General features: G+C 60.9%; 55 protein-coding genes and 1 tRNA gene. 47 read left to right on the forward strand and 9 right to left on the reverse strand.

Going from position 1 to position 54728, the window contains the following annotated elements; genetic code table 11:
* Positions 1-76, forward strand: a tRNA-Gly gene (locus tag ACKUG4_RS27280).
* 125 nt (positions 77-201) lie between these two features.
* Here the strand turns inward: ACKUG4_RS27280 and ACKUG4_RS27285 are convergent.
* The 4 genes from ACKUG4_RS27285 to ACKUG4_RS27300 all read right to left on the reverse strand — a co-directional run bounded on the left by ACKUG4_RS27285 (position 202) and on the right by ACKUG4_RS27300 (position 4262).
* Positions 202-1941 carry a dipeptidase gene (locus tag ACKUG4_RS27285; protein ID WP_445435223.1) on the reverse strand — a complete coding sequence of 580 codons (1740 nt, stop codon included), beginning with the start codon at positions 1939-1941 and terminating at the stop codon, positions 202-204.
* Positions 1942-2135: 194 nt separating this feature from the next.
* Positions 2136-2774 (reverse strand): LysE family translocator, encoded by a 639-nt coding sequence (locus tag ACKUG4_RS27290; protein ID WP_011335460.1) that lies wholly within the window; start codon positions 2772-2774, stop codon positions 2136-2138.
* 1 nt (position 2775) lies between these two features.
* On the reverse strand, positions 2776-3546 hold the full coding sequence (locus tag ACKUG4_RS27295; RefSeq protein WP_064598593.1) for a 2OG-Fe(II) oxygenase: 771 nt from the start codon (positions 3544-3546) through the stop codon (positions 2776-2778).
* An 89-nt stretch (positions 3547-3635) separates the two neighbouring features.
* Positions 3636-4262 (reverse strand): alanyl-tRNA editing protein, encoded by a 627-nt coding sequence (locus ACKUG4_RS27300; RefSeq protein WP_445435224.1) that lies wholly within the window; start codon positions 4260-4262, stop codon positions 3636-3638.
* A 90-nt stretch (positions 4263-4352) separates the two neighbouring features.
* Here ACKUG4_RS27300 and ACKUG4_RS27305 point away from each other — a divergent pair, with 90 nt between their 5' ends.
* Positions 4353-5348 carry a LysR family transcriptional regulator gene (locus tag ACKUG4_RS27305; protein WP_445435225.1) on the forward strand — a complete coding sequence of 332 codons (996 nt, stop codon included), beginning with the start codon at positions 4353-4355 and terminating at the stop codon, positions 5346-5348.
* A gap of 57 nt (positions 5349-5405) precedes the next feature.
* Here ACKUG4_RS27305 and ACKUG4_RS27310 read toward each other — a convergent pair whose 3' ends face one another.
* A complete protein-coding gene (locus ACKUG4_RS27310; RefSeq protein ID WP_007950758.1) occupies positions 5406-5813 on the reverse strand; it encodes a PA2817 family protein in 408 nt (135 codons plus the stop codon).
* Between the two features lie 74 nt (positions 5814-5887).
* Positions 5888-8335 carry an acyl-CoA dehydrogenase gene (locus tag ACKUG4_RS27315; protein ID WP_064598588.1) on the reverse strand — a complete coding sequence of 816 codons (2448 nt, stop codon included), beginning with the start codon at positions 8333-8335 and terminating at the stop codon, positions 5888-5890.
* 248 nt (positions 8336-8583) lie between these two features.
* Here ACKUG4_RS27315 and ACKUG4_RS27320 point away from each other — a divergent pair, with 248 nt between their 5' ends.
* From ACKUG4_RS27320 to ACKUG4_RS27335, 4 genes are all read left to right on the forward strand, one after another.
* On the forward strand, positions 8584-9243 hold the full coding sequence (locus ACKUG4_RS27320; RefSeq protein WP_064598586.1) for a transglutaminase-like domain-containing protein: 660 nt from the start codon (positions 8584-8586) through the stop codon (positions 9241-9243).
* A gap of 43 nt (positions 9244-9286) precedes the next feature.
* Positions 9287-9910, forward strand: coding sequence for a glutathione S-transferase family protein (locus tag ACKUG4_RS27325; RefSeq protein WP_064598584.1), 624 nt, complete (start codon positions 9287-9289; stop codon positions 9908-9910).
* A 133-nt stretch (positions 9911-10043) separates the two neighbouring features.
* A complete protein-coding gene (locus ACKUG4_RS27330) occupies positions 10044-10976 on the forward strand; it encodes an ABC transporter ATP-binding protein (RefSeq protein ID WP_064598582.1) in 933 nt (310 codons plus the stop codon).
* Positions 10973-11752 carry an ABC transporter permease gene (locus ACKUG4_RS27335; RefSeq protein WP_085612112.1) on the forward strand — a complete coding sequence of 260 codons (780 nt, stop codon included), beginning with the start codon at positions 10973-10975 and terminating at the stop codon, positions 11750-11752. Before ACKUG4_RS27330 ends, ACKUG4_RS27335 begins: the two co-directional genes overlap by 4 nt.
* A gap of 53 nt (positions 11753-11805) precedes the next feature.
* Here the strand turns inward: ACKUG4_RS27335 and ACKUG4_RS27340 are convergent, their stop codons facing one another.
* Positions 11806-12324 (reverse strand): DUF2062 domain-containing protein, encoded by a 519-nt coding sequence (locus tag ACKUG4_RS27340; protein ID WP_085647428.1) that lies wholly within the window; start codon positions 12322-12324, stop codon positions 11806-11808.
* A 136-nt stretch (positions 12325-12460) separates the two neighbouring features.
* On the opposite strand from ACKUG4_RS27340, the gene ACKUG4_RS27345 reads away from it, so the two are divergent.
* The 12 genes from ACKUG4_RS27345 (at position 12461) to ACKUG4_RS27400 (ending at position 23913) form a co-directional block, all read left to right on the forward strand.
* Positions 12461-14704 (forward strand): DNA internalization-related competence protein ComEC/Rec2, encoded by a 2244-nt coding sequence (locus ACKUG4_RS27345; protein WP_445435226.1) that lies wholly within the window; start codon positions 12461-12463, stop codon positions 14702-14704.
* A 78-nt stretch (positions 14705-14782) separates the two neighbouring features.
* On the forward strand, positions 14783-15418 hold the full coding sequence (gene pocA, locus ACKUG4_RS27350; protein WP_163976130.1) for a flagellar polar localization protein PocA: 636 nt from the start codon (positions 14783-14785) through the stop codon (positions 15416-15418).
* Entirely contained in the window at positions 15415-15843 is a 429-nt protein-coding gene (gene pocB, locus ACKUG4_RS27355) for a flagellar polar localization protein PocB (protein WP_039770694.1), read from the forward strand. Before pocA ends, pocB begins: the two co-directional genes overlap by 4 nt.
* Positions 15843-16853: a tetraacyldisaccharide 4'-kinase gene (gene lpxK / locus ACKUG4_RS27360; protein WP_445435227.1), complete on the forward strand. Its 1011-nt coding sequence runs from the start codon at positions 15843-15845 to the stop codon at positions 16851-16853. The genes pocB and lpxK overlap by 1 nt, the downstream gene beginning before the upstream one ends.
* A gap of 24 nt (positions 16854-16877) precedes the next feature.
* Entirely contained in the window at positions 16878-17063 is a 186-nt protein-coding gene (locus ACKUG4_RS27365; RefSeq protein WP_003179363.1) for a Trm112 family protein, read from the forward strand.
* Positions 17060-17824 carry a 3-deoxy-manno-octulosonate cytidylyltransferase gene (gene kdsB / locus ACKUG4_RS27370; protein WP_064383500.1) on the forward strand — a complete coding sequence of 255 codons (765 nt, stop codon included), beginning with the start codon at positions 17060-17062 and terminating at the stop codon, positions 17822-17824. The genes ACKUG4_RS27365 and kdsB overlap by 4 nt, the downstream gene beginning before the upstream one ends.
* Positions 17824-18288 (forward strand): low molecular weight protein-tyrosine-phosphatase, encoded by a 465-nt coding sequence (locus ACKUG4_RS27375; protein ID WP_064598568.1) that lies wholly within the window; start codon positions 17824-17826, stop codon positions 18286-18288. Before kdsB ends, ACKUG4_RS27375 begins: the two co-directional genes overlap by 1 nt.
* Positions 18285-19304 carry a UDP-N-acetylmuramate dehydrogenase gene (gene murB, locus ACKUG4_RS27380; RefSeq protein ID WP_445435228.1) on the forward strand — a complete coding sequence of 340 codons (1020 nt, stop codon included), beginning with the start codon at positions 18285-18287 and terminating at the stop codon, positions 19302-19304. Before ACKUG4_RS27375 ends, murB begins: the two co-directional genes overlap by 4 nt.
* A 247-nt stretch (positions 19305-19551) precedes the next feature.
* Positions 19552-20022 carry a (2Fe-2S)-binding protein gene (locus ACKUG4_RS27385; protein WP_445435229.1) on the forward strand — a complete coding sequence of 157 codons (471 nt, stop codon included), beginning with the start codon at positions 19552-19554 and terminating at the stop codon, positions 20020-20022.
* Positions 20019-22340, forward strand: coding sequence for a xanthine dehydrogenase family protein molybdopterin-binding subunit (locus tag ACKUG4_RS27390; protein WP_445435230.1), 2322 nt, complete (start codon positions 20019-20021; stop codon positions 22338-22340). The genes ACKUG4_RS27385 and ACKUG4_RS27390 overlap by 4 nt, the downstream gene beginning before the upstream one ends.
* A complete protein-coding gene (locus ACKUG4_RS27395; RefSeq protein WP_445435231.1) occupies positions 22340-23320 on the forward strand; it encodes an XdhC family protein in 981 nt (326 codons plus the stop codon). Before ACKUG4_RS27390 ends, ACKUG4_RS27395 begins: the two co-directional genes overlap by 1 nt.
* Positions 23317-23913: a nucleotidyltransferase family protein gene (locus tag ACKUG4_RS27400; RefSeq protein ID WP_445435232.1), complete on the forward strand. Its 597-nt coding sequence runs from the start codon at positions 23317-23319 to the stop codon at positions 23911-23913. Before ACKUG4_RS27395 ends, ACKUG4_RS27400 begins: the two co-directional genes overlap by 4 nt.
* Positions 23914-23980: 67 nt before the next feature.
* Here the strand turns inward: ACKUG4_RS27400 and rne are convergent, their stop codons facing one another.
* Positions 23981-27211, reverse strand: coding sequence for a ribonuclease E (rne, locus tag ACKUG4_RS27405; RefSeq protein ID WP_445435233.1), 3231 nt, complete (start codon positions 27209-27211; stop codon positions 23981-23983).
* A gap of 699 nt (positions 27212-27910) precedes the next feature.
* Between rne and rluC the strand changes: the two genes are divergently transcribed.
* The 3 genes from rluC to sppA are packed head-to-tail and all read left to right on the forward strand — an operon-like array spanning position 27911 to position 30536.
* Positions 27911-28873 (forward strand): 23S rRNA pseudouridine(955/2504/2580) synthase RluC, encoded by a 963-nt coding sequence (gene rluC / locus ACKUG4_RS27410; protein ID WP_039770677.1) that lies wholly within the window; start codon positions 27911-27913, stop codon positions 28871-28873.
* On the forward strand, positions 28860-29522 hold the full coding sequence (locus ACKUG4_RS27415) for an HAD-IA family hydrolase (protein WP_039770675.1): 663 nt from the start codon (positions 28860-28862) through the stop codon (positions 29520-29522). Before rluC ends, ACKUG4_RS27415 begins: the two co-directional genes overlap by 14 nt.
* A 24-nt stretch (positions 29523-29546) precedes the next feature.
* Positions 29547-30536, forward strand: a complete 990-nt coding sequence (gene sppA, locus ACKUG4_RS27420; RefSeq protein WP_085612123.1) for a signal peptide peptidase SppA — start codon at positions 29547-29549, stop codon at positions 30534-30536.
* Positions 30537-30584: 48 nt separating this feature from the next.
* Here sppA and ACKUG4_RS27425 read toward each other — a convergent pair whose 3' ends face one another.
* A complete protein-coding gene (locus ACKUG4_RS27425) occupies positions 30585-31163 on the reverse strand; it encodes a Maf family protein (RefSeq protein WP_445435234.1) in 579 nt (192 codons plus the stop codon).
* Positions 31164-31269: 106 nt separating this feature from the next.
* Between ACKUG4_RS27425 and ACKUG4_RS27430 the strand changes: the two genes are divergently transcribed.
* From ACKUG4_RS27430 to ACKUG4_RS27555, 26 genes are all read left to right on the forward strand, one after another.
* Entirely contained in the window at positions 31270-31797 is a 528-nt protein-coding gene (locus tag ACKUG4_RS27430) for a YceD family protein (protein ID WP_003204262.1), read from the forward strand.
* A gap of 13 nt (positions 31798-31810) precedes the next feature.
* Positions 31811-31993 (forward strand): 50S ribosomal protein L32, encoded by a 183-nt coding sequence (gene rpmF / locus ACKUG4_RS27435; protein ID WP_003179396.1) that lies wholly within the window; start codon positions 31811-31813, stop codon positions 31991-31993.
* A 4-nt stretch (positions 31994-31997) separates the two neighbouring features.
* Complete coding sequence (gene plsX / locus ACKUG4_RS27440) at positions 31998-33008, forward strand: phosphate acyltransferase PlsX (protein WP_085612125.1); 1011 nt, start codon at positions 31998-32000, stop codon at positions 33006-33008.
* A 125-nt stretch (positions 33009-33133) separates the two neighbouring features.
* Entirely contained in the window at positions 33134-34072 is a 939-nt protein-coding gene (gene fabD, locus ACKUG4_RS27445) for an ACP S-malonyltransferase (RefSeq protein ID WP_007950787.1), read from the forward strand.
* A gap of 16 nt (positions 34073-34088) precedes the next feature.
* Entirely contained in the window at positions 34089-34832 is a 744-nt protein-coding gene (gene fabG, locus ACKUG4_RS27450) for a 3-oxoacyl-ACP reductase FabG (RefSeq protein WP_007950790.1), read from the forward strand.
* A gap of 196 nt (positions 34833-35028) precedes the next feature.
* Complete coding sequence (acpP, locus tag ACKUG4_RS27455) at positions 35029-35265, forward strand: acyl carrier protein (protein WP_003175607.1); 237 nt, start codon at positions 35029-35031, stop codon at positions 35263-35265.
* 108 nt (positions 35266-35373) lie between these two features.
* Positions 35374-36618 (forward strand): beta-ketoacyl-ACP synthase II, encoded by a 1245-nt coding sequence (gene fabF / locus ACKUG4_RS27460; protein WP_007908259.1) that lies wholly within the window; start codon positions 35374-35376, stop codon positions 36616-36618.
* A complete protein-coding gene (gene pabC / locus ACKUG4_RS27465; protein WP_064598548.1) occupies positions 36618-37433 on the forward strand; it encodes an aminodeoxychorismate lyase in 816 nt (271 codons plus the stop codon). Before fabF ends, pabC begins: the two co-directional genes overlap by 1 nt.
* A 3-nt stretch (positions 37434-37436) precedes the next feature.
* Entirely contained in the window at positions 37437-38618 is a 1182-nt protein-coding gene (gene mltG / locus ACKUG4_RS27470; protein WP_445435235.1) for an endolytic transglycosylase MltG, read from the forward strand.
* Between the two features lie 19 nt (positions 38619-38637).
* Positions 38638-39270, forward strand: coding sequence for a dTMP kinase (tmk, locus tag ACKUG4_RS27475; RefSeq protein WP_007950797.1), 633 nt, complete (start codon positions 38638-38640; stop codon positions 39268-39270).
* Positions 39263-40246, forward strand: coding sequence for a DNA polymerase III subunit delta' (locus ACKUG4_RS27480; protein ID WP_039770660.1), 984 nt, complete (start codon positions 39263-39265; stop codon positions 40244-40246). Before tmk ends, ACKUG4_RS27480 begins: the two co-directional genes overlap by 8 nt.
* Positions 40247-40288: 42 nt before the next feature.
* Positions 40289-40645: a PilZ domain-containing protein gene (locus ACKUG4_RS27485; RefSeq protein WP_039770657.1), complete on the forward strand. Its 357-nt coding sequence runs from the start codon at positions 40289-40291 to the stop codon at positions 40643-40645.
* Between the two features lie 15 nt (positions 40646-40660).
* Positions 40661-41446, forward strand: a complete 786-nt coding sequence (locus tag ACKUG4_RS27490; protein ID WP_064598540.1) for a TatD family hydrolase — start codon at positions 40661-40663, stop codon at positions 41444-41446.
* 341 nt (positions 41447-41787) lie between these two features.
* Positions 41788-42426, forward strand: a complete 639-nt coding sequence (locus tag ACKUG4_RS27495; protein WP_007950805.1) for a TetR/AcrR family transcriptional regulator — start codon at positions 41788-41790, stop codon at positions 42424-42426.
* 138 nt (positions 42427-42564) lie between these two features.
* Entirely contained in the window at positions 42565-43533 is a 969-nt protein-coding gene (locus tag ACKUG4_RS27500; protein ID WP_064383475.1) for a GTP 3',8-cyclase MoaA, read from the forward strand.
* A 168-nt stretch (positions 43534-43701) separates the two neighbouring features.
* Positions 43702-44307, forward strand: a complete 606-nt coding sequence (locus ACKUG4_RS27505) for a DUF4823 domain-containing protein (protein WP_064598539.1) — start codon at positions 43702-43704, stop codon at positions 44305-44307.
* A gap of 15 nt (positions 44308-44322) precedes the next feature.
* Positions 44323-44883: a DUF1285 domain-containing protein gene (locus tag ACKUG4_RS27510; RefSeq protein ID WP_445435236.1), complete on the forward strand. Its 561-nt coding sequence runs from the start codon at positions 44323-44325 to the stop codon at positions 44881-44883.
* 109 nt (positions 44884-44992) lie between these two features.
* Positions 44993-46054 carry a lipase family protein gene (locus ACKUG4_RS27515; protein ID WP_445435237.1) on the forward strand — a complete coding sequence of 354 codons (1062 nt, stop codon included), beginning with the start codon at positions 44993-44995 and terminating at the stop codon, positions 46052-46054.
* Positions 46055-46183: 129 nt separating this feature from the next.
* Entirely contained in the window at positions 46184-46900 is a 717-nt protein-coding gene (locus ACKUG4_RS27520; protein WP_007950814.1) for a FadR/GntR family transcriptional regulator, read from the forward strand.
* A gap of 25 nt (positions 46901-46925) precedes the next feature.
* Positions 46926-47801 (forward strand): SMP-30/gluconolactonase/LRE family protein, encoded by an 876-nt coding sequence (locus ACKUG4_RS27525; RefSeq protein WP_445435238.1) that lies wholly within the window; start codon positions 46926-46928, stop codon positions 47799-47801.
* A gap of 270 nt (positions 47802-48071) precedes the next feature.
* The gene (locus ACKUG4_RS27530) at positions 48072-48890 is read left to right on the forward strand and encodes an SDR family oxidoreductase (protein ID WP_011335425.1); all 819 of its coding nucleotides are present in this window, start codon (positions 48072-48074) and stop codon (positions 48888-48890) included.
* A 144-nt stretch (positions 48891-49034) separates the two neighbouring features.
* Positions 49035-50039, forward strand: coding sequence for a substrate-binding domain-containing protein (locus tag ACKUG4_RS27535; protein ID WP_064598531.1), 1005 nt, complete (start codon positions 49035-49037; stop codon positions 50037-50039).
* 56 nt (positions 50040-50095) lie between these two features.
* Positions 50096-51640, forward strand: a complete 1545-nt coding sequence (araG, locus tag ACKUG4_RS27540) for an L-arabinose ABC transporter ATP-binding protein AraG (protein WP_445435239.1) — start codon at positions 50096-50098, stop codon at positions 51638-51640.
* Positions 51641-51652: 12 nt separating this feature from the next.
* The gene (araH, locus tag ACKUG4_RS27545; protein WP_011335422.1) at positions 51653-52621 is read left to right on the forward strand and encodes an L-arabinose ABC transporter permease AraH; all 969 of its coding nucleotides are present in this window, start codon (positions 51653-51655) and stop codon (positions 52619-52621) included.
* A gap of 283 nt (positions 52622-52904) precedes the next feature.
* Complete coding sequence (locus ACKUG4_RS27550) at positions 52905-53618, forward strand: GntR family transcriptional regulator (RefSeq protein ID WP_085607311.1); 714 nt, start codon at positions 52905-52907, stop codon at positions 53616-53618.
* Positions 53615-54613 (forward strand): ADP-ribosylglycohydrolase family protein, encoded by a 999-nt coding sequence (locus tag ACKUG4_RS27555; RefSeq protein ID WP_064598525.1) that lies wholly within the window; start codon positions 53615-53617, stop codon positions 54611-54613. Before ACKUG4_RS27550 ends, ACKUG4_RS27555 begins: the two co-directional genes overlap by 4 nt.
* The last annotated feature ends 115 nt before the right edge of the window (positions 54614-54728 follow it).

The following is a 54728-nucleotide window of genomic DNA, read 5'->3' on the forward strand; positions in this document are numbered from 1 at the left end:
GCGGGAATAGCTCAGTTGGTAGAGCACGACCTTGCCAAGGTCGGGGTCGCGAGTTCGAGTCTCGTTTCCCGCTCCAAATTCACAAAAACGCCGCTCAGTGATGAGCGGCGTTTTTGTTTGTGCTGTTTTTGTCAGCCAATAGAAAAGGACCTCACGGTCCTTTTTTTGTGGGCCCGCCAATGTGGCGAGCCCGGTACGTGATCAGAGCTTCGGCAACTGCCCGATGCGTCCCATCATTTCGGTGACGATCTGCAGGTCCAGCAGGAACTGGTCAACGGTCTTGAATTCGCCATCGGTGTGACCGGTGTACTTGACCTCAGGTCGCGCCAGGCCGAATTGCACGCCGTTCGGCAGTTCATGCACCGAGGTGGCGCCGGCCGAAGTGCCGAATTCGTGTTTCATGCCCAGGTTTTCGGTGGCCACGGCCAGCAGCGCCTTGACCCACTCACCTTCTGGGTTGCGGTACATCGGTTCGGCGATCGAATAGTCGAAGTTGACCGCGACATGGGTCTTCTTGCTCCAGGCCGCCAGTTTGTCGGCGATTTCGCGCTTGAGCACTTCCGGCGACTTGCCCTTCGGCACGCGCAGGTTGACCGCGAGTTTGAAGGTTTTGTCGTCCATGCCGACGTAGGTCGGGGACGTGGTCAGCGGGCCCATGAAATCATCGGCGAAACCGACGCCCAACTTGCCACCCTTGTAATCCAGGCCCCAGTTGTCGGCGGCGTAGTGGGCAGCGTCGGTGATGTGGTTGTGCTTGAAGGCGATCTTGCCGTCCACGCTGTGGATGAAGTCGAGCATGCGCGCGACCGGATTAACGCCGGATTCTGGCTCGGACGAGTGCGCGGAAACACCGGTCACGGTGAGTTTGACGTCTTTGCCATCGACCTTGGCGTTCACTTCGAAATCGCCGCCATTGCGCTTGGCGTATTCAGTGCCGGCCTTTTGCAGGCTGGCCGCAAGCTCGGCGGGTTTGTCTGTCACCAGCGTGACGACCGAAACCGATGGAATCTGGTTGGTCGCCAGGCCGCCGGTCATCGAGGCGATTTCCGCGCCTTTACCCTCGGCCTTGCGCTTGGCGAACTTGGCCATGACGGTGCCGTAGCCTTTTTCCGCAATCACTACGGGATAGCCGCCATCCAGTGCCAGGTTGTACTCGGGCGTCGGGTTGCGTTCGAAGTAGTAGGGAATCGCGTCACCGGTAGTTTCTTCGGTGGTGTCCACCAGCAGTTTGAAATTGCGCGCCAGTGGCAGCTTCTCTTCCTTGATCACCTTCATGGCATACAGCGTCACGACGATGCCGTTTTTATCGTCCTCGGTGCCGCGGCCGTACATGCGGTCGCCGATCAGCGTGACCTTGAACGGGTCGAGTTTGGTGCCGTCCTTCAGCACCCAGTTTTCCGGCGTTACCGGCACCACGTCGGCGTGAGCATGAATGCCGACGACGTCCTTGCCGCTGCCGTCGAGGGAGATTTCGTAGACGCGGTTGTCGACGTTGCGATACTTCAGGCCGAACGACTCAGCCAGATCCTTGATCTTGTCGGCGATCTTGATGAATTCGGGGTTGTCATGCTGATCGACGCCATCCTTGCGGAAGGTCGGGATTTCCACCAGTTCGCGCAGGGTTTCCAGGGCGGCCTTGCCGTACTTCACGCGGGTGTAGAGACCGAGCAGGCGATGGATTTCGTTTTGCTGTTCGGCGGTCAGCGTCTTGTTGTCGAGGAAGGCGCTGATGGCAGGGCGCAGATCGTCGGTCTTGCTCAGGTCGTTCTTGGCCAGATCACCGAGAAATGCTCTGAAGTCACTGATCTTTGCCTCATTGAAGTTCTTGAGAATGGTCGCGCTCTGCTGCTCGGTAAGGTTGGCATGGGCTGGCAGTGTGACGGATGAAAGGCTGGCCAGGATCAGTGTCGACGCGGCCAGTTGCTTGAGTGAAAAATCCATTGCTAAGGGCATTCCTTTGCAGGCGGTGAGAAGGAGTTGTCTGACCGATGCGTCAGACGGTCTCGCAAACTAACACCACACGAGCGTGCCCGGGAGCCCCCGAAGTGGGACGCGTCGCACAGAAATGCAAAAGCGGCGCAGAATCGAAAAAGCCCGTCCAATCTGTCTGGATCGGGCTTCTCCGATCAGCATGCTTACATCGACAGCACCAGACGCCCGGCAAACAGGATCAGAATCACCCCCATGCTGCGCTCGAACCAGTGGCCCATGCGCATGAACAGCACGCGCACTTTGCTGCTGGAAAAGAACAGCGCGACGATCACGAACCACAACGCATTCACCCCGCACATCCACAACCCGTACAGGGCCTGGATTTGCAGCGGCGTGCTGGCGCTGATGATCGTGGTGAAGATCGCCAGGAAAAACAGTGTGGCCTTGGGGTTGGTGGCGTTGGTCAGGAAACCAGTGGAAAACGCCTTGAACAGCGATTGCTCGACCAGTGGTTCGTCACTGGTCTTTTCGCCTTCCATTGTCGTCTTGGGTTTGCTGCGGATCAGGCTGACGCCCAGATAAAGAATGTAAGCACCGCCGACCACTTTGGCGACGGTCAGCAACCACGGCGTGGTGTGCATCAAGGCGCCGACGCCCAGCAGGGTGTACAGCACGTGCACGGAAATCCCCGCGCCGATGCCCAGTGCCGTGCAGATGCCGACCAAACGACCGAAACGCACACTCTGGCGGATGGTCACGGCGAAGTCCGGGCCGGGTGCGACCACGGCCAGAAAGTGGATGGTGGCCAGCGCCAGAAACTCGCCCAGATAATTCGATGTCATTTCAGCTCCAGAAAGTCAGGGGTGAGGCATTGCCGCGATAGCCGACAAAAAACGAAAGGCTCAAGCGCGGATCGGCCACGCCCGGCGTTACCGAGTGCATGCGACGCGAATTGAACATGATGAAATCCCCCGGTTCCGGGCGAACTTCGAGGGCGGGCGGGCCGAGCAGTGCCGGGTCGATGCCGTAGCTGTCGCCGCGCATTTCGTCGAAGCGGTCCGGGGAAATGTCGTCTTCCCACATCTGCAACGCGCCGCCTTCGGTCGGCATGTTGAGGTAGACGTTGCAGGCAAACTGCGCCTCCAGGCTGCGGGCCTGAAAACTGTCCGGGGCGTCCTTGGCGAAGATGTCGTGGTGGGCCAGAAAGCACACTCCCGGTTTCACCACCCGGGACAGGCCGACGTACATCTTGCGACCATAGAGGTTTTCCAGGTGGGCACCCGCCGGCCAGGATTCGTCGAGCATGCAGCGCAAGGTATCGACCGGCGACGAGTAGGGTGCGCAACGGTTACGTAGTTCGGCGATGTTGCTGGTGGCGCGCTCGAAATAATCTTCGATCAGCAGCGGCTGGTTTTCCGCCTCGTAGAACGCCATGCCGATGCGGCCGATGCTCGGCGCATTGATGTAGCCCTCGAAGCCGGGGGCGAGGATCTTGTCGCCAATCTGGATTGCCTGCGCCTGGGGCAGAAAGCCTTTGAAGCGGATGGCGAGGACTTCTTCGTTGGCCAGTTTTTTTATGCACGTCTCATCGAGACGCTCGACGTCAAGCATCATGGTTTCAGGTCCATCTATCGAATAGTCAACGGAACCGGCGAACGCGGTTCCCCGGCGTCGGACGCTGCATCTGGCAGCGTCCGAAATCCTCAATCCACGTTGTAGTGGACGGACAACGTGCCTTTCTTCTGCGAAAGGGACGCGATCGTGACTGTGCCCAAATCCTTCAGGCTGCGTACATGGGTGCCACCGCAGCCATAGGCTGGCAGTTCACCGAAACCGATTTCCCGCGCGCCTTCGCGCAGGGACGTCAGGCGTGGCAGGTCGTGTTCGATCCATTGCCCGATGCCGTATTGAACGGTTTGCGCATCGACTTCCTGGGCCGAATCTCCGGGTTTGAATTGAACCCGGCCCTCGTCCGGCCAGTGGTGCGCCTTGATCGGCATCCAGCCCATGGCCTGGACGAAGTGGCCGATCAAATGTCCGGCAGAGTGCATGCGGGTGTTGAAGCGGCGGCGTTCTTCGTCGACGCGAATCTGGGTCATGCCCAGTGGCACCGGCTGATCGACAAAATGAATGATCCGGTCCGGTTCCTGGACGACGCGCAGAACCTTGCTTTCGCCAATCCAACCGGTATCGCAGGGTTGGCCACCGCCCTGGGGATGGAAAAGCGTGGCGCGCAACACAACGGCGAATTCGTTCTCGTGGGGCGTGCAGTCGAGGACTTCCACATTGGCCTTGAGGTCGTCACTATGGAAAAAGAGGCGAAGCGTCATATTCCATGCCCTTATTAAAGTTTCTTTTTTAATTATATGAATCGTGCAATAACGTGATAATCCGTTCAAACATCAAAGGACTGTTGCGCTGTGAGCATAAATCTTCCCCTGCCGCTGCTTGGTGAGATGGCGATTTTCGTCAAGGTCGTCGAGACCGGCAGTTTCTCCGAAGCCGCTCGCCAGTTGGGCTCATCGCCATCGGCAGTCAGTCGCAGTATTTCCCGGCTGGAGAAAGCGCTGGCCACGCGGCTGCTGCAACGCACCACGCGCAAACTGCGCTTGAGCGATGGCGGGGAAGAGGTGTTCAAGCGCTGCCAGGAAATGGTCAGCGCCGCCAAGTCGGTGATGGAGATCAGCGGCCAGTTCAACCACGAAGCCGAAGGTCTGGTGCGGGTCAGCGTGCCGAAAGCGGTGGGGCGATTCGTGATTCATCCGCACATGCCGGAGTTTCTGCGGCGCTACCCGAAGGTCGACGTGGAGCTGTTGCTGGAGGACCGCCAGGTCGACCTGATCGATGACCATGTCGACCTGGCCATTCGCATCACGGATCGTCCACCGGCCGGACTGGTGGGACGACAACTGCTGACCATCGACCATTTGCTCTGTGCGACGCCGCAATACCTGGCTGAACACGGGACGCCGACTCATCCCCACGACTTGCTCAACCACAGTTGCATTTACCTGGGCGAAACCCCGAGTGATGCGCGCTGGAAATTCAAGAAGGGCACCAAAGCCGTTACCGTCGGCGTACGCGGCCGGTATGCCGCCAATCACACCGGCGTGCGTCTGGGCGCCGTGTTGCAACACATCGGTATTGGCAGCCTGCCGTATTTCACCGCCCGTTATGCGCTGGAGCAGGGGCTGATCGTGCAGGTGTTGCCGGACTGGACGTTCCTGGCGTCGTACCACGGCGGATTGTGGTTGCTGCATTCGCCGACGCGCTATCTGCCGCCGAAGCTGCGGGTATTCATCGACTATCTGGTGGAGTGTCTGGAGAAAGAGCCGACCCTGAGCAAGCCGGGGAAGTCTGGCGGTGCGAAACCGTTGGCCGAGTACGAATTGCCCGAGAGTGAAGGGCTGCTTTGATTCCATAAAAAAGGCCCGCATGGATCACCATGCGGGCTTTTTCATTACCGGGGAAAATCAGTGCTTGCTGTCCTGGGCGGACATCGCCAGCAGCTGCTTTTCCTGATTCCAGTCGAACGGTTCGTCGTTCTGCTCGGCTTCGTAGCGGCGTTCTTCCAGTGCCTGATACATGTCGATTTCTTCGTCGGACAGGTAATGCAGGCAGTCGCCGGCGAAGAACCACAGCAGATCCCGCGGGATCAGGTGGGCAATTTGCGGGTAACGGGTAATCACTTGAGTCAGGATATCCTGGCCCAGGTATTGGCTTTCGATTGGCTCGATCGGCAGTGACGCCAGCAGTTCGTCGAAACGCTCCAGGAACAGGGCATGGCTTTCTTCGGGAACCTGATCGGCCTCACCTACGGCGACCAGGATACTGCGCAGATGGTCGAGCAAAACCAGATGATCGGCAACGACGTTGGACACGAGATAAGTCCTCAAGAGCAAAACGGGCGCGGGAGTATAAAGCGCCCGCGCCCGTTTTTCACTGATTGAAGGGATCAGCGGATTTTGCCTTCCGCGGGTTTGAGTTGCTCCTTGTCGAAATCATCGACATCGATCACCTTGCGCCGCGCCGCTTCGGCATCACGCAGGGTCTGGGCTTCCACGGCCTGCAACACGCCGGCTTCCAGCGCCGCATCGATGGCGTGTTCGCCAGCTACCGGTTTGACCTGACCGCTCTTGAGCGACGAGTGCAATTTCTTGTGCAGCGGTTGCGCAGCGTTCAGTTGATCGCAGGCGTGTTGCAGCGCACCGACTGCATCATCGGTCGATTGCGGGCGATAGCAGCCGGCAAGCAGTTCTTCCAGCGCCGGATCGCCCTTGGCCCGGCCGATGACCGCAGCCACCTCGGCACCGAGTTTGTCCGAAGGCCCTTTGTGACGGCGGCCGAACGGGAACACGATCACGCGCAACAGGCAGCCAAAGACTCGGTTCGGGAAGTTGGTCAGCAGTTCATCCAGCGCCTTTTCCGACTGGCCGAGGCTTTCTTCCATGGCCCATCTGAACAGCGGTTCCATGTACGCCGGGGAATCGAGGTCGTGATAACGCTTGAGCGCCGCCGACGCCAGATACAGGTTGCTCAGCACATCGCCCAATCGTGCCGACAGACGCTCGCGGCGTTTCAGTTCGCCACCCAGCAACATCATGCTCAGGTCGGCAAGCATGGCAAACGCGGCAGCCTGACGGTTCAGCGCACGGAAATAGCCCTGGCTGAGCTTGTCGCCCGGCGCATGTTCGAAATGGCCGAAGCCAAGGTTCAACACCAGGGTGCTGGCGGCGTTGCTCACGGCAAAGCCTATGTGCTTGAGCAGCAGGCCATCGAATTCCTTGAGCGCCTGGTCCTTGTCCTCGCGTCCGGCGAGGGCCATTTCCTTGAGCACGAACGGATGGCAGCGGATGGCGCCCTGGCCGAAGATCATCAGGTTGCGCGAAAGAATGTTCGCGCCTTCCACGGTGATGAAGATCGGCGCGCCGTTCCAGCTGCGACCCAGGTAGTTGTTCGGGCCCATGATGATCGCCTTGCCGCCGTGTACGTCCATGGCGTGGCTGATGCACTCGCGACCGCGTTCGGTGAGGTGGTACTTGAGGATCGCCGACAGCACGGAAGGCTTCTCGCCCAGATCCACCGCGTTGGCGGTCAGCATCCGTGCGGCGTCCATCATCCAGGCGTTGCCGCCGATCCGCGCCATGGCTTCCTGGATGCCTTCGAATGCTGAGAGTGGCACGTTGAACTGCTCGCGAATCTGCGCGTACTGCCCGGTTACCAGACTGGTGAACTTGGCCGCGCCGGTACCCACTGCCGGCAGCGAGATAGAACGCCCGACCGACAGGCAGTTCATCAGCATCATCCAGCCTTTGCCGAGCATGTCCTGGCCGCCGATGAGGAAGTCCAGCGGGATGAATACGTCCTTGCCGGAGTTCGGGCCGTTCATGAACGCAGCGCCCAGCGGCAGGTGGCGACGACCGATTTCCACGCCGGGGGTGTCGGTCGGGATCAGCGCCAGGCTGATGCCGAGGTCTTCCTTGTCGCCGAGCAGGTGATCCGGGTCATAGGCCTTGAAGGCCAGGCCGAGCAAGGTCGCGACCGGGCCGAGGGTGATGTAGCGTTTTTCCCAGTTCAGGCGCAGGCCGAGGGTTTCCTGGCCTTCCCATTCGCCTTTGCAGATGATCCCGGTGTCGGGCATGGCGCCGGCGTCGGAGCCGGCAAGCGGGCCGGTCAAAGCAAAGCACGGAATGTCGTCGCCCCGGGCCAGCCGTGGCAGGTAATGATTGCGTTGTTCGTCGGTGCCGTAATGCAGCAGCAGTTCGGCTGGGCCGAGGGAGTTTGGCACCATCACAGTGGAGGCGAGGTCGCCGCTGCGGGTCGCCAGTTTCATTGCCACCTGGGAGTGGGCGTAGGCGGAGAAACCCTTGCCTCCGAACTCCTTGGGGATGATCAGGGCGAAGAAACCGTGTTCCTTGATGTGAGTCCAGGCTTCCGGCGGCAGGTCCATCGACTGGCCGATCTGCCAGTCAGTGACCATGGCGCAGAGCTCTTCGGTCGGACCGTCGATGAACGCCTGTTCCTCTTCGCTCAATTGAACCTTGGGATAGGACAGCAGCTTGTCCCAGTCCGGACGGCCGCTGAACAGTTCGCCGTCCCACCACACCGTGCCGGCGTCGATCGCGTCGCGCTCGGTCTGCGACATCGGTGGCAGGGTTTTCTGGAACCAGCTGAACAGCGGCGCGGTGAAGTGTTTGCGGCGCAGGTCAGGCAACAGCAACGGGGCGGCCACCAGGGCCAGCACCACCCAGAAAATCAGCAGCAACCAGCCCGGTGCGTGGCTGAAAATTCCCATCGCCAACAGGTAAGCGGCAACGATGCCCAGCGCCGGCAGCGGGGCGATGCGCCGGTGGGCCAGATACGCCACGCCGACGATCAGAACCAGTATCCACAACAACAGCATATTTAATCCTCCGTGAACCAGGGCGAACCGACCCTCCAGAGCTTAGACGGCATCTGCAAAACGGGGCGGTCAGAGCAAGGTGATTGAAATCGTGGGAAACCCCGGATGTCTTTTGTAGGTTCGGTGGGCAACACGCGTGGGAAATCGTTCGCCGCTTCCGCGTCTTTGCGTGCATGTTTGGCCGAAACGTCGTTATCTCTGTGCTGAACCTCTCGCTAGACTCGGGGCTCAATCAGGAGAATGTCGTCATGCACGAGTATCTGAGCCCCGGCCGCTTCATCGATAGTGACCACCCCTCGGTGGTGGAGTTCGCCGAGCAGCACCGTGGTGCCAGTCGCGATCCGCTCGCGCAGGCGATCAGTCTTTATTACGCCGTGCGCGAGGCGGTGCGTTACAACATGTACACCTTCAGCCGCGACCCGCAGACCTTGCGCGGCAGCTACGCGCTGGCGGCAGGTGAGAGTTATTGCGTGCCCAAGGCCACGTTGCTCGCCGGTTGCGCGCGCCATTGCGGGATCCCCGCACGCATCGGTCTGGCGGATGTGAAAAATCATCTGTCGACGCCGCGTCTGCTTGAACTGCTGAGAAGCGAAGTGTTCGCCATGCATGGTTATACCGAGCTGTTTCTCAATGATCGCTGGGTGAAAGCCACGCCCGCGTTCAACCAGAAGCTCTGCGAAATGTTCAACGTTGCGCCGCTGGAATTCGACGGCATGAACGACAGCGTTTTTCACCCGTACAACAGCGATGGCGCGCTGCTGATGGAGTACCTGGTCGATCACGGCCAGTTCGCCGATGTACCGGAATCTTTTTTCTTCGAACATCTGCAGAAATGTTATCCGCACCTGTTCAACGATCAGCAGAAGCCACTGTCCAGTGACATGCGCGGTGATGTCGGCAGCCTCTGATCCGGCGTATGCTGCCTGCCCATTTACTGGAAAAGAGGCGGTCATGCTGAAGATCTGGGGTCGCAAGAATTCGTCGAATGTCAGAAAGCCGTTGTGGGCTGCCGAAGAGCTCGGACTGGCCTACGAGGCCATCGATGCCGGTGGCGCGTTTGGTGTGGTCGACACGCCGGAGTACCGGGCGATGAACCCGAACGGGCGAGTGCCGGTGATTCAGGACGACGGTTTTGTGCTGTGGGAATCGAATGCCATCGTGCGTTACCTGCTGGCAAAACATGCGGCCGATACTTCGTGGTATCCGGCGGATCCGCAGACCCGCGCCACCGCTGACAAGTGGATGGACTGGACGACTTCCAGTTTTGCCGGACCGTTTCGCACAGTGTTCTGGGGCGTTCTGCGTACCCCGGCAGATAAGCAGGACTGGCCGGCCATCCACGCGGCGATCAAGGAATGTGACGGCTTGCTGGCGATGGCCGATCAGGCACTGAAGCACCAGCCGTATCTGTCCGGGAGTGAAATCGGCATGGGCGATATCCCGCTCGGCAGTTTCATTTATGCCTGGTTCGAGATGCCGATCGAGCGCGCGCCACAGCCGAACCTTGAGGCCTGGTATGCGCGGTTGAAACAGCGTCCGGCCTATCGCAAAGCCGTCATGACCGCGTTGACTTAATACCTACTATCGACACACTTGACTGTACTTGTGCGGCGACGGCAAGCACCATTGCGCTCGAGCGCTGCGGTTGTCTTCCTCGCCGCCGGCCTTTTATCAGTCCTTTTTTCCTTACTGGGTGCGTAAATCCGATATGAGTTCCGCTCTGTCCATCCGGCAGCTAACCAAAACCTACGGCAACGGGTTCCAGGCCTTGAGTGGTATCGATCTGGACGTCGCCGAAGGTGACTTCTTCGCCTTGCTCGGCCCCAACGGCGCCGGCAAATCCACGACGATCGGCATCCTCTCGACCCTGGTCAACAAGACCAGCGGCACCGTGAATATCTTCGGCCACGACCTGGACAAGAACCCGGCGGCGCTCAAGCGCTCGATCGGCGTGGTGCCCCAGGAGTTCAACTTCAACCAGTTCGAAAAGACGTTCGACATCGTCGTGACCCAGGCCGGTTACTACGGCATTCCGGCGAAGGTCGCCAAGGAACGCGCCGAGCAGTACCTGACCCAGCTCGGCCTTTGGGACAAGCGCGATGTGCCGTCGCGTTCGCTGTCCGGCGGCATGAAGCGGCGTCTGATGATCGCCCGTGCGCTGGTGCATGAACCGCGTCTGCTGATCCTCGACGAACCGACTGCCGGCGTCGACATCGAACTGCGTCGTTCGATGTGGACGTTCCTCACCGAACTGAACCAGAAAGGCATCACCATCATCCTCACCACCCACTACCTGGAAGAGGCTGAGCAGTTGTGCCGCAACATCGGCATCATCGACCACGGCACCATCGTCGAGAACACCAGCATGCGTCAGCTGCTCGGCCAGCTGCATGTGGAAACCTTCCTGCTGGATCTGAAAAACGGCCTGAGTGCTGCGCCGCAACTGGCGGGCTATCCGGCGCGCCTGGTGGACGGCCATACCCTGGAGGTTCAGGTCGACAAGTCCATGGGCATCACCGCGTTGTTCGGCCAACTGGCCCTGCAGAACATCGAAGTGCTGAGCCTGCGCAATAAAACCAATCGCCTTGAGGAGCTGTTCGTGTCCCTGGTGGAGAAAAATCTGTCGAAGGTGGCGGTATGAGTTCCGAGCTGCGCCCCAACCTCGTTGCCCTTAACACCATCGTTTACCGCGAAGTCAGACGCTTCACCCGGATCTGGCCGCAGACCCTGCTGCCGCCGGCGATCACCATGGTTCTGTATTTCGTGATCTTCGGTAACCTGATCGGTCGGCAGATCGGCGACATGGGCGGTTTCACCTACATGGAGTACATCGTGCCGGGGCTGATCATGATGTCGGTGATCACCAACTCTTACGGCAACGTGGTGTCGAGCTTCTTCGGCAGCAAGTTCCAGCGCTCCATCGAAGAGTTGATGGTGTCGCCGGTTTCACCGCATACGATCCTGATCGGCTACACCCTTGGCGGCGTACTGCGTGGCTTGATGGTGGGCGTCATCGTGACGATTCTGTCGTTGTTCTTTACCAGTCTGCAGGTGCATCACCTGGGCGTGACCGTTCTGGTGGTGGTGCTGACGGCGACGATCTTCTCGCTGCTGGGCTTCATCAACGCGGTGTTTGCGCGCAACTTCGATGACATCTCGATCATCCCGACCTTCGTGCTGACCCCGTTGACCTACCTTGGCGGTGTGTTCTATTCGATCACCTTGCTGCCGCCGTTCTGGCAGACCGTGTCGCTGGCCAACCCGGTGCTGCACATGGTCAACGCCTTCCGTTACGGCATCCTCGGTGTGTCGGACATCCGCATCGGTATCGCGATCACTTTCATGCTGGTGGCGACCGTGGCGCTGTATTTCGGTTGCGCACGGCTGCTGGTGAGCGGGCGCGGAATGCGTACCTGATTTCTTCAATGCTGAATGCAAAACGGCCTCCCACAGTGGAGGCCGTTTTGCATTCAGCGCATGCGACTTTTCTTGCGCCGCGCCCATTGCCGGGCCACCCACCAGCGCCAGTACAGCATCACCAGACAGTAGGCGAGGGCGCCCAGTGCCAGCCCGACCACCACCGAACCCAGCAGGAACGGTTGCCACAGGGTCGAAAGCTCGCCGCTGATCCATTCCCAGGTCAATTCGTCTGGAAGTGTGCGGGCGGGAACATCCATCAGCCAGGCCCCGGCCTGATAGGTGCAGAAGAACACCGCCGGCATGGTGATCGGATTGGTCAGCCAGACCAGGCTGACGGCAATCGGCATGTTGCCGCGCACCATGATCGCAAGTACGGCGGCCACCAGCATTTGTGCGGGAATCGGCAGGAACGCGGCGAACAGACCAACGGCCATGGCGCGGGCCACCGAGTGTCGGTTTAGGTGCCAGAGGTTCGGGTCATGCAGCAACGTGCCGAGAAAGCGTAAGGATTTGTGTTCCCTGATGCTCGTCGGATCGGGCATGTAACGTTTGAATAAGCGCCGGGGCATAAGGCTTCTCGGTCGGTTAAGGCGGCAAGTATGTCTGGATTCTACGAACCGCCCATTCAGACTTTGTGACAATTGATAACGACGCCCGTGCCCCGCAACCGCTATGCCTGAAGGTGGGACTCTCAAGGACGGGCTTATGCGCACAGGGATGATGGCGCTGGCGGTCGGTCTGCTGGCAGCGGTTTTTTTACCGGCCTTGCCGCCGGTCGGGTTATTGCTGGTGTTGCCGTGGGTGGCGCTGATGCTGCTGCCGTTTCGCAGCTATCCACTGGCGTTTTTACTGCTTGGATTCGCATGGGCGGGATTCAACGCGCAACTGGCGTTGAATGATCGACTGCCGTCCCGGCTGGATGGCGAAACGCGCTGGGTGGAGGGCCGGGTCGTCGGCTTGCCGCAGAGTGCCGAGGGCGTCGTGCGGTTTGAGCTGGCCGATGCGCGCTCGCGTCACGAAAAGCTGCCGTCGCTGATGCGCCTGGCTTGGTACGCCGGGCCTGAGGTCAAAAGCGGCGAACGCTGGCGATTGGCGGTCAAGCTCAAGCGCCCCGGTGGCTTGCTCAATCCGGATGCGTTCGATTACGAGGCCTGGCTGCTGGCGCAACGCATTGGTGCTACCGGGACGGTGAAGGATGGCCAGCGTCTGGCGCCGGCGCAGTGGGCCTGGCGCGACAGTATTCGCCAGCGCCTGCTTGCCGTTGACGCCCAGGGTCGTAACAGCGCCTTGGCCGCGTTGGTGCTCGGCGATGGTTCCGGCCTCAGTCGCGAAGACTGGCAGATCTTGCAGGACACCGGCACCGTGCATCTGCTGGTGATTTCCGGCCAGCACATCGGGCTGTTGGCAGCGTTGATGTACGCGCTGGTCGCCGGGTTGGCCCGATTCGGATTTTGGCCGCTGCGTTGGCCCTGGCTGCCCTGGGCGTGCGGTCTGGCATTCGCGGCGGCGCTGGGTTACGGCCTGCTGGCTGGATTCGATGTGCCGGTACGACGGGCCTGCGTGATGGTTGCGCTGGTGCTGTTGTGGCGTTTGCGCTTTCGTCATCTCGGCGCATGGTGGCCGTTGCTGCTGGCCTTCAATGGCGTGTTGTTGATGGATCCGCTGGCCAGCTTGCGTCCGGGGTTGTGGCTGTCTTTCGCGGCGGTGGCTGTGTTGATCTTCACCTTCGGCGGCCGTCTGGGGCCGTGGCGCTGGTGGCAAACCTGGACGCGCGCGCAGTGGTTGATCGCGATCGGCTTGTGCCCGGTGCTGCTGGCGCTGAGTCTGCCGATCAGTCTTAGCGGGCCGCTGGCCAATTTGCTGGCGGTGCCGTGGGTCAGTTTTGCGGTGCTGCCGCCGGCGTTGCTCGGGACTTTGTTGCTGTCAATTCCTCATGTCGGAGAAGGGCTGCTGTGGCTGGCCGGCGGACTGATCGATGGATTGTTCCGGGCGCTGGCCCTGATTGCCGGACGCTGGCCGGCGTGGGTTGCAGAATCGATGCCGGGCTGGATCGTGGCGCTGGGTTGCATCGGTGCAGTGCTGTTATTGCTGCCCCGGGGCGTTCCTTTGCGCCCGCTGGGCTGGCCGTTGCTGCTGGTGCTGGCATTTCCGCCCCGGGAGCGACTGGCCGAAGGCGTGGCGGATGTCTGGCAGCTTGATGTTGGCCAAGGGCTGGCGATTCTGATCCGCACGCGCCATCACGCCTTGCTGTACGACAGCGGCCCGCGCTTCGGCGATTTCGATGTCGGCGAGCGGGTGGTGTTGCCAGCCCTGCACAAGTTGGGCGTCGAGCGACTCGACCTGATGCTGCTCAGCCATGCCGATGCCGATCACGCGGGTGGCGCACTCGCCGTAGCGAAAGGACTGGCCGTCAGTCGGGTCATCAGTGGCGACCCGCCGGGTCTGCCCGAGGCGCTGAACGCCGAGGCCTGTGAAAGCGGTCGGCAATGGCAGTGGGACGGCGTTGCCTTTCATCTATGGCAATGGGCAGAAGCCCATGACAGCAACCAGCGTTCCTGCGTGTTGCAGATCGAAGCCAACGGCGAGCGGCTGCTGCTGACCGGTGACATCGACACCAATGCCGAGCGGGATTTGCTCAACAGCGCGCTGGCGGTTCCGACCCAGTGGCTGCAAGCCCCGCACCATGGCAGCCGCAGTTCCTCATCGATGGCCTTGCTCAAGGTTTTGCAGCCCCACGCCGTGCTGATTTCCCGAGGGCAGGGCAATTCGTTCGGTCATCCGCACCCGACGGTCATCGCCCGTTACCGCAAACAGGGAATACACATCCATGACAGCGCCGAGCAGGGCGCCATTCATCTGCAACTGGGGCGGTTTCAGCCGGCCCGGTCGATGCGTCAACAACGCCGCTTCTGGCGCGACCCGCCGTTGCCGGGGGCGGAGTACCGTTGAGCACGGTCGTCGGGGCGACGGGTCTTTATCGCGAACCGGTATGGTAAAGTGGCGCACTTTTTCGAGGGGGCTGTCACTGTGTGGGAATTGGTCAAATCCGGCGGCTGGATGATGTTGCCGATCATTCTGAGTTCCATCGCCGCCATGGCGATCGTCGCCGAGCGCCTGTGGACCCTGCGCGCCAGTCGCGTCACCCCTGAGCATCTGCTGGGTCAGGTCTGGGTCTGGATCAAGGACAAGCAGCTCAACAAGGAAAAACTCAAGGAATTGCGCGCCAACTCGCCGCTGGGGGAAATCCTCGCCGCGGGCCTGGCCAACTCCAAGCATGGTCGCGAGATCATGAAAGAGTGCATCGAAGAGGCCGCCGCCCGGGTCATCCACGAGCTCGAACGCTACGTCAACGCGCTGGGCACCATCGCTGCCATGTCGCCGTTGCTGGGTCTGCTGGGCACGGTGCTGGGCATGATCGACATCTTCAGTGCCTTCACCGGCTCCGGCATGACCACCAATGCTGCGGTGCTGGCCGGCGGTATTTCCAAGGCTTTGATCACTACCGCTGCGGGCCTGATGGTCGGTATTCCGGCAGTGTTCTTCCACCGTTTCTTGCAACGACGCATCGATGAACTGGTGGTGGGCATGGAACAGGAAGCGATCAAACTGGTGGAAGTGGTGCAGGGCGACCGTGACGTCGATCTGGCCGGGGGCAAAGCGTGAAATTCCGTCGCAAGCCCCGGGAAACCATCGACATCAACCTCGCGTCGCTGATCGATGTGGTGTTCATCCTGTTGCTGTTTTTCGTCGTGACCACCACCTTCACCCGCGAAACCCAACTGCGTGTCGACCTGCCGGAAGCGGTCAGCGGCTCGCCGGCCGAGGATCAGCAGGTCAAGCAACTGGACGTGGCCATCAGCGCCGAAGGCGTGTTCTCGGTGAACAACAGGATTCTCCCGAAAAACGATCTGGCGACGTTGATGGAAGCCATGCAGAAAGAAGCCAACGGCGACACCAATATGCCGCTGTCGATCAGTGCTGACGGCAAGGCTCAGCACCAATCCGTGATCACCGCCATGGACGCGGCCGGCAAGCTCGGTTTCAGCCATCTGCGCATGACCACGGTCGAGGCGGCGCCCAAATCCTGATGGCCATGTCCGATCGTCTGCTCGCCGCGTGGTATCAGGGGCACCCGGCCCTGACGCTGTTGCGGCCGCTGGAGTGGCTGTACCGCCGCGTGGTGGCGGGCAAGCGTCAGCGGTTTCTCGATGGCGAAGGTGAGATCTACCAGTCGCCTGTGCCGGTGATCGTGGTCGGCAACATCACCGTCGGCGGCACCGGCAAGACGCCGATGATTTTGTGGCTGATCGAGCACTGCCGACGCCACGGGCTGCGGGTCGGCGTGGTCAGCCGTGGTTACGGCGCCAAACCGGCGCAACTGCCGTGGCGGGTCGACGCTGACCAGACTGCCGACATCGCCGGCGACGAGCCGTTGCTGATCGTGCAGCGCACCGGCGTACCGCTGATGATCGATCCCGATCGCAGCGCCGCCGTCAGAGCCCTGCTGGACAGCGAGCCGCTGGACCTGATCCTGTCCGACGACGGTATGCAACATTACCGCCTCGCGCGGGATCTGGAACTGGTGCTGATCGACGCCGCCCGAGGCCTTGGCAACCAACGCTGCCTGCCCGCCGGCCCCCTGCGCGAACCGGTCGAGCGCCTGCAAAGCGTTGACGGGGTGCTGTTCAACGGCGCCCTTGAGGATCGCGACGGCGGTTTCGCTTTCCGTCTCAAGCCCTCGGCGCTGGTCAACCTGCGCAGCGGTGAACGCCGGCCGCTCGATCATTTTCCGCCCGGTCAGGCCGTGCACGCGGTGGCCGGGATCGGCAACCCGCAACGTTTCTTCAATACCCTCGAAGCGCTAGACTGGCGGCCTGTGCCCCACGCCTTCGCCGACCACGCCGAATACAGCGTGCAGGCCTTGAGTTTTACGCCGTCATTGCCAGTGGTGATGACTGAAAAGGACGCGGTGAAGTGCCGTGCCTTCGCCGCTGCCGACTGGTGGTACCTGGCGGTCGATGCTGTGCCGTCACCGGCCTTCGTGGCCTGGTTCGACACGCAGTTGATGCGCCTGTTGCCGGATCGTCTTTTGCCTTAATCCGTTTTTATCCAGGGAATGTTCATGGACACCAAATTGCTCGACATCCTCGCCTGCCCGGTCTGCAAAGGCCCGCTCAAGCTCAGCGCCGACAAGACCGAACTGATCAGCAAGGGCGCCGGTCTGGCGTACCCGATCCGTGACGGCATCCCGGTCATGCTGGAAAGCGAAGCCCGCACTCTGACCACCGACGAGCGTCTGGATAAATGACCACCGCCTTCACCGTTGTCATCCCGTCGCGTTACGCCTCGACCCGTCTGCCGGGCAAACCGCTGCTGGACATCGCCGGCAAGCCGATGATCCAGCACGTCTGGGAACAGGCCAGCAAAAGCAGCGCCAGCCGTGTGGTCGTGGCGACCGACGATGCGCGTATCGTCGAGGCCTGCAAGGCTTTTGGCGCTGAAGTGGTGCTGACCCGTGAAGATCACAACTCCGGTACCGATCGTCTGGCCGAAGTGGCGGCGAAGCTGGGCCTTGAGCCGGATGCCATCGTGGTCAACGTGCAGGGTGACGAACCGCTGATCCCGCCGAGCGTGATCGATCAGGTCGCCGCGAATCTTGCGGCCCACACCGAAGCGCGCATGGCCACCCTGGCCGAGCCGATCGAGGACGTGGAAACCCTGTTCAACCCGAACGTGGTCAAGGTTGTCAGCGACCTCAACGGTCTGGCGCTGACCTTCAGTCGCGCGACCCTGCCATGGGCCCGCGATGCCTTCGCCAAGAGCCGCGACGTGCTGCCGGAAGGCGTGCCGTATCGTCGTCACATCGGCATTTATGCCTACCGCGCAGGCTTCCTTCAGGACTTCGTGAGCTGGGGCCCGTGCTGGCTGGAAAACACCGAATCCCTCGAGCAACTGCGTGCCCTGTGGCACGGCGTGCGGATTCACGTGGCTGACGCGTTGATCGCGCCGCCGACCGGGGTCGACACCGCCGAAGACCTCGAGCGTGTCCGTCGCCTGCTGGAGGCCTGATGCGCGTTCTGTTCGTGTGCCTGGGTAACATCTGCCGTTCGCCCACCGCCGAAGGCGTGTTGCGCCACAAGTTGCGTGAAGCGGGGCTGGCGGATCAGGTCGAAGTGGCCTCCGCCGGCACTGGCGACTGGCACGTTGGCAATCCGCCGGACAAGCGCAGCCAGGCGGCGGCCAAGCTGCGCGGTTATGACCTGTCGGCGCAACGCGCGCAGCAGGTCAGCCGCGCCGATTTCGCCAGCTACGACCTGATCCTCGCCATGGACAACAGCAACCTGCGCAATCTCAAGGCGCTGCAACCGTCCACCGGTAAGGCCGAGCTGGACTTGTTCCTGCGCCGCTACGAAGGTGAAGTCGACGAGGTGCCGGATCCGTATTACGACGGCGATCAGGGCTTCGAGCAGGTGCTGGATCTGATCGAGCGTGCCTGCGATCAGTTGTTGATTGAAGTGAAGGGGCGGTTATGAGTTTGCAGGTGCAACCGCAGGTTTCCCTGAAACCCTTCAATACCTTCGGCGTTGATGTGCGCGCACAGCTGTTTGCCGAAGCCCACAGTGACGCCGATGTGCGCGATGCCCTGGCTTACGCGACTTCTCACAACGTGCCGTTGCTGGTGATCGGCGGCGGCAGCAACCTGTTGCTCACGGCGGACATTCCGGCACTGGTGCTGCGCATGGCCAGCCGTGGCATCCGCGTCGTCAGCGACGACGGCAATCGTGTGGTGATTGAAGCCGAAGCCGGCGAGCCGTGGCACCCGTTCGTGCAGCACACGCTGGCGCAGGGTTTTTCGGGACTGGAGAATCTCAGCCTGATCCCCGGCACTGTTGGCGCTGCGCCGATGCAGAACATCGGTGCTTACGGCGTCGAGATCAAGGATGTGTTCGCCGGCCTGACGGCGCTGGATCGCCAGACCGGCGAGCTGCGCGACTTCAGCCTGGAGGAATGCCGGTTCGCCTACCGCGACAGCGTGTTCAAGCAGCAGCCGGGGCGTTGGCTGATTCTGCGGGTGCGCTTCGCACTGGACCGAGTCGCGCATTTGCATCTGGAATACGGTCCGGTGCGTCAGCGCCTGACCGAGCAGGGCATCGAGCAACCGACGCCGACAGACGTCAGTCGAGCGATTTGCAGCATCCGCAGCGAAAAACTGCCGGACCCGGCGGTGCTCGGCAATGCCGGCAGCTTCTTCAAGAACCCGCTGGTGCCGGCGGCCGTGGTTGCACAGATCAAGGCGCAGCATCCGGATCTGGTGGCCTACGCGCAACCGGACGGGCAGATGAAACTGGCGGCCGGCTGGTTGATCGAGCGTGCCGGTTGGAAGGGCTTTCGCGAGGCCGATGCCGGCGTGCATAAATTGCAGGCGCTGGTGCTGGTCAACTACGGTGCGGCGACCGGGCTGCAATTGCTCGATCTGGCGCAGCGCATCCAGAAAGACATTTCAGAACGTTTCAATGTCGAGCTGGAAATGGAGCCCAACAGGTATTGAGGCTACGCTTTCAAGGCTGAACCCAAAGCCCTGCACTTATTTAAAAAGTGCAGGGCTTTTTTGTTAATCGCGGGTTAACGTAGCCAGCTAACGATACCAACCATTTGCTCCACCAAAGGCCCGGTGCAGACATTCCCGTCGGCACAAGAGAGCCTGATTAGCCTGAGCCGATCTGCGCGAACCACTACCGTCCCTGCGGTGGCAGATGGCTCGACCCCATAACCTCCAAGAATATGCGGGCGTGCCCATGATTACCCTGAAACTCAATGGTCAAGATCATCCACTCGATGTCACCGAGGACATGCCGCTGTTGTGGGCGATCCGCGACGTCGCCGGTTACAACGGCACCAAGTTCGGCTGCGGCATGGGCCTGTGCGGTGCGTGCACCATTCATATCGATGGCGCGCCGGCGCGCAGTTGCATCACCCCGATCGGTTCGGTGGTCGGGCAGAACGTGACCACCATCGACAACCTGCATGCCGACCCGGTCGGTCAGATCGTCCAGCAAGCCTGGCTCGACACCGCTGTGGCCCAATGCGGTTACTGCCAGGGCGGGCAGATCATGTCCGCCACCGCGTTGCTCAAGACCAACCCGAACCCGAGCGACGAGCAGATCGAAGAAGCGATGGTCGGCAACATCTGCCGTTGCGGCACCTACAACCGGGTCAAGACCGCAATCCGTCAGGCATCCACTCACCTGAAGGAGGCCAAGGCATGAGCCGTCTACCGAACGATTTCGCCCTGAGCAACCTGAGTCGCCGGGGCTTCCTCAAGAGCGTCGGCGCCACGGGTGTGCTGGTGCTGGCGGCGAGCTGGGGCTGGCAGGATGCGCTGGCCGAAGACAAGCCCAAGCAGTTCGGCGCCGATGGCATGCCCAACGGCTGGATCGACGATCCGAAGGTCTACGTCAGCATTGCCGCCGACGGCACGGTAACCGTGGTCTGCAACCGTTCGGAGATGGGCCAGGGTGTGCGCACCAGCCTGACCATGGTGGTCGCCGATGAACTGGAAGCCGACTGGGCGCACGTCAAGGTCCAGCAGGCGCCGGGTGATGAGGTGCGCTTCGGCAACCAGGACACCGACGGCTCGCGCAGCATGCGTCACTGGTACGAACCGATGCGCCGTTGCGGCGCCGCCGCCCGGACCATGCTGGAACAAGCGGCCGCAGCCCAGTGGAAGGTGCCGGTCGGCGAATGCCGTGCGCAACTGCATAAAGTCGTTCACACACCGTCCGGGCGTGAGCTGGGTTACGGTGAGCTGGCCGCTGCGGCCAGTGCCCTGACGGTGCCGGCCCGTGACAGTCTGCGGCTCAAGCAGCCGTCGGAATTCCGCTATATCGGCAAGGAAGGCACCAAAGCCATCGACGGTGCCGACATCGTCAATGGCCGCGCGGTGTACGGGGCCGACGTGCATTTCGACGGCATGCTGTTCGCGGTCATTGCGCGTCCGGCGGTGTACGGCGGCAAGGTCAAGTCGGTGGACGACAGCGCCGCGCTGAAAGTGCCGGGCGTGCTGAAAGTCATCCAGATCGAACCCCGGCCATTGCCTTCGGAATTTCAGCCGTTGGGTGGCGTGGCTGTGGTGGCCAGCAATACCTGGGCGGCATTGAAGGGCCGTGAAGCGCTGAAAATCGAGTGGGACGACGGCCCGAACGCCACTTATGACTCGATCGCCTATCGCAAGGAGATCGAAGCCGCTTCGCTGAAACCGGGCAAAGTGGTACGCAATACCGGCGACATCGACAAAGCCATCGCTGGTGCCGCCAGCACGCTGGAAGCCTCTTATTACTTGCCGCATCTGGCACAGGCGCCGATGGAACCGATGGTCGCCATCGCCCGTTACAAGGATGGCACTTGCGAAGCCTGGGCACCGAGCCAGGCGCCGCAGGTCACCCGCGAGCGGATCGCCGAACGCCTGGGGCTGCCATTCGATAACGTCACCTTCAATGTCACGCTGTTGGGCGGTGGGTTCGGGCGCAAGTCCAAACCGGACTTCGTCGTTGAAGCTGCCGTTCTCGCCAAGGAATTCCCCGGCAAAGCGGTGCGTGTGCAGTGGACCCGGGAAGACGACATCCACAATTCGTATTTTCACACCGTGTCCGCCGAGTACCTCAAGGCCGGCGTGGGCAAGGACGGTTTGCCGTCCGCCTGGTTGCACCGCACGGTCGCTCCGAGCATCACCGCGCTGTTCGCACCGGGCATGAACCACGAAGCCGCCTTCGAGCTGGGCATGGGATTCACCAACATGGCCTACGCGATTCCCAACGTGCGCCTGGAAAACCCTGAAGCCACGGTGCACACGCGGGTCGGCTGGTATCGCTCGGTGTCGAACATTCCCCATGGCTTCGCGATCCAGAGCTTCGTCGATGAACTGGCGCACAAAGCCAAGGAGGATCCGCTCAAGTACCAGATCAAGTTGCTCGGCCCGGATCGGCAGATCGACCCACGCACGCTCAGTGAAGAATGGAACTACGGCGAATCCCCCGAGCGTTATCCGATCGACACCGGGCGCATGCGCACCGTGCTGGAAACGGCGGCCAAGGCGGCGGGTTGGGGGCGTCAATTGCCCAAGGGTCGTGGCCTCGGATTGGCGGTGCATTACAGCTTCGTCACCTATGTGGCGGCGGTGATCGAAGTCGAGGTCAAGGACGACGGCACGCTGATCGTGCACAAGGCCGATATCGCCGTGGATTGCGGCCCGCAGATCAACCCCGAGCGCATCCGTTCGCAGTTCGAAGGGGCGTGTGTGATGGGGCTGGGCAACGCGGTGTGGGGCGAAATCAGCTTCAAGGATGGCAAGGTGCAGCAAGACAACTTCCATATGTATGAAGTCGCGCGCATGTCGTTGGCGCCGAAGGAAGTCGCGGTGCATCTGGTAACGCCGCCGGGCGAGGTGCCGCTGGGTGGCGTCGGCGAACCGGGTGTGCCACCGATTGCGCCGGCGCTGTGCAATGCGATCTTCGCCGCCACCGGTCAGCGCATCCGTAACCTGCCGGTGCGTTACCAGTTGCAGGGCTGGCAGAAGGCGCAAGCGTAATGGACAGCGCCGATCTGAATGTCCTGCGTAGTGTGCTCGAATGGCGCCGCGCCGGACAGCGGGTAATGTTGTTCAGCGTGGTGCAGACCTGGGGCACCGCGCCCCGGGCGCCCGGCGCAATGCTGGCGTTGCGCGAAGATGGCGTGGTGATCGGTTCGGTGTCCGGCGGGTGTGTCGAGGACGATCTGATCGCCCGGCTGCACGATGGGCGGATTCCCGCCAACGGGCCGCCGGTGCAGTTGATCACCTACGGCGTGACGCAGGAAGAAGCGGCGCGCTTCGGCCTGCCTTGCGGAGGCACCCTGCGCCTGACCGAGGAGCGGGTCGGCGATCCGGCGTGGGTCGCCGAGTTGCTGGAGCGTTGCGAGGCCCATGAAATCGTCGCGCGCGAGCTGAACATCGGCACTGGCGAGGTGGTGTTGCGACCGGCCGGCAAGGCTGACACCTTGAACTTCGACGGCCAGACCCTGCGTGCCATTTACGGTCCGCGCTGGCGCCTGCTGTTGATCGGCGCCGGGCAGTTGTCACGGTATGTGGCCGAGATGGCGCGGCTGCTGGATTTCGAAGTGCTGATCTGTGATCCGCGCACCGAGTTCGTCTATGGCTGGGAAGAGCAGCATGGACGTTTTGTCCCCGGCATGCCGGACGAAGCAGTGCTGAATATCCAGACCGATGAACGCACGGCGATTGTCGCGCTGACTCACGACCCACGGCTGGATGACATGGCGCTGCTCACGGCGCTTGACTCCAAGGCGTTCTACGTCGGCGCACTCGGTTCACGGGTCAACAGCCGCAAGCGTCGGGAAAATCTGGCTGAGCTAGGCTTGTCGGAAGCGGCCATCGCCCGTTTGCACGGGCCGATCGGTTTGCACATCGGCAGCCATTCACCGGCGGAAATCGCCCTGTCGCTGTTGGCGGAAATCGTCGCGATCAAGAATGGTGTCGAGCTCAAACAGAAGAAGACCGTGGAGAGCGTATGAGCCGATCCATCGTAGTGATTGTGCTGGCGGCGGGCGAGGGCAGCCGCTTTCGCGAAGTGGCGGGTGCCGACAAGGACAAGCTGCTGGCCGATTGCACCGGGCGCGACGGTGCGGTGCGTTCGGTGATCGAGCAGGTGTTGGTCAACCTGCCGGCGAGTCTCGATCAGCGAGTGCTGGTGACGACCGAGGCGCGCCCGCAGGCGATGCGCATGGCGCAGGCTTATGGGTGTGACATTGTCTCGATCGAGTCCACGGGAATGGGCGACAGCATTGCGGCGGGTGTGGCGGCTTGCCCGGAGGCCGACGGCTGGCTGATTGTGCTGGGCGACATGCCGTTCATCCTGCCGTCGAGCATTGAGCGTGTCGTGGCGGCGATTGCCGAGGATGCGGTCAGCGTACCGACGTTGAACGGTGACTACGGGCATCCGGTCGGATTTGGCCGCTCGTTCGCCGCAGGGCTGATGGCTTTGTCCGGTGACCGGGGCGCCAGACCGCTGTTTGCCCAAGGTCGGGTGATTGAAGTCGCGGTGGATGACCCGGGTGTGGTGTGGGATATCGATGTGCCGGATGCGTTGGTGTTCCCGCCCTCCTGATAAAACCTTGAGATATAAAAAAGCCCCGCCTGGATCACCAGGCGGGGCTTTTTAGTGGCTTTTGGAATCAGACGAGGGGTTTAGGCTCGTGTTCTTTTTCCTGGGCCTCTTCGTGTTGCTCGACCGCTTCCTGAACGGAGCGTGGTGCTTCGGCAATCACGGCTTCAACGGCAACTTCTTCAGCGACCGGGGCAGGAGCTGCCTCGACCACTTCGGCAGTTGGAGCAGCAGCGGCGGCAGCGGCAGCCAGTTCGGCTTCCTTCTGCAGACGCTCTTCTTCACGCTTGCGACGACGCACTTCACGCGGGTCGTTCGGCGCGCGGCCGCTTGGGGTCAGGGCGCTGACCGGAGCTGCTTCAACCACTGGCGCTGGTGCTTCGGCTACTACTGGCGCTTCAACCACAGGGGCTTCAACGACCGGTGCCGGTTCAGCAACAACTACTGGCTCGGCAGCCTTGGCTTCTTCAACAACAGGCGCTTCAACCACTGGCGCTGGTGTTTCAGTGACAGCCGGCTCGGCGACCCAGTTGAACGCGGTCTGTTCTTCGCGAACTTCACGCACGGTTTCGGTCACGGTTTCAGCGACGGTTTCGACAACCGACTGTTCAGCGACGGCTGGCGCTTCAAAGGACACAGCTGGTTCGGCAGCGACTTCAACCTGAGGCTGAGCTTCGCGAGCCGGAGCTACTTCGACTTCCGGAGCAGCAGGCGCTACGACCGGAGTGGTGGCTTCAACAACCGGCGCTTCTACTGGAGCAGTTTCCAGTGTTGCAGCGGTAGCGCGTTCAGCTTGCTCGTGGGCCTGAGCTTCAGCCGGAGCGCTGATCACGGTGCTGGCAACAGCAGCGGTAACAGCCAGACCAGCAGCCAGATCGGCAGTGCTTGGCGCCTGGGCGTTTTCGCCGGACTCGGACTCTTCCGAACCTTCGATCACGTTGCCATTGGCATCACGCTGACGCTCGCGACGGTTGCTGCGACGACGCTGACCACGGGAGCGGCGGCGTGGACGATCGCCTTCGGCGTTCTCCGAACCTTCTTCCGGCAGTTGCTCTTCGTTGGTGGTGATTTCTTCTTCAGCGACGGCAGCAGCGGCCTGTTCGGCGCGCGGTTGACGCTCTTCACGCGGAGGACGTGGCGCACGTTCTTCACGTGGCTGACGGGCCGGACGCTCTTCAGCGGTGGCGGCGGCAGCAGCGGCCGGAGCGGCATCCAGAGGCTCGCGCAGTTCACGTACGCGTTCTTCACGCTCGCCACGTGGCTTGCGATCTTCACGCGGAGCACGTGGTACACGTTCTTCACGAGGCGCGCGTGGTGCGCGCTCTTCGCGGGCTACCGGTGCTTCGTCACGGGATTCGCGTGGCTCGCGGACTTCACGTGGTTCGCGCGGTTGACGCTCTTCACGCGGCTCACGTGGGGCGCGCTCTTCACGCGGTGCACGCTCTTCGCGCGGCTTGCGCTCTTCATCGCGGCGACCATTACGGTTGCGGCTCTGCTGACGACCGTTGCGACGCTCTTCGTTGCGGGCCGGACGCTCGGTGGCTGGTTTTTCAACCACGACCGGAGCAACCGGCTCTTCCTTGGTGGCGAACAGGCTGACCAGCGACTTCACCAGGCCTTTGAACAGGCTTGGCTCTGGCGCGGCAACCGGAGCAGGTGCCGGGGCCGGAGCGGCGACTTCGGTCGGAACCGGAGCGTTGGCGCGGGCCGGAGCCGTCTTGACCGCGGCTTCCTGGCGAACCAGGGTGCGGGTCGCGGCGGCTGGCTGGACGTCTTCGACATCGGCGGCAGCGGCAGCGATTTCGTAGCTGGACTGGTTGGTCGCGGCTTCCGGGCTGTCGTCACGCAGGCGCTGAACTTCGAAATGCGGGGTTTCGAGGTGATCGTTCGGCAGGATGACGATGCGGGCGCGAGTGCGCAGTTCGATCTTGGTGATCGAGTTGCGTTTTTCGTTGAGCAGGAACGCGGCTACCGGGATCGGCACTTGAGCGCGAACTTCGGCGGTGCGGTCTTTCAGGGCTTCTTCTTCGATCAGGCGCAGGATCGCCAGGGACAGCGACTCGACGTCACGGATGATGCCGGTGCCGCTGCAGCGCGGGCAGACGATGCCGCTGCTTTCGCCCAGCGAAGGACGCAGGCGCTGACGGGACATTTCCAGCAGGCCGAAGCGCGAGATGCGGCCGATCTGCACGCGGGCGCGGTCGGCTTCCAGGCATTCGCGGACTTTCTCTTCCACGGCGCGCTGGTTCTTGGCAGGGGTCATGTCGATGAAGTCGATGACGATCAGGCCGCCGATGTCGCGCAGGCGCAACTGACGGGCGATTTCTTCGGCGGCTTCAAGGTTGGTCTGCAGGGCGGTTTCTTCGATGTCGCTGCCTTTGGTGGCGCGCGCCGAGTTGATGTCGATGGACACCAGGGCTTCGGTTGGATCGATGACGATGGAGCCGCCGGACGGCAGTTCGACGACGCGCTGGAAAGCGGTCTCGATCTGGCTTTCGATCTGGAAACGGTTGAACAGCGGAACGCTGTCTTCGTACAGCTTGATCTTGCTGGCGTACTGCGGCATCACCTGGCGGATGAAGGTCAGGGCTTCGTCCTGGGCTTCAACGCTGTCGATCAGCACTTCGCCGATGTCCTGGCGCAGGTAATCGCGGATGGCGCGGATGATCACGTTGCTTTCCTGGTAGATCAGGAACGGCGCGGAACGATCCAGCGAGGCTTCTTTGATGGCGGTCCAGAGTTGCAGCAGGTAATCGAGATCCCACTGCATTTCTTCGCTGCTGCGGCCCAGGCCGGCAGTGCGCACGATCAGACCCATGTCGGCCGGAGCGACCAGACCGTTCAGCGCTTCACGCAGTTCGTTGCGCTCTTCGCCTTCGATGCGACGGGAGATGCCGCCGGCACGCGGGTTGTTCGGCATCAGAACGAGGTAACGACCGGCCAGGCTGATGAAGGTGGTCAGGGCTGCGCCCTTGTTGCCACGTTCTTCTTTTTCGACCTGAACGATGACTTCCTGGCCTTCGCTCAGGACGTCCTTGATGTTGACGCGGCCTTCAGGGGCTTTCTTGAAGTATTCGCGGGAGATTTCTTTGAGGGGCAGGAAGCCGTGGCGCTCGGAGCCGAAATCGACAAAGGCAGCCTCAAGGCTTGGTTCGATGCGAGTGATGCGGCCTTTATAGATGTTGGCCTTCTTCTGCTCGCGTGCACCGGATTCGATGTCCAGGTCGTAGAGGCGCTGGCCATCTACCAGTGCAACACGCAACTCTTCGGGTTGAGTTGCGTTAATCAGCATTCTTTTCATGTAGTACCGTCGGTTTCCGGGCTGCCGGAAACGGCGTTCGGCACACACGACTTCTCACGGTCGGTGTCAGGTGCGTCGGGAGTGGTTGGCCATTCCCGTGTCCAGCGATGTCCGGCCAATTGGGCCGTTATCGCGACGTACGCGTCCTGCTTGCTGTGGCTACTTAAGCACTCAGTCAGGAGGAGGAATCAACCGGTGGCTGTGGACGAGATGAAGCGTCTTGATAAAACCTGTTGCTACACAGTCCAGCGGTTGTGCATCTCCACCCTACACGTATCCCTGATAATTCGGGTGCTGCCGCGCGCAGAATCCGCAGCGGGTTGGCATTTACCGTGAGCTCCGAAAGGGGAGGTCACGCATCATGGCTAATTCAGGCGGTGTTTCCGGAGTCTTCGCTCGGGGTCATCCGCGGCTGACTGCACTTTGTGAACTGGCCGTGAATATGGCTCGCGTGGCGAGTCAAAACTCTGCTTTGCGGCGTGATTCAGGCCTCATGTCACCTGCGCTTGTTACAGCTGCAAACTCCACCGTTACGTAGCAAAAGCCCCGTAGGACGGCCTCGCGTCCTGGTGAATTGCGTTGGTCAGGGCCGGTTTTTGACCGTGGTTCCGCTGTCCAGGCCGCTTTTGGCGGCGTTCGCGACTATAGCAGCAATGATTAAGTGCTTCAATTCCATAAAAAATTGTTATTATCCGCGCCATGACGACTACTGCCCCTACGACTCCAGGCGTTCAACTGCTTGAGGTCTCGCCGGAATATGCCGGCCAACGAATCGACAATTTCCTCCTCGCCCGGCTCAAAGGCGTGCCCAAGACCTTGATTTACCGCATTTTGCGCAAAGGCGAAGTGCGCGTGAACAAAGGTCGGATCAAGCCCGAATACAAGCTGCAGGCCGGCGACATTGTGCGCGTGCCGCCGGTGCGCGTGCCTGAGCGTGACGAGCCGGTCCCTTTGGCTCAAGGCCTGTTGCAGCGCCTGGAAGCCTCGATTGTCTACGAAGACAAAGCCCTGATCGTGATCAATAAGCCCGCCGGCATTGCGGTTCACGGTGGCAGCGGCCTGAATTACGGCGTTATCGAAGCCTTTCGTCAGTTGCGCCCCGATGCCAAGGAGCTCGAGCTGGTTCATCGTCTCGATCGCGACACCTCCGGCCTGCTGATGATCGCCAAGAAACGCAGCATGTTGCGTCACTTGCATGCCGCGTTGCGCGGTGACGGTGTCGACAAGCGCTACATGGCACTGGTTCGCGGCAACTGGGCGACCTCGATCAAGCAGGTCCGTGCGGCGCTCGGCAAGAGCAATCTGCGCTCCGGTGAGCGCATGGTCGAGGTCGACGAGGAGGAGGGCAAGGAGTCTGTGACCGTGTTCAAGGTCCTGCGTCGCTTTGGTGATTTTGCCACTTTGATCGAGGCCAAACCGATCACCGGTCGCACGCACCAGATCCGCGTCCACACGTTGCACGCCGGGCACTGCATTGCCGGCGACACCAAATACGGCGATGACGGTTTCAGTAAGGAAATCCGTGATCTGGGCGGCAAGCGCCTGTTCCTGCACGCCTACATGCTGACCGTGCCGCTGCCCGATGGCGGTGAACTCAAGTTGCAGGCACCGGTCGATGAAATGTGGGCCAAGACTGTGGAGCGATTGAGTGCGCCCATCTGATTACAAACTGCTGATTTTCGATTGGGACGGCACCCTGGCCGATTCCATTCATCGGATTGTAGAGGCGATGCACTCGGCGTCCGGGCGTTCAGGTTTCGAGTTGCGTGATGATTTTGCCGTCAAAGGCATCATCGGTCTGGGCTTGCCCGAGGCGATCCGCACCTTGTATCCGGAAATCAGCGATACCGAAATGACCTTGTTTCGCGAGTATTACGCCGATCACTACATCGCTGCAGAAGCCGTGCCTTCGCCGTTGTTCGAAGGCGTAGTCGAGTCGATGGCGTCCTTTCGCGAGCAGGGCTATCACCTGGCTGTTGCGACCGGCAAGAATCGTCGCGGGCTGGATCGGGTGCTCAAGGCCAATGGCTGGGAAGATTATTTCGATATCACCCGCGCAGCCGATGAAACTGCAAGCAAGCCGCACCCTCTGATGCTGGAGCAGATCCTTGCGCATTGCGGTGTGCGTGCCGAGCAAGCGCTGATGGTCGGTGATTCGTCCTTCGATCTGCTGATGGCGCGCAATGCGGGGATGGATTCGGTGGCGGTCAGTTATGGCGCGCAATCGATCGAATCACTGCAGCAGTTTGAGCCGCGACTGTCGATCGACCATTTTTCCGAATTGCACGCCTGGCTGGGGCAGCAGGCTTAATACGTTTTTGCTGGGGTGGATGGCATGACCGACGAATGGAAAGCACCGGCCAAGGCAACTGCCGACGACGGTGATGCGAAAAGCTGGAAGCTGCTGGAAAAGACTCTGCTGGCCGGCGTGCAGGAGCAGCGTCGTTCGCGGCGCTGGGGCATCTTCTTCAAGTTGCTGACCTTTGTTTATCTGTTTGTTGCGCTGATCCTGTTCACGCCGTTGATGGACATGGAAAAAAGTGCCACCCGCAGCGGCAACTACACCGCGCTGATCGACGTCACCGGCATGATTGCCGACAAGGAGCCGGCCAGCGCCGACAATATCGTCGGCAGCCTGCGCGCGGCGTTCGAGGACAAGAAGGTCAAGGGCGTAATCCTGCGCATCAACAGTCCGGGCGGCAGTCCGGTGCAGTCGGGTTATGTCTATGACGAGATCAAGCGCCTGCGCGGCCTGCATCCCGACACCAAGCTGTACGCGGTGATTTCCGATCTGGGAGCTTCCGGTGCCTATTATATTGCCAGTGCGGCGGATCAGATTTATGCCGACAAGGCCAGTCTGGTCGGTTCCATTGGTGTGACGGCGGCCGGTTACGGGTTTGTCGGCACCATGGAAAAGCTGGGCGTCGAGCGTCGCACTTACACGTCCGGCGAGCACAAGGCGTTCCTCGATCCGTTCCAGCCGCAGAAGCCGGAAGAAACGGCGTTCTGGCAGAGTGTGCTGGATACCACGCACAAGCAGTTCATCAACAGCGTCAAGCAGGGGCGTGGCGATCGCCTGAAGGACAAGGAGCATCCGGAGCTGTTCTCCGGGCTGGTCTGGTCTGGCGAGCAGGCGCTGCCATTGGGGCTGATCGATGGGCTGGGCAATGCCAGTTCGGTGGCGCGTGAGGTGATTGGCGAAAAAGAGCTGGTGGACTTCACCGTTCAGGAATCGCCGTTTGACCGCTTCTCGAAGAAGCTCGGTGCCAGCGTTGCCGAGAAGCTGGCAATGTGGATGGGTTTCAACGGGCCGTCGTTGCGTTGATCGGATGCTGCAAGAAAGACCGGCCTGAGGGCCGGTTTTTTTTTGGGGTCAGGGAATCTGTACGCCTTCGACCAGCAGCATGTCGATCAGGCGAATCAGCGGCAGGCCGATCAGGCTCGTGGCGTCCGGGCCTTCGGTGGACTGAAACAGGCTCACACCCAGTCCTTCGGCCTTGAAGCTGCCGGCGCAGTCGTAGGGCTGCTCGGCGCGCAGATAGCGCTCGACGCGGGCCTGGTCCAGTACGCGCATGTGCACGGTGAAAGGCACGCAGTCGACCTGGCAGTGGCTGGTCTGGCTGTTGAGCAGGGCCAGGCCGGTGAGGAAGGTCACGCTGGCGCCGCTGGCGGCCATCAGTTGTTCGCGGGCGTTTTCGAAGGTGTGCGGCTTGCCGATGATGCGCTCGCCGAGTACCGCAACCTGATCGGAGCCGATGATCAAGTGAGCGGGGTGGCTGTCGGCCAAGGCTCGGGCCTTTTGTTCGGCGAGGCGCTTGACCAGCTCGATTGCCGACTCGTCCGGGCGATGGCTTTCATCGATATTCGGTGAGCTGCAGACGAACGGCAGGCGCAGGCGGCTGAGCAATTCTCGACGATAGGTCGAGCTTGAAGCGAGTAATAAAGGCAGCATTCGCATCTCCAGAGGCAGGCGACAGATTCTAGCGGAGCCGCGCAAGTGACGGACAGGGCACAATTTCCTTTGACATGGGTGGGTGCATCCCTATAATGCTGCGCCTATGTTGAATGACCCGATTCCACCTCACGTTGACCCGCGCAAATTGGCTGACCGTGGCACCACCCTTCAAGGTGAACTGCTGCTGGCCGATTTGAAGAGACTCTGCGACCCGCTTTCCGACGATGTCGGTACGGTGCAGGCAAAATTCGTTTTTGAACGAGATGAACGTAAATCTGTGGTGATCCACAGCTTTATCGACACCGAAGTCAAAATGGTTTGCCAGCGTTGTCTTGAGCTGGTCACCCTGCCGATCCACAGCGAATGCAGTTACGCTGTTGTGAAGGAGGGTGCGAATACCCAGTCGTTACCGAAAGGTTATGACGTGCTGGAACTGGGCGAAGATCCATTGGATCTGCAGTCACTGATCGAGGAGGAGCTTCTGCTCGCCTTGCCCATTGTGCCTGCTCATCATCCGGAAGAATGCCAGCAGCCGGCGGGAGCAGATGAGCCCGAACCGAGCGAGGACGAGGTAACGCGGTCCAACCCGTTCAGTGTATTGGCGCAGTTAAAGCGTGACCCAAACGTTTAGGAGTTAATCAATTATGGCTGTTCAGCAGAACAAAAAATCCCGCTCTGCCCGTGACATGCGCCGTTCGCACGACGCTCTCGAGGCTAGCACTCTGTCTGTAGAAAAAACCACTGGTGAAGTTCACCTGCGTCACCACGTATCGCCAGAAGGCGTATACCGTGGCCGTAAAGTGATCGACAAGGGCGCTGACGAGTAATCACTTGTCCGCTCAAGTCATCGCGATTGACGCAATGGGCGGGGACTTCGGTCCCCGCAGCATTGTTCAGGCCAGCCTCGCTTGCCTTTCTGCTACACCCTCGCTGCACCTGACCCTCGTCGGTCAACCCTCCCTTCTTGAAGAACTGATCACTGGCCAATCGGCTGCCGATCGTGCGCGCCTGACAATTGTTCCGGCGTCCGAAGTCATCACCATGGACGAAAAACCTGCCCAGGCTTTGCGTGGCAAGCCGGACTCGTCGATGCGTGTCGCCCTCGAGTTGCTGCGTGATGGCAAGGTCCAGGCCTGTGTCAGTGCCGGCAATACCGGGGCACTGATGGCCCTGTCGCGATTCGTGCTCAAGACCCTGCCGGGGATTGATCGTCCGGCCATGGTCGCCGCGATCCCCACTCAGAAAGGCTATTGCCAGTTGCTTGATCTCGGCGCCAACGTCGATTGCAGTGCCGAGCACCTGTTGCAGTTCGCCGTGATGGGATCCGTGGCCGCGCAAACCCTTGGCATTGCCCGTCCGCGTGTTGCGCTGCTGAATATCGGCACCGAAGACATCAAGGGCAATCAGCAGGTCAAACTGGCTGCGACGTTGCTGCAGGCTGCACGGGGCATTAACTACATCGGTTTCATCGAAGGTGACGGCTTGTATCGCGGCGAGGCGGATGTGGTGGTTTGCGACGGTTTTGTCGGCAATATACTGCTCAAGTCCAGCGAAGGCCTGGCGACGATGATCGCTGCGCGTATCGAGGCCTTGTTCAAGAAAAACTTCGCTTCCCGTGCTGTTGGCGCTCTGGCGCTGCCATTGATGAAGCGTCTGCAGGCTGATCTGGCGCCGGCGCGACATAACGGCGCAAGCTTCCTCGGTTTGCAAGGCATTGTCGTGAAGAGTCACGGTTCGGCCGGGGTTCAGGGGTTTCAGAGTGCCATTCAGCGAGCGTTGATCGAGATTCAGGAGAATCTTCCCGAGCGCCTGCACGGCCGTCTGGAGGATTTGTTGTCTTAGGCGTTTTCGTCGGACAATGCTTAAATGTGACCGCCCGGTTCAAAGGGCCATCCAACTGTCAGTTTCTTGCGTCCCTCTAGCGGGATGCCATTTTTCCGACGACAAGATCATTAGGGGCTTGTTACATGTCTGCTTCCCTCGCATTCGTCTTTCCAGGACAGGGTTCGCAGTCCCTCGGCATGCTGGCCGAGCTGGGCGCGCAACATCCACTGATCCTCGAAACTTTCAAAGAAGCATCCGATGCTCTGGGCTATGACCTGTGGGCGCTGACCCAGCAGGGCCCGGAAGAGCTGCTCAATCAAACCGACAAAACCCAGCCGGCCATTCTGACCGCTTCGATCGCCCTGTGGCGTCTGTGGCTGGCTGAAGGTGGCGCGCGTCCGGCCTTCGTTGCCGGTCACAGCCTGGGTGAATACAGCGCGCTGGTCGCTGCTGGCAGCTTGAGCCTGGCCGACGCGGTAAAGCTCGTCGAGCGCCGTGGCCAATTGATGCAGGAAGCCGTACCGGCCGGGCAGGGCGGCATGGCTGCCATCCTCGGTCTGGAAGATGCTGATGTTCTCGCTGCCTGTGCCGAAGCGGCGCAAGGCGAAGTGGTCAGCGCAGTGAACTTCAACTCCCCGGGCCAGGTGGTGATCGCCGGTGCCAAGGCTGCCGTTGAGCGTGCCATCGAAGGCTGCAAGGCCCGTGGCGCCAAGCGTGCCATGCCGCTGCCGGTCAGCGTGCCGTCGCACTGCGAACTGATGCGCCCGGCTGCCGAGCGCTTCGCCGAGTCCATTGCTGCCATCGACTGGCAGGCGCCGCAAATCCCTGTGGTACAGAACGTCAGCGCTCAGGTGCCGGCGGATCTGGAAACTCTCAAGCGCGATCTGCTGGAGCAGCTCTACAAACCGGTTCGCTGGGTTGAATCGGTCCAGACCCTGGCCGCCAAAGGCGCGACCAACCTGGTCGAATGTGGCCCTGGCAAAGTGCTGGCCGGTCTGAATAAACGTTGCGCCGAAGGCGTTTCGACTTCCAACCTCAATACCCCAGACGCTTTCGCTGCTGCTCGCGCAGCGGCTGTCTGAATCAGGAGAAGCTTGCATGAGTCTGCAAGGTAAAGTTGCACTGGTCACCGGCGCAAGCCGTGGCATCGGCCAGGCTATCGCACTGGAACTGGGTCGTCAGGGCGCCATCGTTGTTGGCACCGCGACTTCCGCTTCGGGCGCCGAGCGTATTGCTGCGACCCTGAAGGAAAACGGCATTCAGGGCGCAGGTTTCGAACTGAACGTCACCAGCGACGAATCGGTTACCAAAGTGCTGGCGAGTATCCAGGAGCAGTTCGGTGCGCCGGTGGCGATTCTGGTCAACAATGCCGGCATCACCCGCGACAACCTGATGATGCGCATGAAAGACGACGAGTGGTACGACGTGATCGATACCAACCTGAACAGTCTGTATCGCCTGTCCAAGGGCGTTCTGCGCGGCATGACCAAGGCGCGTTGGGGCCGAATTATCAGTATTGGCTCGGTGGTGGGTGCCATGGGCAACGCTGGCCAAGTAAACTATGCAGCCGCCAAGGCCGGGCTGGAAGGTTTCAGCCGTGCCATGGCGCGTGAAGTCGGTTCGCGTTCGATTACGGTCAACTCGGTAACCCCAGGGTTTATCGACACCGATATGACGCGCGAGCTGCCTGAAGCACAGCGTGAAGCCTTGCAGACGCAGATTCCGCTGGGCCGTCTGGGACAAGCTCAAGAGATCGCGTCCGTGGTCGCTTTTCTTGCATCCGACGGTGCGGCATACGTGACCGGGGCTACAATCCCGGTTAACGGCGGGATGTACATGTAATTCAAATGTGACGGATTGCTTCAAAAAAATGTCATACGAGCTGTCTAAAATCCGTTATAAAGCTGCAATCTATTTATAGGCAGAGGGCCGCAGGGTTTGAGGAGTGAAGCTTTCAGTTGAAAAGCTGAAAAGTCTTTCTATACACTTACCCACTGGCCAGCTGCCTGAATTTGTCCATTAGGAGTGAAAACAAGGTATGAGCACCATCGAAGAGCGCGTCAAGAAAATCGTTGCCGAGCAACTGGGTGTTAAAGAAGAAGAAGTGGTCAACACCGCTTCCTTCGTAGAAGACCTGGGTGCCGACTCCCTTGACACCGTTGAGCTGGTGATGGCTCTGGAAGAGGAATTCGAGACCGAAATCCCTGACGAAGAAGCTGAGAAGATCACTACTGTACAAGCTGCAATCGACTACGTTACCAGCCACCAGGCGTAATAGTTTGTAATCGTTGCTTGCTGTCATGGAAAAACCGCACTGCCATCATGGCGTGCGGTTTTTTCTTTAGGCCTGATGCAAAGTCGTCATTTGAAAAAGGAGAGTGCTGTGTCGCGTAGACGCGTCGTAGTCACCGGTATGGGTATGTTGTCGCCACTGGGCACGGATGTGCCGAGCAGTTGGCAGGGCATTCTGGCTGGCCGCAGTGGCATTGGTCTGATCGAACACACCGACCTTTCTGCCTATTCCACCCGCTTTGGCGGCTCGGTAAAGGGCTTCAATGTCGAGGAATACCTGTCGGTCAAGGAAGCGCGCAAGCTCGACCTGTTCATTCAGTACGGTCTGGCGGCCGGCTTTCAAGCCGTACGCAATGCCGGTCTGGAAGTCACCGATGCCAACCGTGAACGCATTGGCGTGGCCATGGGTTCGGGTATCGGCGGTCTGACCAACATCGAAGAAACCAGCCGCACCCTGCACGAGACTGGCCCGCGCCGGATTTCTCCGTTCTTTGTGCCTGGCTCGATCATCAATATGATTTCCGGTTTCCTGTCCATCCATCTGGGTGCGCAGGGGCCTAACTACGCCATCGCCACAGCGTGTACCACCGGTACGCACTGCATCGGCATGGCGGCACGCAACATCATGTACGACGAAGCCGACGTGATGATTGCCGGCGGTGCCGAGATGGCCGCGTGCGGTCTGGGCATGGGCGGCTTCGGTGCTTCCCGTGCGCTGTCGACCCGCAACGACGAGCCGACCCGCGCCAGCCGTCCGTGGGACAAGGGCCGTGACGGCTTCGTGCTGTCCGACGGCGCCGGTGCCCTGGTGCTCGAAGAGCTCGAACACGCCAAGGCCCGTGGCGCGACCATCTATGCCGAGCTGATTGGTTTCGGCACCAGTGGCGACGCCTTCCACATGACTTCGCCACCCGCCGACGGCGCCGGTGCGGCACGTTGCATCACCAACGCGCTGCGCGATGCGAAGATCAACGTCGATCAAGTGCAATACATCAACGCCCACGGCACTTCGACGCCGGCCGGTGACCTCGCTGAAGCCAACGCGATCAAGTCGGTGTTCGGTGATCACGCCTACAAGCTGGCGGTCAGCTCCACCAAATCCATGACCGGTCACCTGCTCGGTGCGGCGGGCGCGGTCGAGGCGATCTTCAGCGTGCTGGCGATCAACAGCCAGGTGGCGCCGCCGACCATCAACCTCGATGAGCCGGACGAAGGCTGCGACCTCGATTTCGTGCCGCACACCGCGCGCAACATGGACATCGATGTCGTGCTGTCCAACTCGTTCGGATTTGGCGGCACCAACGGCACGTTGGCGTTCCGTCGGTTCGCCGGCTGATGGACTGCTGGGTCGACGGTCTGCCGGCTGACGCTCTGTCGCTGAAAGATCGCGGCCTGGCTTACGGCGACGGTTTGTTCGAGACCATCGCCGTGCGTGGCGGCCAGCCGTTGCTGCTGGATCGGCATCTGACGCGTCTGGCCGACGGCTGTACACGTCTGGCCATTGCGACGGACGTCGAGCTGATTCGCCATGAGCTGCAATCCTATGCCGCCGCGATGGGCGAGGGCGTGCTCAAGCTCATCCTCACCCGTGGCGACGGATTGCGCGGTTATGCGCCGGATCCTTCGGCGCAGGGCCGACGCATTCTGCAAGGCAATCCTCCCGCCGCTTATCCAGCGGCCCACGCCGAACAGGGCGTTCGCCTGTTTCCTTGCAGCACGCGTTTGTCCAGACAGCCGTTGCTCGCCGGGCTCAAACACCTCAATCGACTGGAGCAGGTCATTGCCCGCGCCGAATGGCGGGACAGTGAGCACGCCGAAGGTTTGATGCTCGATCAGGCGGGTCGCGTGATCGAGGGAGTCTTCAGCAACCTGTTCCTGGTGCGTGACGGTGTGCTGATCACGGCGGACCTGAAACGTTGCGGCGTGGCCGGCGTGATGCGCGCAGAAATATTGTTTCAGGCCGAGTCCCTGGGCATTCCCGTGCAAATCACCGACATCCCCCTCGAACAGCTGCAATGGGCTGATGAAGTCTTTGTCTGCAACAGCGTGTATGGCGTCTGGCCGGTACGCGCCTGTGCTGCTCTGAGCTGGCCGGTTGGCCCGCTCACCCGTAAACTGCAAACCATTGCCCGCGCGCTACTGGATGCCTGATTCGTGAGACGTAAACTTTTGCTGCTGCTGGAAACCGGACTGGTTCTGGCAGGGCTGCTGTTGGGCGCCAGCGCCTGGAAGATTCATTCGGCACTGGAACAGCCCCTGAACATCACGCAGGAAGAACTGCTGGATGTGCCCAAGGGATCCACCCCGACCCGTACTTTTCTTGGACTCGAAGCCGATGGCGTCATCAAGGACGCGTTCTGGCTGCGGGTCTATTGGCGGTTTAATCTCGCTGGCACGCCGATTCATACGGGCGAGTACCGTATGCAACCGGGCATGACCGTCAACGGCCTGATCGACCTGTGGAAGCGTGGCGATGTGGTTCAGTACAGCCTGACCCTGGTCGAAGGCTGGAATTTCCATCAAGTACGCGCCGCGCTGGCCAAGGATGAAAAGATCGAACAGACCCTCAATGGTCTGAGTGACAGCGAGGTCATGGCCAAAATCGGTCACAAGGGTCTGTTCCCTGAAGGCCGCTTCTTCCCCGACACCTACCGCTTCGTGCGCGGTGTGACCGATACCGAACTGCTGAAAAAGGCTTTTGACCGCCTCGACGAGGTGCTGGCCAAGGAGTGGGAAAAACGCTCCGCCGACGTGCCTTACACCGAGCCTTATCAGGCGCTGATCATGGCATCGCTGGTGGAGAAGGAAACCGGCGTGCCTCAGGAGCGTGGCCAGATTGCCGGCGTCTTCGTGCGGCGTATGGCGCTGGGCATGCAGTTGCAGACCGATCCGACGGTGATCTACGGCCTGGGCGATCGCTACAACGGCAAACTGACCCGCGCCCACCTCAAGGAAGCCACGCCGTACAACACGTACATGATTCCCGGCCTGCCGCCGACGCCGATCGCCATGGTCGGACGTGAAGCCATTCACGCGGCTCTCAACCCGGTGGATGGCACCAGCCTCTACTTCGTTGCCCGTGGCGATGGCAGCCACGTGTTCTCCGATGATCTGGACGCGCACAACAACGCGGTGCGCGAGTATCAGCTCAAGCGGCGCGCGGATTACCGCTCCAGTCCGGCGCCGACGACAGCGCCCGAGACCGCTCCGGCAGCCGAGGAGGCGATTCCTGCCGCCTCACCCGATACTGCACCGGAATCGTTGCCGCAGCCGCCTGCTCAAGCGCCTGCACCGACGCCGGAACCGGAAGCGTCCGCTCCCCAAAACACGCAATGACTTTGATTAAGGACTGCCTGTGACTGGCTTGTTTATTACCCTGGAAGGCCCGGAAGGCGCCGGCAAAAGCACCAACCGCGAATACCTCGCCGAGCGCCTGCGCGCCGCCGGTATCGAAGTGGTGCTGACCCGCGAGCCCGGCGGTACGCCGCTGGCCGAGCGCATTCGTGAGGTGTTGCTGGCCCCGGTCGACGAAGTGATGAACCCGGACACCGAGCTGTTGCTGGTGTTCGCCGCCCGTGCCCAGCATCTGGCTGAAGTCATTCGACCGGCACTGGCCCGTGGTGCGGTGGTGCTGTGTGATCGTTTCACCGATTCGACTTACGCCTATCAGGGTGGCGGCCGCGGCTTGTCGCTGGAGCGCATCGCGGCGCTGGAGACTTTCGTGCAGGGCGACCTGCGTCCCGACCTGACGTTGATTTTCGATCTGCCGGTGGAAATCGGCCTGGCCCGCGCCAGCGCCCGAGGTCGTCTGGATCGTTTCGAGCTGGAAGGCCGTGAGTTTTTCGAGGCCGTGCGTAGTGCGTTCCTCAAGCGCGCCGAAGCTGATCCGGCGCGTTATGTGCGGATCGATGCCGGTCAGCCGTTGGCCAAGGTTCAACAATCGCTGGATACCCTGATTCCGAACTTGCTGGAGCTGAGCCGTGGCTGAGGCCTATCCGTGGCAGGACAGCCTCTGGCAGCAACTGGCCGGGCGCACTCAGCACGCCCACGCGTATCTGCTGCACGGGCCGGCCGGGATCGGCAAGCGCGCGCTGGCCGAACGACTGATGGCCAGTCTGCTGTGCCAGCGTCCGACGCCTGAAGCCTGCGGTGAGTGCAAATCCTGCCTGCTGCTCAAGGCCGGCAGCCATCCGGACAATTACATTCTCGAACCGGAAGAAGCGGACAAGGCGATCAAGGTCGATCAGGTGCGCGATCTGGTCAGTTTCGTGGTGCAGACCGCGCAACTGGGCGGGCGCAAGGTGGTGCTAATCGAGCCGGTGGAGTCGATGAACATCAATGCCGCCAACGCCTTGCTCAAGAGCCTTGAAGAGCCGTCCGGCGATACCGTGCTGTTATTGGTCAGCCACCAGCCGAGCCGGTTGTTGCCGACCATCAAGAGCCGCTGCGTGCAGCAGGCCTGCCCGCTGCCGAGCGAATCCATGAGTCTGCAGTGGCTGGCTCAGGCACTGCCGGAATGTTCCGAAGACGAACGGGTCGAACTGTTGACCCTGGCCGCCGGCTCGCCGTTGGCCGCCGTCACGTTGCAGGGGCAGGGCGTACGTGAACAGCGCGCGCAGGTGGTGGAAGGCGTGAAGAAGCTGCTCAAGCAGCAGCAATCGCCGACGCAACTGGCCGAGGAGTGGAAAAACATTCCGATGCTGCGTCTGTTCGACTGGTTCTGCGACTGGTCGAGCCTGATCCTGCGCTATCAGTTGACCCAAGATGAATCGGGTCTCGGCCTGACCGACATGCGCAAGGTCGTGCAATATCTGGCGCAGAAAAGTGCCCAGGCTAAAGTGCTCGATATCCAGGACTGGATTCTCGCTCAGCGCCAGAAAGTCCTGAGCAAGGCCAACCTCAACGCGGCGTTGCTGCTGGAAGCGTTGCTGGTGCAATGGGCGAGCTTGCCTGGCCAAAGATAAGAATGTGTACCTAGACTCTGAGCATCAGCAGTGGAGGTCAACATGAATGAACCCGTCAGTCCGGGGCCGCGCAACGGCATCTTGTCCCTGACCATCAAGGACAAGTCGGTCCTCTACGCCGCCTACATGCCGTTCATCAAGAACGGCGGCCTGTTCATCCCGACCAACAAGAACTACAAGTTGGGCGACGAGGTGTTCATGCTGCTGAACCTGATGGACGAGGCGGAGAAGATTCCGGTGGCCGGCAAAGTCGCCTGGATCACCCCCAAAGGCGCGCAGGGCAACCGCGCAGCCGGCGTCGGCGTGCAATTCAACGATGGCGACAACACCGCGCGCAGTCGCATCGAAACTCATCTGGCCGGAGCCCTGAAATCCGACCGTCCCACTCATACGATGTAAGTTGCAGTCCTTTTTATGCTCGTAGATTCCCATTGTCACCTTGACCGCCTCGACCTCGCCGCTCACGACGGTTCCCTGGATGCCGCGCTGGATGCGGCCCGCGAACGCGGCGTCGGGCATTTCCTGTGCATCGGCGTCAGCGCCGACAACGCAGCCGACGTCAAAGCCCTGGCCGAGCGTTACGACGACGTCGATTGCTCGGTCGGCGTGCATCCGCTGGATGTGCAGCCGGGCGCGGCGCCGGCGCTGGGCTGGCTGTTGCACGAGCTCAATCACCCGAAAGTGGTGGCGATCGGTGAAACCGGTCTGGACTACCACTACGAGCCGGAAGCCGCCGAGCTTCAGCAGGAGTCGTTCCGTCTGCACCTGCAAGCCGCGCAGCAGACCGGCAAGCCGGTGATCATCCACACCCGCGGCGCCCGCGCCGACACGCTCGAGTTGTTGCGCGAAGCCGCGTTGCCCCAGGCCGGCGTGTTGCATTGCTTCACCGAAGACTGGGACATGGCCAAGGCGGCGCTGGACATGGGTTATTACATTTCCCTGTCGGGCATCGTCACCTTCCGCAATGCCGATGCGCTGCGTGATGTCGCGAGCAAAGTCCCGGCGGATCGCCTGCTGGTGGAAACCGACTCGCCGTACCTGGCGCCGATCCCTTATCGCGGCAAACCGAACCTGCCGCAATACGTGCGGGAAGTGGCAGAGTTTCTGGCGATGCTGCGCGGCGAGAACTACGAGCGTTTTGCCGAGCAGACCACCGAGAACTTCAAGCGACTGTTTCCGCTGGCGCATGTAAAAGCCTGAATCGCAGGCAAAAAAAACCCGGGTTCTGGGGGGTGAATCCGGGTTAAGACCATTAGGAGTAAAACAAAGGCACGCGGTCCCTTGGTACCTTTACCGGCGCGACACTTGGGGGAGATGTCGCCCGACAGTTCAAGTATTGATCAGTCTGGCGCCGAGTCCAGTTGGCTGGCCGGGGTTTTTAAACAAATTTGGAATACGTTCGCTTCGGTTATGTTCTCATTCCCCTCGAAACGTTCGTGAAATGAACAAGAAACACAGATATGGTCGGATGATCCGTGCATTTTTGCGCAAGTTAGGCATAATACGCGGCTTCGAATTTTGACCCCTACAGACCTTTTCTTATGCACAAAGAACCTCGTAAGGTCCGTGAGTTTCGTCGCCGCGAGCAAGAAATTCTCGATACCGCGCTCAAGCTGTTCCTCGAACAAGGTGAAGACAGTGTCACCGTCGAGATGATTGCTGATGCCGTGGGTATCGGCAAAGGCACGATCTACAAGCACTTCAAGTCCAAGGCCGAGATCTACCTGCGCCTGATGCTCGATTACGAGCGCGACTTGAACGAGCTGTTGCACTCGGCCGATGTCGACAAGGACAAGGAAGCGCTGTCCCGTGCCTACTTTGAATTCCGCATGCGCGACCCGCAGCGCTATCGCCTGTTCGATCGCCTGGAAGAGAAGGTGGTCAAGGGCAATCAGGTCCCTGAGATGGTCGAGGAGCTGCACAAGATCCGTGCCTCGAACTTCGAACGCCTGACGCTGCTCATCAAGGGCCGCATCAGCGAAGGCAAGCTCGAAGACGTGCCGCCATACTTCCATTACTGCGCATCCTGGGCGCTGGTGCACGGCGCGGTGGCGCTGTATCACTCGCCGTTCTGGAGCAATGTGCTGGAAGATCAGGAAGGTTTCTTCCAGTTCCTGATGGATATCGGCGTGCGTATGGGCAACAAGCGCAAGCGCGACCCTGAAACACCGAGCAGCTGAATCATTCAGTTGCCTTATGCGCCGTGTTTTTAGCTACATGGCGCAGTACCGCAGGAATATACTCAGGCATAGGGCTTGCTAAAACTTGAATTGTGAGTCAAGTTTTAGTCGCTCGATTTTCCATCGCCGGAGTGCTTCATGATCGTTGACCGTCAAGGTAGGCGTTTTCGCAATTTGCGGATCAGTCTGACTTCAGCCTGCAATTACGCCTGTACCTACTGCGTGCCCAACGGCAAGCGGTTGGTGGCTGCGCAGGATGAACTGTCGGCCGAGGCCATGGCGCGTGGCGTAGCCTATCTGATCGAAGCCGCGGGCATCGAGCGCCTGCGCATCACCGGCGGCGAGCCGCTGGTCAGCCCCAAGCTCGAATCTTTCATGAGCGCCGTCGGCAGGATGGGCCTGGAAGACATCAGCCTGACCACCAACGGCCAGCTCCTGGCGAAAAAACTCCCGTTGCTGGTTGATGCCGGCCTGCGACGCCTCAACGTTTCCCTCGATACTCTGGACGCCGGCGCGTTCCGCAGCATCGCCCGTGGCGGCGATCTGGCCACCGTGCTGGATGGCATGGATCAGGCCGCAGCGGCGGGGATGAAGATCAAGGTCAACATGGTGCCGTTGCGCGGGCAGAACCTCGACCAGGTGATGCCGTTGCTCGATTACTGCCTTGAACGCGGCTTTGAACTGCGCTTCATCGAGCTGATGCGCATGGGCCACCTGGCCACTGATTCCAACGCCTTCCTGCAGCAGTTCGTCAGCCTGCAACAGCTGCTGAGCCTGATCGGCGAACATTACGAGTACGCGCAAACCGACGCGCCGGTGGATGCCACGGCGGTTCGCTATGCGATTCCCGGTTTGGGTAATTTCGGCGTGATCGCCAACGAAAGCGTGCCGTTCTGCCGAACCTGTTCGCGCCTGCGCCTGTCGTCCACCGGATGGCTGCATGGCTGCCTGTCGTCGAGCAACCGCCACTACGTCGGTGACCTGCTCGACAAGCCGCGCCATGAGGCGCTGCCGGCGTTGCAACGATTGCTGGTCAAGGCGTTGGGCGACAAGCAGGAAGTCGCGTTCTCTGGCGGCGCCACCGTCATGAAGATCATCGGCGGCTGAAAATCCTCATCGCGAGCAGGCTCGTTCCCACAGGTAAATGCTATTTCCTGTGGGAGCGAGCCTGCTCGCGATTACGATCGAAAAAACGACGAAGATCTGGAGGTGGCGCAAAAGCTGCATCCTACGGCCATTCGCCGGTTTTCCGTCACCGGCTTCTGGAGGATTAGGATGCGTAGCCTGGTTTTGCTGCTGGCCGTTTTGGCGCTGGGCGGCTGTATGACTGTCAGTGACATGGCCGAAGGGACTCGCTACCAGATGAGCGACGCGGGTCTGCTGGACCACAGCGACAGCCGTCGCGTGAACAATTTCCGCATTCAGCCGGATTCGTTTATCTACATCGCGCAAGGCTCGTTCGCGCCGCCGGGTGGTTCTTACCCGCGTCCCAACGTAGTGGCCGAAGAGGCCTTCAAAGGCTTCGTCGAATACTTCCCGATGGTCCGCCGCGCCCGTGCGCCGGAAGGCCTCGACCAGGCGATGGGCGAAGCCCGCGACGCCGGTGCCCACTACTTGCTGTACACCCGTTTCGCCAAGGCCGACGACCGCATCGGCAACTCCGATGAATGGCTGGATGAGGAAGCCGTGGATCGCCTCGGTATCGACGGCGGCGTGATTCAGATCATGTTGATCGAGACCAGCACCCAGTATTTGATTGATACTGCACGGATCAAGAGTCGTGGCGGTTTACTGACGTTCCACGACAACAAGCCCGAAGACCTGATCGGCCCACCGCTTGCGCAGTACGCGCGCAGCCTGCTGGGCGTCGGGGACCAGTAATTCAAGGAGTACGCCATGAGTGGCCCGCAAAAAGCCAATGACCTGTTGGGACAAATCCCCAAAACCAAAGGCTTGCCGCCGGTGCACTTGTGGAACCCGGATTTCTGCGGCGATATCGACATGCGCATCGCCCGTGACGGCACCTGGTATTACCTGGGTACGCCGATCGGGCGAAAGCCGATGGTCAAACTGTTCTCCACCATCATCCGCCGCGATGGCGATGACTATTTCCTGATCACTCCGGTCGAGAAGGTCGGGATCAAGGTCGATGACGCGCCATTCGTGGCGATTGCCGTCGAGGTGGAAGGCGAGGGTGAGGCGCAACTGCTGCGCTTTACCACCAACGTCGATGAAACAACGGAAGCCGGCCCGGAGCATCCGATCCGGGTCGAGATCGATCCAGCGACGCAAGAACCTGCGCCTTACGTGCATGTCCGCACCAATCTCGAAGCGCTGATCCACCGCAACGTGTTCTACCAGTTGGTGGAGCTGGCAGTGAGCCGTGAAATCGATGGCCAGCGATGGTTGGGTATTTGGAGTGGCGGTGAGTTTTTCCCGATAGGTCTTGAACCTTGAGACGTTGTCCGCCTGGCGCCACTGCGCAGATCGAGCCCGCTTGAATCCTTTCCGGCAGCTGCTATAGCTGTAGTGTGGCAAGATGCCACTCGCCAGAAGGGGCATGGAAATGAACAGACATCAAGTCGGTGCGCTGACGTTGATCGTTTTGCAGACGGGATGCAGCTCATGGGTACAGAAACCGGACACCGTACTGATTCGAGAGCATGATCAGAGCGGTTACACGATTCATTATGACGTTGAAACAGTCGCGAAGAATTATTGGGTTTATACAGCCCTCGCGGCGAATGCCTATCACTTGAAATGGCCTGATTATAAGCAACAACTGGTGCAGGCCAATATCAAACAAGTGACCGAGCCCTTATCCAAGCAGTTCGAGCGATCGTGTAAACCTCACAGTGATGTGACGATCCCCACGCCCGGCTGGTACGCATGGACTCAGTTCCCTGGACCCAGTCTGGCCAAAAAGGCTGAGAAAGCGAAGTTGTTTTTCAGTGTATGGGAGCATCGAACGGGCAAGGGAAGCAGTGACGTTTCCGAGGTCGCTATCGTTTTTCGTGGTACCGAGGGTGATCAGCGTCAGGACTGGGAATCCAATGCTCGCTGGTTCATCCCGACAAAACTGCGTGGCGAAGACCAATACGATATAACGCGAGATATTGTGGCTCGGGTCTTCGAGGATGAAATACAGACCCGCATTCGCCAGCATCGACTGCCGCCTGATGTGAAGGTCGTTGCTTTGGGGCATTCCCTTGGAGGCGGTCTGGCGCAGCAGTTGGCCTATGCAATGCCCAGATCCAGCGAGCACCTGATCAAAGTTTCAAAAGTCGTGGCATTCAACTCCTCCCCTGTCACTGGTTGGCTCAGTACCCAGAATCCCCCCCGCGATGAAAATACTCATGGATTGGAAATCGACCGCGTTTTCGAACATGGCGAAGCGCTCGCTTACGTGCGGTTGGTCATCAATATGATTGTCCCGCCGCAAAAAAGGGATTCGCACGTCAGGGATCTGCGGTTCAACTTCTTGACCAGCGCTGGGGGTGTTTCCAATCATGGAAGCCAGTTCTTTGCCTGTCGCTTCGCGGAAGTGGCGGGGGCAACCAAGGACGTCGTTTATACCGAAAGTTTTGCTGACCAGGCAGTGCCATTGATCTCACCTCCGGCCCCCTGAGGTCGGTCGCTTCGGGGGGGATGAGTTGTACCCCTGAGGCCTTGTGTCCGTCAGCCTAAAAATCCCGATTGACGTTTAATCATATGATGATTAGCTTGGGCATCCACAGCGAACGGCTTCGGGGTGTCCATGTCGAGCAGTTTTCACGCATCAACGGTTGACTGGCTGGGCGCCTGGATTGCTGCCGGCCAGGTGAAGCCGGGGCAGGCGATCAAGGTCGAGGCCGATCTGGGCGAGCAGCTCGGCGTCAGTCGCACCGTGATCCGCGAAGCCATCAAGACCCTGGTCGCCAAAGGCATGCTCGAAGTCGGGCCGAAGGTCGGCACGCGGGTGCTGCCGATCAAGCGCTGGAACCTGTTCGATCCGCAAGTGGTGGGCTGGTTGTCACGCAGCGGCTTGCCGGAAAATTTCGTCGATGACCTGCTCGACCTGCGCCGTACCATCGAACCGATGGCGGTGCGCTGGGCCTGCGAGCGGGCGACCGTCGAACAGGTGCAAGCCGTGCAGCAGGCTTACAACGCGCTGGAACGGGCGGTCGACAGCGGCATCGATTACAACCGCGCCGACCAGTTCTTCCACGAATGCATCCTGGCCGCCAGCCACAATCAATTCATCGAACAAATGGTGCCGGCCCTCGGCGCGCTGCTTGCCGTTTCCTTCGAAGTGTCCGCGGCTGACCCCGACGAATTGCGCCGCACTTTGCCTATCCACAAAGACATGGCCGACGCTATTGCCGCCCGGGATGCCGCGCGCGGGGTGTGGGCCTGCATGACGCTGATCGACAATGCCGACCTGGCCATCAAGCGGTTTTACCCGCAGGTGATGGCCGACAAAAAAGCCAGCTGACAAAAACAACAAGACAGGAGGTTGCATGACGTGGACTGCGGTGACAGAACATCGGGCGCAACTGGGCGAAGGCCCGTTCTGGGACGCACCAACCCAGGCGCTGTACTGGGTGGACATCGCCGGCAGGCAGGCGCTGCGGCTGATCGGGCAGAACGTGCAGATCTGGCAGATGCCGGAGCACGTCTCGGCGTTCATTCCCTGCGCCAGCGGCGACGCGCTGGTGACCCTGAGCAGTGGCGTCTATCGGCTCGATCTGGATTCCCCCGGACTTGAGCCGCGACTGACGCTGTTCTGCGTCGCCGACCCGCAGCCGGGCAATCGCGCCAACGAAGCGCGTTGCGATGGCCAGGGTCGCTTGTGGCTCGGCACCATGCAAAACAACATCGGTGAGCTGGGCGAAGATCTGCCGATCACCCGTCGTTCCGGCGGTCTGTTCCGCGTTGATCCGGATAAAAGGGTCACGCCATTGCTGCGCGGCCTGGGCATTCCCAACACGCTGCTCTGGAGCGACGACGGCACCACGCTGCTGTTCGGCGACAGCCTCGACAGCACCTTGTACCGCTATTTCATTCACACCGACGGCAACCTCGACACCGCCCAGCCCTGGTACAGCGCCGATCAGCACGGCGGCCCGGACGGTTCGGCGATGGACGCCGAAGGCTACGTGTGGAACGCCCGCTGGGACGGCAGCTGCCTGCTGCGCCTGACCCCGGATGGCCAGATCGATCGCAAGATCGACCTGCCGATCAGTCGCCCCACCAGTTGCGTGTTCGGCGGCGCAGACTTGAAAACCCTGTACATCACCAGCGCCAAAAGTCCGCTGAATCATCCGCTGGACGGCGCCGTACTGTCGCTGCAAGTGGATGTCGCCGGAAAGCTCTGTACGCGATTTGCCAGTTAAATCCCAAAATATGGGATGCAAAATTATATATTGAGATTATTTGGCGGTCGGGTTTATAGTCGGTCCCAGCAGTAACACGCACTCACACTTAAAAAGAACAAAACAGGTGAAGTGATGCAGCGAATTTCCATCGCACTCCATAGCGGAGTCAGCGCTTCGGGCCGTCTCGGTGCCGCGGCGTGCGCTCGCCTGTCTTGTTCCACAAGCCTTCCAGACCGGACATCGTCAGATGCCCGGTTTTTTTATGCTTTCGAACAGGAGTCCTGATTCATGGCTGAACCACTATCCTTGCCACCGGTGCCCGAGCCACCGAAAGGTGAGCGCCTGAAAAACAAGGTTGTGCTGCTGACCGGCGCTGCCCAAGGCATCGGCGAAGCAATCGTCGCGACCTTCGCCTCGCAGCAGGCCAAACTGGTGATCAGCGATATCCAGGCTGAAAAGGTCGAAAAAGTCGCCGCGCACTGGCGCGAGCAGGGCGCCGATGTGCAGGCGATCAAGGCCGACGTCTCGCGTCAGCAGGATCTGCACGCCATGGCCAAACTGGCCATCGAGCTGCACGGCCGCATCGACGTGCTGGTGAATTGCGCCGGGGTCAATGTGTTCCGCGATCCGCTGGAAATGACCGAAGAAGACTGGAAACGCTGCTTCGCCATCGACCTCGACGGCGCCTGGTATGGCTGCAAGGCCGTATTGCCGCAGATGATCGAGCAAGGCATCGGCAGCATCATCAACATTGCGTCGACCCATTCCACGAACATCATTCCCGGCTGCTTTCCGTACCCGGTGGCCAAGCACGGCTTGCTCGGGTTGACCCGAGCGCTGGGCATCGAGTACGCGCCGAAGGGTATTCGGGTCAATGCGATTGCACCGGGCTACATCGAAACCCAACTCAACGTCGATTACTGGAACGGCTTTGCCGACCCGCACGCCGAACGCCAGCGCGCTTTCGATCTGCATCCACCGAAACGCATCGGCCAGCCGATTGAAGTGGCGATGACCGCCGTGTTTCTGGCCAGCGATGAAGCGCCGTTCATCAATGCCTCGTGCATCACCATCGATGGTGGTCGCTCGGTGATGTACCACGACTGAGAAAAGCGGATTTCAGGCGGAAAGGTCCGCCTGAAATTCAATCATCATACGATATGACTATTGTCGTCATGATTCGCAGGAAACGCTTCGACCGCTTTAACGTTTTTCAAATAACGCTCAAGAAAAATAACAAGGAGTCTGCTTATGAAACGTCGTTTCGGGATTCGTACCCTGTGCAGTACCGCGCTGGCGGTTACTGCGTTCAGCCTGAGCAGTTCGCTGCTGGCCGCCGATCCGGTGAAGATCGGTTTCTTGGTCAAGCAGGCCGAAGAGCCGTGGTTCCAGACTGAATGGGCCTTCGCCGAGAAAGCTGCCAAGGACAAAGGCTTCGAGCTGATCAAGATCGCCGTGCCAGACGGCGAGAAAACCCTCTCGGCCATCGACAGCCTCGCGGCCAACGGCGCCAAGGGCTTCGTCATCTGCCCGCCGGACGTGTCCCTCGGCCCTGCGATCATGGCCAAGGCCAAGCTCAATGACCTGAAAGTGATCGCCGTCGACGACCGCTTCGTCGATGCCAATGGCAAATTCATGGAGGACGTTCCGTACCTCGGCATGGCCGCCTTCGAAGTCGGCCAGAAGCAGGGCGCCGCCATGGCCGCCGAAGCGAAAAAGCGTAACTGGGACTGGAAAGACACCTACGCGGTGGTCAACACCTACAACGAACTCGACACCGGCAAGAAGCGCACCGACGGCTCGATGAAGGCCCTCGAAGATGCTGGCATGCCGAAAGATCACATTCTGACGGCCGCCCTGAAAACCCTCGACGTGCCGGGCAGCATGGACGCCACCAACTCGGCGCTGGTCAAGCTGCCAAGTGCGGCGAAGAACCTGATCATCGGCGGCATGAACGACAACACCGTGCTCGGCGGCGTACGCGCCACCGAAGCCGCCGGGTTTGCCGCGGCCAATGTGATCGGCATCGGCATCAACGGCACCGACGCTATCGGCGAATTGAAAAAGCCTAACAGCGGCTTCTACGGTTCGATGCTGCCAAGCCCGCACATCGAAGGCTACAAGACCGCCGAGATGATGTACGAGTGGGTCACCACCGGCAAGGAACCGCCGAAGTACACCGCGATGGACGACGTCACCCTGATCACCCGCGACAACTTCAAGCAGGAGCTGGAGAAGATCGGCCTGTGGAACTGACGGCAGCGGCGGCCCGGGCAGCCGGGCCGCTTGAACGGTGTGATGAGGTGGCTTAAATGCACGCGCAAGTACAGACACAAGAACACAGTGCCAGCGGTAGCCTGCGTTTCAACGGGATCGGCAAGACCTTCCCGGGCGTGAAGGCGCTGGACGGCATCAGTTTCGTCGCTCACCCCGGGCAGGTTCACGCCTTGATGGGCGAGAACGGCGCCGGCAAATCGACCCTGCTGAAAATCCTCGGCGGCGCCTATATCCCGAGCAGCGGCGAGCTGCAGATCGGCGAGCGGACGATGGCGTTCAAGTCCACCGCCGACAGCATCGGCAACGGCGTGGCGGTGATTCACCAGGAGCTGCATCTGGTGCCGGAAATGACCGTGGCCGAGAACCTGTTCCTCGGTCACCTGCCGGCCAGCTTCGGCCTGATCAATCGCGGCGCGTTGCGCCAGCAGGCATTGGCATGCCTCAAAGGCCTGGCCGATGAAATCGACCCGCAGACGAAAGTCGGACGCCTGTCCCTCGGTCAGCGGCAACTGGTGGAAATCGCCAAGGCGCTGTCCCGGGGCGCGCATGTGATTGCCTTCGATGAGCCGACCAGCAGCCTCTCGGCGCGGGAAATCGACCGTTTGATGGCGATCATCGGCCGGCTGCGCGACGAGGGCAAAGTGGTGCTCTACGTCTCCCATCGCATGGAAGAAGTATTCCGCATCTGCGACGCGGTGACGGTGTTCAAGGATGGTCGCTACGTGCGTACCTTCGAGGACATGAGCCAGCTGACCCACGATCAACTGGTGACCTGCATGGTCGGGCGCGACATTCAGGACATCTACGATTATCGCGGTCGCCCGCGCGGCGCCGTGGCGCTGAGAGTCGATGGCTTGCTCGGTCCGGGCCTGCGTGAGCCGATCAGTTTCGATGCGCACAAAGGCGAGATTCTGGGCCTGTTCGGACTGGTCGGGGCCGGGCGCACCGAGCTGTTCCGGCTGCTCAGCGGTCTTGAGCGCAACACCGCCGGACGCCTGGAGTTGCGCGGTCATGAACTGAAACTGCGTTCACCCCGCGATGCGATTGCCGCCGGGATTCTGTTGTGCCCGGAAGACCGCAAGAAGGAAGGCATCATCCCGCTGGCCAGCGTCGCCGAGAACATCAACATCAGTGCGCGCGGTGCGCATTCCGGGCTCGGCTGCCTGCTGCGCGGGATCTGGGAGAAGGGCAACGCCGAGAAACAGATCAAGGCCCTGAAAGTGAAAACGCCCCACGCCGGGCAACAGATCAAGTTCCTGTCCGGCGGCAATCAGCAGAAAGCCATTCTCGGCCGCTGGCTGTCGATGCCGATGAAAGTGCTGCTGCTCGACGAGCCGACCCGGGGCATCGACATCGGTGCCAAGGCCGAGATCTACCAGATCATCCATAACCTGGCCGCCGACGGTATTTCGGTGATCGTGGTGTCCAGCGATCTGATGGAAGTCATGGGTATTTCCGACCGCATTCTGGTGCTGTGCGAGGGCGCCCTGCGTGGCGAAGTCAGCCGCGACCAGGCCAACGAATCCAACCTGCTGCAACTGGCTTTGCCGCGCCACCGCGCTGACGGCGTGGCGAACTGAGAGGTGACTATGATGACAACCCAAAACGAAACCCTGCCGACCGAGCGCAAACCTCTGGATATGCGGCGCTTCCTCGATGACTGGGTGATGCTGCTGGCGGCGGTGGGCATTTTTGTCGCCTGCACCTTGCTGATCGACAACTTCCTTTCGCCGCTGAACATGCGTGGCCTGGGGCTGGCGATTTCCACCACCGGGATCGCCGCATGCACCATGTTGTATTGCCTGGCGTCGGGACATTTCGACTTGTCGGTGGGCTCGGTAATCGCCTGCGCCGGGGTGGTGGCGGCGGTAGTGATGCGCGACACCAACAGCGTGTTTCTCGGCGTCAGCGCGGCGCTGGTGATGGGCCTGATCGTCGGCTTGATCAACGGCATCGTGATCGCCAAGTTGCGGGTCAACGCGTTGATCACGACGCTGGCGACCATGCAGATCGTCCGTGGCCTGGCTTACATCTTTGCCAACGGCAAAGCGGTGGGCGTATCGCAGGAATCGTTCTTCGTGTTCGGCAACGGTCAGTTGTTCGGTGTGCCGGTGCCGATCCTGATCACCATCGTCTGCTTCCTGTTTTTCGGTTGGCTGCTGAACTACACGACCTACGGGCGCAACACCATGGCCATCGGCGGCAACCAGGAGGCGGCGTTGCTGGCGGGGGTGAATGTTGACCGTACGAAGATCATCATCTTTGCGGTGCACGGGGTTATTGGTGCGTTGGCGGGGGTGATTCTGGCGTCGCGGATGACGTCGGGGCAGCCGATGATTGGCCAGGGTTTTGAGCTGACGGTGATTTCGGCTTGCGTGCTGGGCGGGGTGTCGCTGAGTGGCGGGATCGGGATGATCCGGCATGTGATTGCCGGGGTGTTGATTCTGGCGATTATCGAGAATGCGATGAATCTGAAGAATATCGACACCTTTTATCAGTATGTGATTCGTGGGTCGATTTTGCTGTTGGCTGTGGTGATTGACCGTCTGAAACAGCGCTGAAATCAAATGCTCCCTCATCGGAACGCCGCCCGCCCAGCCCTCTCCCGGAGGGAGAGGGAGCCGACCGAGGTGTCTTGGGCTCTACATTGACCTGAAGAATCCAGTCGATTATGGATTCGGCAAAGCCTTTTCACGTCGACGTACCTCCCGAATATTCCCCATTCAGTTCCCTCTCCCTCCGGGAGAGGGCTAGGGTGAGGGTGCTTTTGATCTTCCCGCCTTCCGTCACCCCACCCAAAATTTCCCTTGCCCGTCTCAACCCATTTCGGTTATCACTTTGTACATGATTAGACAGGTACGATTTGACAAGAAACAACGGGTGGTCGACGAGCTCGTCCGACGCATCGAAAGCGGTCTCATGGAGGACGGCTTTCTGTTGCCCGGCGAGCATCAGTTGGCTCAGGAATTCAACGTCAGCCGTGGCACGTTGCGCGAAGCGCTGGCTGAACTGAAGCGGCGCAATTACATCGCCACGCAAAGCGGGGTCGGTTCCATCGTCACGTTTGACGGGGTAGTGCTCGACCAGCGCAGCGGTTGGGCCCAGGCCCTGGCTGACAGCGGGGCGATGATCAATACCGACGTGCTGCGTCTGGAAGCCGTGACCCGTGCGGATCTGCTTGCGCGTTTCGGCTCCGATCAATTCATTCTTCTCGAACGTCGCCGCCGTTCCAACGATGGCACGGCGGTGTCCCTTGAACGCTCTCTGATGCCCGCCAGCGGAGGCCTGGAAAGCCTGCCGCGAGTGGGCCTGATCGATAACTCCCTGACCATCACCCTGGCCGCCTACGGTTACATCGGCGAGCGCGGCGATCAGTGGATCGGCGCCGAACCGCTCAACGCCGTGGACGCCGAACTGCTCGGCCGCCCCGAAGGCACGGTGTTCCTCAAGGCGCTGCGAACCACCTACGACCGGCAGAACCGTTTCATGGAACAGGTCGAAAGCCTGCTCGACCCGGTGCATTTCCGTCTGCACCTGCAATTTGGAGAATCGAAATGACCGCCCTCGACCGTGCCTTGGGCGCGTTTTATGGCCTTGCCCTGGGTGACGCGCTGGGCATGCCGACCCAATCCCTGAACCGCGAAACCATCAAGCAGCGCTTCGGCCAGATCACCGATCTACAGGACGCCGGGCCCTTGCAGCCGATTGCCGCGAACATGCCCAAGGGCTCGATCACCGATGACACCGAACAGGCGATTCTGGTCGGCGAGTTGCTGGTAGCAGGCAAGGGCCGGATCGAACCGGCGGTGCTCGCGCAACGGCTGATCGAATGGGAAGCCGAGATGCAGGCGAAGGGCTCGCAGGACTTGCTCGGCCCGTCGACCAAGCGTGCGATCGAAATGATCCTCGCCGGCCACTCGCCGGAAGAGGCCGGACGCTACGGCACCACCAATGGCGCCGCGATGCGCATCACCCCGGTGGGCATCGCGGCGGATGTCGCCGACCCCGAGCGCTTTATCGCGGCGGTGGTGCAGGCCTGTCAGGTCACTCACAACACCACGCTGGGGATTTCCAGCGCGGCGGCGGTGGCGGCGGTGGTCTCGGCCGGCATCAACGGTCTGGATCTGGGTGAGGCGCTGAACCTCGGCCAGCAGATCGCCCAGCAAGCAGAATCGCACGGACACTGGGTGGCCGGCGGGCGCATCGCCTCGCGGATCAGTTGGGCGCGCAGCATCAGTGTCGAGAGCGACCCGGTGTTGCTCGCGGATCTGCTGTACGACGTGATCGGCACCTCTGTGGCCTCGCAGGAGTCGGTAGTGGTGTCATTCGCCCTCGCGCAGCAAGTCGCGGTTGGTGAAATGACGCCGTTCGATGCGCTGTGCATGGCCGCGAGCCTCGGTGGCGACACTGACACCATCGCCGCGATTCTCGGTGCCATGCTCGGGGCCTGCCTGGGCCTGCAGAGCTGGCCGGCGCCGATGATCGAGACGGTGAAGGCCGTCAATGGTCTGGAGCTGGAACCGTTGGTGACAGGGCTGTTGGCCTTGCGCTGATTGGACTGACGCCATCGTCGGATCGCCGCCCGGAGCAAGCTCGCTTGTATGTTTAGACTTGAAGGGGTGGGCGGGACTAAAAGCTCGATTCCGACTCTAGCCAGTACGGACCGTG

It is taken from the genome of Candidatus Pseudomonas auctus (genome assembly GCF_048654275.1).
In the GTDB taxonomy this organism is placed as follows: Bacteria; Pseudomonadota; Gammaproteobacteria; order Pseudomonadales; family Pseudomonadaceae; genus Aquipseudomonas; species Aquipseudomonas pharyngis.

Coding starts and splice junctions, on each gene's coding strand:
- ACKUG4_RS27285 (WP_445435223.1), bottom strand. CDS start 1,941: ATGGATTTTTCACTCAAGCAACTGGCCGCGTCGACACTGATCCTGGCC.
- ACKUG4_RS27290 (WP_011335460.1), bottom strand. CDS start 2,774: ATGACATCGAATTATCTGGGCGAGTTTCTGGCGCTGGCCACCATCCAC.
- ACKUG4_RS27295 (WP_064598593.1), bottom strand. CDS start 3,546: ATGATGCTTGACGTCGAGCGTCTCGATGAGACGTGCATAAAAAAACTG.
- ACKUG4_RS27300 (WP_445435224.1), bottom strand. CDS start 4,262: ATGACGCTTCGCCTCTTTTTCCATAGTGACGACCTCAAGGCCAATGTG.
- ACKUG4_RS27315 (WP_064598588.1), bottom strand. CDS start 8,335: ATGCTGTTGTTGTGGATACTGGTTCTGATCGTCGGCGTGGCGTATCTG.
- ACKUG4_RS27320 (WP_064598586.1), top strand. CDS start 8,584: ATGCACGAGTATCTGAGCCCCGGCCGCTTCATCGATAGTGACCACCCC.
- ACKUG4_RS27325 (WP_064598584.1), top strand. CDS start 9,287: ATGCTGAAGATCTGGGGTCGCAAGAATTCGTCGAATGTCAGAAAGCCG.
- ACKUG4_RS27330 (WP_064598582.1), top strand. CDS start 10,044: ATGAGTTCCGCTCTGTCCATCCGGCAGCTAACCAAAACCTACGGCAAC.
- ACKUG4_RS27335 (WP_085612112.1), top strand. CDS start 10,973: ATGAGTTCCGAGCTGCGCCCCAACCTCGTTGCCCTTAACACCATCGTT.
- ACKUG4_RS27340 (WP_085647428.1), bottom strand. CDS start 12,324: ATGCCCCGGCGCTTATTCAAACGTTACATGCCCGATCCGACGAGCATC.
- ACKUG4_RS27345 (WP_445435226.1), top strand. CDS start 12,461: ATGCGCACAGGGATGATGGCGCTGGCGGTCGGTCTGCTGGCAGCGGTT.
- lpxK (WP_445435227.1), top strand. CDS start 15,843: ATGGCCATGTCCGATCGTCTGCTCGCCGCGTGGTATCAGGGGCACCCG.
- ACKUG4_RS27365 (WP_003179363.1), top strand. CDS start 16,878: ATGGACACCAAATTGCTCGACATCCTCGCCTGCCCGGTCTGCAAAGGC.
- kdsB (WP_064383500.1), top strand. CDS start 17,060: ATGACCACCGCCTTCACCGTTGTCATCCCGTCGCGTTACGCCTCGACC.
- ACKUG4_RS27375 (WP_064598568.1), top strand. CDS start 17,824: ATGCGCGTTCTGTTCGTGTGCCTGGGTAACATCTGCCGTTCGCCCACC.
- murB (WP_445435228.1), top strand. CDS start 18,285: ATGAGTTTGCAGGTGCAACCGCAGGTTTCCCTGAAACCCTTCAATACC.
- ACKUG4_RS27385 (WP_445435229.1), top strand. CDS start 19,552: ATGATTACCCTGAAACTCAATGGTCAAGATCATCCACTCGATGTCACC.
- ACKUG4_RS27390 (WP_445435230.1), top strand. CDS start 20,019: ATGAGCCGTCTACCGAACGATTTCGCCCTGAGCAACCTGAGTCGCCGG.
- ACKUG4_RS27395 (WP_445435231.1), top strand. CDS start 22,340: ATGGACAGCGCCGATCTGAATGTCCTGCGTAGTGTGCTCGAATGGCGC.
- ACKUG4_RS27400 (WP_445435232.1), top strand. CDS start 23,317: ATGAGCCGATCCATCGTAGTGATTGTGCTGGCGGCGGGCGAGGGCAGC.
- rne (WP_445435233.1), bottom strand. CDS start 27,211: ATGAAAAGAATGCTGATTAACGCAACTCAACCCGAAGAGTTGCGTGTT.
- rluC (WP_039770677.1), top strand. CDS start 27,911: ATGACGACTACTGCCCCTACGACTCCAGGCGTTCAACTGCTTGAGGTC.
- sppA (WP_085612123.1), top strand. CDS start 29,547: ATGACCGACGAATGGAAAGCACCGGCCAAGGCAACTGCCGACGACGGT.
- ACKUG4_RS27425 (WP_445435234.1), bottom strand. CDS start 31,163: ATGCTGCCTTTATTACTCGCTTCAAGCTCGACCTATCGTCGAGAATTG.
- ACKUG4_RS27430 (WP_003204262.1), top strand. CDS start 31,270: ATGTTGAATGACCCGATTCCACCTCACGTTGACCCGCGCAAATTGGCT.
- rpmF (WP_003179396.1), top strand. CDS start 31,811: ATGGCTGTTCAGCAGAACAAAAAATCCCGCTCTGCCCGTGACATGCGC.
- fabD (WP_007950787.1), top strand. CDS start 33,134: ATGTCTGCTTCCCTCGCATTCGTCTTTCCAGGACAGGGTTCGCAGTCC.
- fabG (WP_007950790.1), top strand. CDS start 34,089: ATGAGTCTGCAAGGTAAAGTTGCACTGGTCACCGGCGCAAGCCGTGGC.
- acpP (WP_003175607.1), top strand. CDS start 35,029: ATGAGCACCATCGAAGAGCGCGTCAAGAAAATCGTTGCCGAGCAACTG.
- pabC (WP_064598548.1), top strand. CDS start 36,618: ATGGACTGCTGGGTCGACGGTCTGCCGGCTGACGCTCTGTCGCTGAAA.
- ACKUG4_RS27485 (WP_039770657.1), top strand. CDS start 40,289: ATGAATGAACCCGTCAGTCCGGGGCCGCGCAACGGCATCTTGTCCCTG.
- ACKUG4_RS27490 (WP_064598540.1), top strand. CDS start 40,661: ATGCTCGTAGATTCCCATTGTCACCTTGACCGCCTCGACCTCGCCGCT.
- ACKUG4_RS27495 (WP_007950805.1), top strand. CDS start 41,788: ATGCACAAAGAACCTCGTAAGGTCCGTGAGTTTCGTCGCCGCGAGCAA.
- ACKUG4_RS27500 (WP_064383475.1), top strand. CDS start 42,565: ATGATCGTTGACCGTCAAGGTAGGCGTTTTCGCAATTTGCGGATCAGT.
- ACKUG4_RS27505 (WP_064598539.1), top strand. CDS start 43,702: ATGCGTAGCCTGGTTTTGCTGCTGGCCGTTTTGGCGCTGGGCGGCTGT.
- ACKUG4_RS27510 (WP_445435236.1), top strand. CDS start 44,323: ATGAGTGGCCCGCAAAAAGCCAATGACCTGTTGGGACAAATCCCCAAA.
- ACKUG4_RS27515 (WP_445435237.1), top strand. CDS start 44,993: ATGAACAGACATCAAGTCGGTGCGCTGACGTTGATCGTTTTGCAGACG.
- ACKUG4_RS27520 (WP_007950814.1), top strand. CDS start 46,184: ATGTCGAGCAGTTTTCACGCATCAACGGTTGACTGGCTGGGCGCCTGG.
- ACKUG4_RS27525 (WP_445435238.1), top strand. CDS start 46,926: ATGACGTGGACTGCGGTGACAGAACATCGGGCGCAACTGGGCGAAGGC.
- ACKUG4_RS27530 (WP_011335425.1), top strand. CDS start 48,072: ATGGCTGAACCACTATCCTTGCCACCGGTGCCCGAGCCACCGAAAGGT.
- ACKUG4_RS27535 (WP_064598531.1), top strand. CDS start 49,035: ATGAAACGTCGTTTCGGGATTCGTACCCTGTGCAGTACCGCGCTGGCG.
- araG (WP_445435239.1), top strand. CDS start 50,096: ATGCACGCGCAAGTACAGACACAAGAACACAGTGCCAGCGGTAGCCTG.
- araH (WP_011335422.1), top strand. CDS start 51,653: ATGACAACCCAAAACGAAACCCTGCCGACCGAGCGCAAACCTCTGGAT.
- ACKUG4_RS27550 (WP_085607311.1), top strand. CDS start 52,905: ATGATTAGACAGGTACGATTTGACAAGAAACAACGGGTGGTCGACGAG.
- ACKUG4_RS27555 (WP_064598525.1), top strand. CDS start 53,615: ATGACCGCCCTCGACCGTGCCTTGGGCGCGTTTTATGGCCTTGCCCTG.